Below are 43,863 nucleotides of genomic sequence, written 5' to 3'. Positions count from 1 at the left end.
AACCAGCCAGACCATGGATCGAGGGAAGCTTACGCTTACGTAGCGTCACGGTATCCGTGAGGGTAAAGGCCTGCTGAATAAGGTCGGGGGAAAGGAGGTCGGCAAGACTCTGAACTTCATCGGGAGCGGTAAGATTGATAATGCCGAGGGCCTGTGAAAGTTCCATTAAAAAGGGTTCATGTGAAGACATGAACCCTTTTTACATCAGCCACCGGATCGGTCAACCGATCCTTAAACGATCGGCATTAGCCTTAGCTCTCTTTTTTATTAATTCACGATCTCGCCACTCAAAGATGTAATTCGCGCAACGTCTCTTTCGGCAAAGCCAATTCGTCATTTTTATTGACGGACACGCCCTGCTCAAGAATGTGGCGCGCAATGTCATGCGCCTCTGCGAGCGAATGCATCTCATAAGTACCACATTGATATTCATTCAGCTCAGGGATTTTTTTCTGCTCGGTAACACGGAGCACATCAGACATTGCGCCCTTCCAGGCATCAGCGACCCGCGCCTCCTCCGGCGTACCAATCAGGCTCATATAAAAGCCGGTACGACACCCCATCGGAGAAATATCGATAATCTCGACGCCATCCTCATTCAGATGGTCACGCATGAACCCTGCAAACAGGTGTTCCAATGTATGAATACCACGCTCAGGCATAATTTCCTGATTTGGACGACAAAAACGCAGGTCAAATACCGTAATCGTGTCGCCATGAGGCGTTGTCATCGTTTTCGCAACCCGGACAGCAGGGGCAGTCATACGAGTATGATCCACGGTAAAGCTATCTAGCAACGGCATAACGTCACCTCCTCAAAAAATTTATTTCACGATTTAAAGAAACTTTTCTTATCAATACAAGTCTTACCTAGTGAAAGACGCGCATTTATTATCATCATCCCTATATCAGAGATGTTTTTTTGGCCACCCAATCGGGTGGCCTTTTCTTTGGCTACTCAGGCATGAGAAGCCAGATAATCATCAAAATCCTGTGTATCTTCAGCTTCTAACTGCCACTGGTGCTGCCAGGAACGCTCGCTTTCCGCATGCAATTGCGGCTCGGAAAGAATCTCCAGCGGCTCATTCACTAATTGCTCTCGGTAGTTTTTTGCCAATTCGAGACCGACATTACCGCAACCGCCCTCTAGCATCATCGCCAATATACGTGCCGAAAATGTTTTTTCCGGATCATCAAATGCCTCGGCAAGCCGATCACAGACTTGCTGATAATGAGGAACAGCATGCTCCTGATCTAACAATTCTGCAACACGACGCAGATCATTAAACAGTGCCCGTCCAACATCGGCTATCGGACGACGGCTTGTCTCGCAACCCATACCGATAGTTTGTCCCGGCTTTCTCCCCTCCAGAATGACTCGGTTCCAGTTTTTTCGTGTACACAGCAATTCACTCTCACTCATTTCCGGTGCTTCAACTAACGCGCACCAGATCAAAAATAAGTCAAGAAAGCGAACTTGATCAGCACTGACACCTGTAGGCGAGAACGGATTGATATCCAGAGAGCGAACTTCAATATATTCAATGCCCCCTCTCAACAATGCATCCGACGGAGACTCGCCTGCAGCGGTGATACGCTTAGGCCGGATCGGCGCATAAAGCTCATTCTCGATCTGCAATACGTTGGTATTCAATTGCAAATACCGACCATTTTTCTTTAAACCACTGTGGGCATACTCTTGTGAAGGCGTTCTGATCGCCTTCTTCAATGCCGCTACATAAGTTTCCAGATCGTTGAAAGTAATGCCGAGGTTACTCTGCGATTTATTGGTATACCCCAAATCACTCAGGCGCAAAGAGGTTGCATACGGCAAATAACACATGCCGGTTTTTGTACGCTCAAAAGGAATATTGGTTTCCCGGCCAGCCAGGAAAGAAGAGCAAATGGCAGGCGATGCGCCGAACAGATAAGGAATGACCCAACCAAAGCGATAATAGTTGCGTATCAACTGAAAATATCCGGCGGATATCTCACGCTTACCGCTCGCCGCATCACTGATCCCAGTTCTCGCCTGCCAAAATGCCAAAGGAAGAGAAAAATTGTAGTGAACACCCGAGATGGTCTGCATCAATGCGCCATAACGGTTTTTGAGTCCTTCACGGTATAAGGTTTTGAACCGGCCAAGATTGGAAGAACCATACTGAGCCAGTTCAATATCGTCCTCTGCAGCAATAAAACAAGGCATGCTTAACGGCCACATGGACTCATCCCCCAAATTGCGGGCGACGTGCCGATGTATATCGCGCAAAAATGCCAGCAGGTGATCGACATCCTTATCTACCGGAGTAATAAACTCCAGAAGTGCCTCAGCAAAATCAGTCGTAATCCAGGGATGCGTCAGTGCCGCCCCTAGTTTTTCAGGATGCCGTGTTTTTGCCAGGTGCCCATTAGGCATAACACGCAATGTTTCACGCTCAATACCACGCTGAATCCCTTTGATAGACTGCGGATTTTTTTCCAGCCAGCTTAGCGTTTCTGATACGTCCGGGATCAAATCGACCTCCCGCTCAAGATTAATAATGTTACGTGCAAGAAACACATATGGGGCCGCACAGAGCAAATGCAACTCACGATGACCACCATGCCATTCCCTGCACAGTCACACCAGCCAGCACCAGATAGCGCAAGGCTTTACCAATAAAAATCCACATAACGGCGCTACGCCAGGACAACCTCAGCCATCCGGCCATAACACAAAGTACATCACCAACCACCGGAACCCAGCTGAATAGCAGAGCGACAGTACCATACTGATGTAACCAGCGTTGTGCCGTTGTCGTGCCTTTTTGACGTGCTGGTTCAGGAAGCCATCGTCCAACAATAAGATTAGTGGCGCCTCCTAGTGTATTCCCGACTGTCGCTACAGCGATAAGCAAAAGAGGGTTGGCCTTACTCGCCAATAGCAAACTTACCAACACTATTTCTGAACTGCCGGGCAAGAGCGTAGCGCTCAGGAAGCTACTCCCGAACAAAGACATTACCGCCCAAAGTTCGTTCATAATGTTCTTACGTCAATAACATCCATGCCGGCACGTCCGGCGGCCTGAATGCCGAAATCCGCATCCTCAAAAACAAGGCAATGCTCGGGAGGGACTTGCATCAAAGAAGCGCAACGTAAGAATGTATCGGGAAAAGGCTTATGATATTGCACATCATCAGCGCCAACCACTGCGACAAAATAATTCCTTAACCCCAGATGGCGCAATAAACGCTCAGCCAGTGCATGGGTACTTCCAGTTCCCACTGACATTGGCCGACGCCCATAAAATGTTTTGACAACATCGACCAAAGGCAAAGGTTTTACGGTATCCAGCAGCATTACCTCGGCAATATCCGCTTTTTCCGCAGCTAAAATGTGAGGATCTAAATCAGAACGATGCCGGCGGATAATCGCTTCTGCAATCTGCCATGTGGGAGCGCCATTCAACGCTGTCATGGAGAGACTGTCGTAATGCATGCCATATTTCGCCAATGCGTGCTGCCAGGCCAAGCTATGTGTGGGTTCCGTGTCAAGCAGAGTGCCATCCATGTCGAAAATAAGCCCTTGATAATGCTCGTACATTATAACCCCACACTCACCGAAATCAGGGGGGTACTTTAGCGTAAAGAACAGACATTGTCGCCGATTCAATAACCACATAAAAAATGCAAATATTGTCAATATAAATAATTAGCCATGAATTGGCATAGAAATATTAATCGCAACAGTCAGGCAAAGAATGAGATTAAAAAAACACATGGAAGGAAAAGCGATGGTGCATCCGGGAGGATTCGAACCTCCGACCGCTCGGTTCGTAGCCGAGTACTCTATCCAGCTGAGCTACGGATGCATAACAGATTTACAACTAATTATTACGAGAAGAGGGAACAGCATTGTATCGATGGTGCATCCGGGAGGATTCGAACCTCCGACCGCTCGGTTCGTAGCCGAGTACTCTATCCAGCTGAGCTACGGATGCATTCAGGACATACTGAAAAACTCTCTTACGCCACTGGCCAGAACCAGCTCGACCTACTAAATGGTGCATCCGGGAGGATTCGAACCTCCGACCGCTCGGTTCGTAGCCGAGTACTCTATCCAGCTGAGCTACGGATGCATATTTAATGGCGGTGAGGGAGGGATTCGAACCCTCGATGCAGCTTTTGACCGCATACTCCCTTAGCAGGGGAGCGCCTTCAGCCTCTCGGCCACCTCACCATTCATTACCGGCAATCTGCTTTTGTTAGCGCTCACCGGTACTGCGTGGCGCACATAATACTTTCCCGAACTTATAAGTCAAACAATTTTTCCGATACCATATTCATTTGCGCACTTCGCACCCAATGCGAACATAATAGCAACAAAAAGAACGCGTTATCGCCAACGAAGTAGCCTTTTAATACAGCAAATGACAAAAATCGCTATAGGCGACATAAATGATAGGAAAAGGGAAAAATTAAGAAAAAACAAAAAACACATGGGTAACAACAGCGCCTCGATAATGCGAGACGCTTTGTCAATCAATAAGAAGTCGGCTGAGATTTTTCCGCCTGGATACGTTGATAAATCTCTTCACGATGCACAGACACTTCTTTCGGCGCATTGACGCCAATACGAACCTGATTGCCCTTTACTCCTAGTACGGTAACCGTAACCTCATCGCCGATCATGAGGGTTTCGCCAACTCGACGAGTTAAAATAAGCATTCTTTGCTCCTTGAAAGATTATAAAGAGTCAGGTCTCCCCGATTTCCCGTCATTATCCATCATGGTTCGGGAAAACGTAAACCTAGATGACAATAAATGTCTCATCATCTCACTCATAGTTGTTACTGGTGTTAAGTTTAGTCGATATAAGACAGCTTGCTCTCTTTGTTATCACAGCTGGATATATCCTTCATACATCATTTTCAGCGTCGCTGAAAACAGCGCACAACCTGTCCCACTCGCGATCGTCCTTTATCACAAGACAAAAACGCCAAAACCACTCAGAGTCATGGCGTTTTTGCCGCGATAACGCTTCTGTAATATTTATAACTTATCAGCGACCCACGCTTCAACGCTAGCTAGCGCAGAGGGTAATGCATCGGCATCACTACCGCCTGCCTGAGCCAGATCGGGACGTCCGCCACCTTTACCACCAACCTGATTAGCCACAAAACCGACCAACTCTCCCGCTTTAACGCGCTCTGTCAGCCCCTGAGTCACTCCGGCAATCAGACTGACTTTGCCTTCAACAATCGTTGATAGCACGATCACTGCTGACCCTAGCTGATTCTTCAAATCATCAACCATCGTCCGCAGCATTTTGGGCTCAACATTGCTCAATTGCGTTACCAGCAACTTCACGCCGTTGATATCCTTTGCCTTGCCAGCAAGCGAAGAGCTTTCCTGTGCAGCCTGCTGTTCTTTCAACTGCAGCAGCTCTTTTTCCAGCCCGCGATTACGCTCAAGCAGTGAACGCACCTTCTCAATAAGGTTATTCGCGTCGCCTTTAACAAGCAGCGTAACATCTTGCAGTAAATCGCTTTGATGGTGCAACGAGGCAACAGCCCCCTCGCCAGTTACCGCTTCAATACGGCGAATCCCCGCAGCCGTCCCCGATTCTGAAACAATGCGAAATAGACCGATATCACCAGTGCGGCGAGCATGAATACCACCACACAGTTCAATAGAAAAATCGCCCATGGTCAGGACACGAACCTGATCGTCATACTTTTCGCCAAACAGCGCCATCGCCCCTTTAGCTCTTGCATCATCGATCGCCATAATCGCCGTATCCACCGGCAGGTTGCGTCGTACCTGAGCATTGACAATATCTTCAACCTGACGGATTTCATCCGGCTTCATCGCTTCCGGATGAGAAAAATCGAATCGCAAATAACGGTCATTCACCAGAGAGCCCTTCTGCGCGACATGTGTTCCAAGAACCTGACGCAAAGCAGCATGCAACAAGTGGGTAGCCGAGTGATTCAAACGAATACGGTCGCGGCGAACGTCATCTACAACGGCATCAACAGCATCATTTACGCGCAAAGAACCCTGGGTCAACTTACCGACATGTCCGAAAGCCCGCCCATATTTCTGGGTATCATCAACAACAAAATATGCAGATACACCCTTCAACACGCCCTGATCGCCAACCTGACCGCCAGACTCGCCATAGAACGGCGTTTCATCCAGAATGACGACGGCTTCATCACCGGCAGAAATTTCCTGCACAGGCTCACCTTTCCGATACAGCGCTACAACATGAGAACGTTGTTCAGCATGATCATAGCCACAGAAAGTGGTTGCACTATCGACACGGATCAAACTGTTGTAATCAGCACCAAAACCGCTGGCTTCGCGTGCACGCTGACGTTGGGCTTCCATTTCGCGCTCAAAGCCGGTTTCATCGACTTTCAATCCCCGCTCACGGCAGACATCCGCAGTCAAATCCAGAGGGAAGCCATAGGTATCATACAGTCGAAATGCAGCTTCCCCACTCAGGGTATCGCCTTGCAGAGTTCTGATTTCTTCATCCAACAGCGACAAACCACGCTCAAGCGTGCGGGCAAACTGTTCCTCTTCACTTTTCAGCGCCAGCTCGACAACGGTCTGCTGAGTCCGAAGCTCATCGGCCGCACTTCCCATGACATCGATCAAGGGAGCAACCAACTTGTAGAAAAACGTATCCTTCGCCCCCAACATGTTTCCATGACGAATAGCGCGACGAATAATACGGCGCAGCACATAGCCACGGTTTTCGTTGGACGGCATAACGCCATCGGCGATCAGGAAAGCACAGGAACGGATATGATCGGCGATGACCCGCAACGATTTGTTGTTCAGATCGCGGGTACCAACCACTTTGGCTGCTTCGGCAATCAATGTGCGAAACACATCGATTTCATAGTTGGAGTTGACATGCTGAAGAACGGCGGAAACACGTTCCAGCCCCATTCCAGTATCAACTGACGGCTTCGGCAGCGGCAGCATAGTGCCATCCGCCTGCCGGTTAAACTGCATGAAAACCAGATTCCAGATTTCGATATAGCGATCGCCATCTTCCTCGGGACTTCCCGGCGGTCCGCCCCAGATATGGTCGCCATGATCGTAAAAAATTTCCGAGCAAGGACCACAAGGCCCCGTATCGCCCATCTGCCAGAAGTTATCCGAGGCATAGGGAGCACCTTTGTTATCGCCGATGCGAATAATGCGCTCCTGAGGGATTCCAACAACATTGGCCCAAATATCATAGGCCTCGTCGTCGGTGGCATACACCGTAACCCACAATTTTTCTTTTGGCAGGTTGAACCACTGTGGCCCAGTCAATAATTCCCATGCATTGAGAATGGCATCATGCTTGAAATAGTCACCGAAACTGAAGTTACCCAGCATCTCAAAGAACGTATGGTGGCGAGCGGTATAACCGACATTCTCCAGATCGTTATGCTTACCGCCGGCACGGACACAACGTTGGGCGGTGGTTGCTCGCACATAGCTACGTTTATCCAGACCGAGGAATACATCCTTGAATTGGTTCATCCCCGCGTTGGTAAACAGCAATGTCGGATCGTTATTTGGCACCAGAGAGCTGCTAGCAACAACCTGATGTCCTTTGCTTTGAAAAAAGTCGAGAAACGCTTGACGGATCTCAGCGGTGCTCTTGCTCATAATTGTCCTGAAATCAAGCTAAAAGAACAGTCGCGGGCAAGGCGATTGCGGCATGCTGACGCGACCTAGCCAAACGCGAACAAAAAAGTGGGAATAAGATAAATTTTCTTAGGAGGGAAGTAAAATCCCGTATGCGTTCAATCGGAAAAATTCATGTAAACCGATTGAATTTCGTCAGAGGTAAACCCCCGGTAAAGCAGATAACGTTGAACCTTAACTTTTTCTTTCCAGTCTGAGGAAAGGGGGATGCCAAACTTGCGTGTAGCTGATGCTTTTGCCAACTGATACCAATCGATATCACTCGCCAGTAAAACATCTCGCTGAGTGTGTTTATCAATCCCTTTTTGAGTCAGTTCAGCGCAAATTCGCTGCGAGCCATAACCTTTTCGAATACGGGAACGAATATAACGGCTGGCAAATGCTTTATCATCCAACCAGGCATGCTGTTTACAGTAATCAATAACCTGTTCGATATACGAACCTTCATGCGCCGGTACGGCATCCTCATCACAGCACTCTATCGCCAGATCATTTTGAAGTTGCGCCGCAATTTTGCGGCGCAATTCCCATTCACTATGATCCCGAACCGCCAGTATGTTCATGGCATAACGCAATAGCTTCGTCATAGGCTGCGAGGATATTGTGGACATAGCGTGAATGCTTAAAAATCACCGTTAGCGTCTTCGCCAGCAATCTCGGCATCGTATTCAGCATCGCCGCCTACAGTAGCTGCCACCGCCACCGTCACGGGTTCATTCCCCTTGTGCAACAACATCTCTCGCAGTTTTTTGTCAATTTCCGTAGAAATAGCCGGATTTTCCTTCAGGAAATTGCACGCATTCGACTTACCCTGCCCAATTTTGTCACCGTTATAGCTATACCAGGCACCAGCTTTCTCAATGAGCTTGAACTTAACGCCCAAATCCACCAGTTCACCGTAAGTATTGATGCCTTCTCCGTACAGAATCTGGAATTCAGCCTGTTTAAACGGCGCCGCAACTTTGTTCTTCACAACTTTGACACGTGTTTCGCTACCAATGACTTCCTCGCCATCTTTGATAGAACCGATGCGACGGATATCCAGACGGACAGAAGCATAGAATTTTAAGGCATTTCCACCGGTAGTGGTTTCAGGATTACCAAACATCACACCAATCTTCATACGGATCTGGTTAATGAAAATCAGCAGCGTATTGGATTGCTTTAGATTACCGGCGAGCTTACGCATCGCCTGGCTCATCATTCGCGCAGCCAACCCCATGTGGGAATCACCGATTTCGCCTTCAATCTCAGCTTTCGGCGTCAAGGCGGCGACAGAGTCGACAATAATGACATCAACGGCACCGGAACGCGCCAGCGCATCGCAAATCTCCAGCGCCTGCTCGCCGGTATCCGGTTGTGAACACAGCAGATTATCAATATCAACGCCCAGCTTTTTGGCATAAATAGGATCCAGGGCGTGTTCGGCATCAATAAAGGCACAGGTCTTCCCTTCACGCTGCGCGGCGGCAATCACCTGTAACGTCAACGTAGTCTTACCTGACGACTCAGGACCATAAATTTCGACAATACGCCCCATCGGCAACCCGCCGACGCCCAGCGCGATATCCAGGGACAGAGAGCCCGTAGAGATAGTTTCAACATCCATCGAGCGGTCTTCGCCCAGACGCATGATGGAACCCTTGCCGAATTGCTTTTCGATCTGCCCCAGAGCTGCCGCCAGAGCCTTCTGTTTGTTCTCATCAATAGCCATTTCTACTCCTGTCGCGCAGCCTGGAGCTGCTTCTACGCTGTTGCTTGTTCATGATTCACCGAACTGATGTGCGCATTATACTGTATACGCATACAGCATCAAGGTTATTTTTGCAAAAACGAATCCAGCAGGACACGCAAGGCAAAGTGCACGGATTGCAGACGGACGTCATGACGATTGCCAGAGAAAACCACCTTGCTGGTAAAAGAATTGCCCAGTCGATCTACAAAGCCAAACCAGACTGTACCCACCGGTTTTTCCGGCGTCCCACCGTCAGGCCCTGCGATACCGCTTACCGCTACGGCATAATCCGCATTGGCTTTTAGCAATGCGCCAGTGGCCATTTCCGCAACGACTTCGCTACTGACCGCGCCATGATGAAACAAAGTCTCCTCACGCACACCAACTAACGTCTGCTTAGCCTGATTGCTGTATGTGACAAAGCCGTAGTCAAACCACGCTGAGCTTCCCGCGATATCCGTAATCACTTTGGACAACCAGCCGCCCGTACAAGACTCAGCGCAAGTCACCCTGGCACCGCAAGCCTTAAGCCGCTCCCCCATCAGACTGCTGAGTTGCACAACGTCCTGCTCTGTTACCTGGTCAGTTACCTGTTCAACCATCGTTTTCCTCGCACGCTTTTCTACATAGTAATGAACGTATTATTCATCAGGGTAGCATTTTTCCCATTGGATACCGTCTGCTTAACTGAAATGCGCAGCGCTTCGCAACATGGGGAAAATGCCTGATAAAAGAAAACCCCCACAGAAGTACGGGCGAATACCGTAAGGCAACACGCCGCTGTGGGGGTAAAAGTTCGCGGTATATCCTGCTTGCTACATGGCAGATCAACAAACTCGCGGATAAAGAATAAATACCCATCTGTTATGTTTCATCCCTGGCGGGGTTTAGCGCGACGCTCTCATAACATCAGGAACACATTCCTATTATGAAAAGTAAAAATTAACGCTATCAGTCTCTGATAAAATGGAAATACGCTAACATGCCTTATTCAGACTCATGTTATTAGCCCTTGAATAATGCACTTATTGATAATCTAGTCCACATGGATAAAAGCGCACCACGACATTCGTGAGCGAGATCAAAAAACCTGAACAAGATAAATAAAGGATAAAAAAACGCCCACTATCCAGTGGGCGTGCTATGAAGTCAATCAACAGCAAATATCTGGTAGTACTGGCATGGCAGCTATCTACTGCCTGATTAAAAGCATAAGACAACAACCTTAAACCAACCTTAATTCACCACCACTAAGAAAAATATTTATAGAAAGGCTAAAGACCATCATTGCTAACAGGAAGATCAAAAAAAAGCCCACCTATTCGGTGGGCAAAAACACAATTCTCTGACAGGGAGGATCCTGAAGACACAGGGCAGACAGCAGTTCTGCTGCCTGTAATAAAACATACCTCACCAACATTAAGCCAACCTTAGCAATCAATAAAAAAACAAATTCATGTTGTTTATCGCGTTATTATAACCGCCAAAAAAAGCATCATTGCATATAAAAAAAGCCCACCTTTTCGGTGGGCTAAACACACTATTCTCTGACAAGGAGGTTCCTGGAGACACAGGGTAGGCAGTTGTTTTACCGCCTGTGATATAACGTAGCGTAGTAATATTAAGCCAACCTTAGCTACTACTAAAAAATAGAATTAATTTGATTCACTACGTAATAATAAACCACCAAACAAACCATATAACACGCAAAAAAAAGCCCACCTATCAGGTGGGCAACTTCATTATTATAAAACTTAAAACCCTGGTGTTTGTGACGCGGCAGTTTCCTGCCTGAAAACAAATATAACCCTCGGACATTAAATGAACCTTAGCACATAAAAAAATCACCACTTTTTATGTGAACCGCTCGGCATTTTCTTTTAAAAAAAAGCCCATCACAGAGATAACCGAGGATAAAAAAAACCAGATTATAAATGACACAAATATCAATGAATGACAAAAAAAATGTATCAGGTAATTAATAAATCCACCCACGCCAGCAAGAAAATCATTTCATGTTGTGCCTTCACCTATTATTGGTCAATACAGTCAACCCCGTCACCATAATTACCCAGAACCTATAGACAATGATAGATTCCCTCCGGTATGACTTTTTCTGGCACTCAGAACTATTACGTGGCAATGTGGCTTTGCCATCATTGCGTTCCGGAAATTCAGTTATCGGGAGATATACGAAGTGCCAGCCTCTTTTCCGAATGGTTTAAAAAGCAACTCGCATACGGCGAACCAAATCAGCAGTAATATTGTTATTGCTCGCCCGGCAAGCGAACTGTTTACTCTATGGCGTAAGCCGGAAACGCTCCCCATCCTGATGAGTCATGTCGCCCACATTGATATTATCAACAACACCGACTCTCGCTGGCGAATGAAAGCGCCCTTTGGCCTGTACATTGAATGGCTGGCGCGGATTGCCGATGAAAAAGATGGCGAGCTCATATACTGGCATTCACTGCCTGGCGCGCGTATTCCCAATGAAGGGCGCCTTACTTTTCAATCGATTTCCGATCAGGTTACGGAAGTCACACTGACCATTCGTTTCGAGCCGCCAGGGGGATTTTTAGGGAAGACGCTCGGGCAAATGTTCCAATTGCTTCCCAAAGAAATGCTGCACAAAACCCTGCGTCGTTTTAAAAGTTTGGCTGAAAACGGCGTCATTCCCCCTACGCTCTAACGGCATGGTGAAACAACCGGCAAAAGGCGTATCGCAGCAAAAAAAAGAGGGGGTCGGTCGGAATAAACGCACGCACGGCAGGACGAGAAAAAAGAGTGGGAAGCCGGACTCAAAAAATGAAAATGCGGTGGGCAGCCACCGCATGATAGACGAAAAATATTACTTCTTATCAGGCATCATCCGCAGCAGGGTATCATCTCTGACGACATAATGATGATAAATCGCCGCTAACGCATGAATACCAATCAGAAAGTAACCGCTGGTGGCAATAGCTTCATGAATTCCCCCCAACAGCTCCTTCATATCGTCATTTGGCTCCGCCGCAATCGGCATCGAGATGCCAAACACTCCCCATTCGATACCACGGAAATACATGCTCAGCATGCCAAGAAGCGGCAGGCTTAAAAACATCAGATACAAAATGCCGTGCATCGCATGTGAGGCAATCACAATCATACGTCCCGGCTTGGGTGTAATCGGCGGAGTCGGATGGAAAAACCGCAGCGCCACGCGCAGTAACATCAATACCCACACCGCAACCCCGCAACTGTAGTGCATTGCCATCATAAAGGCACGTTCACTGCTACCCCGCGAGGTGATACCACGCAGCTCCATTGATGCGTAAGTCAGGATAACCAGTAACAGCGCCAGCCAGTGCAACGCGATCTGGGATGAATGGTATTTTGCTTTCATAGAATTCCCTCTCGAATCTAACAACAGGAACCACAGCCTAATAAACAAAGATTAAGGCAGCATTAGTTTTTTGCTCACAACGGTTTCAAACCAGCTACAACAGTATTATCGACCCTGTCCCATCGGGCAAAAAAAATCCCGCCGGATAGCGGGAAAACATAACTACGCTCTGACAGGGATAACTCACACAACATTCAACAAGGGTTGAGCAGAACTCTAACAGCCAGAACGTATAGAACTGTCATCCGACAGTAAGGTTGATAAGCAGGATGTAAGGCGAGATTGGAAGGAACATCAGACATAATCGTGCAATAAGCACTGAAAAAACGTAGCGCAAGCGTCATGAGTGCGATTGGCGGCGACAACCGATACAGGCCGCCAACCGATGAGAGGCTAGCGACGGGAGTCCACCAGCATGCGTATCGCCAGCCCAGCCAGTATCGTCCCCATAAACCAGCGCTGAACACGTTGCCACAACGGGCGCCCGGACAAAAAGGTCGCGATAGAACCCGCGATCACAATCAATGACGCATTTACCGTCATACTAATGACGATCTGCGTTCCCCCCAGGATCAAAGACTGCCCCAGCACATGTCCTTGTTCCGGGCGGATAAACTGCGGCAATAGCGAAAGGTAAAGCACCGCGGCCTTGGGGTTGAGCAAATTAGTTACCAACCCCATGATAAACAATCGTTTATTGCTATCCGGTCGCAACGTGCGCAACGCAAACGGCGAACCACCGCTACGCACCGCTTGCCACGCCAGCCAAAGCAGGTAGCCAGCACCAGCCATTCTCAATGCGTCGTAAGCCAGAGGAACCGCCATCACCAGCGCGGTAATGCCCAGTGCGGCAGCGGTCATATAAAACAGAAACCCCAACGCAACACCTGCCAGAGAAACCAGTCCTGCGCGTTTTCCCTGACATACGGAACGCGACAACAGATAAATCATGTTCGGCCCTGGGGTCAACACCAACCCGAATGCAATCGCCGCAAAAGGTAATAATTGAGAAAAACTGACCATAAAAGACCCCATGACCAATGATGATAGAAAATAACCCCACAATTCCGGGTTGATCACAGCCTCACCCACCGCGCGTCCAGCTACTCTTCAGGTGGGTAGCGGTAATCCCAGCGGAAAAAACCATGCTCGCGGAAAGACCCCGACAGCAACGATTGCTTTTTGGTTTTCACATAGTTAGGCGGCGGACAGGTAACATTACACATCCAATAGCCGGGAAACCAACTCTCCATGCCGGGCAAAGCGGCTATTTCCGCATCAAACGGGTTCAACTCAGGCAATGAATAGTAAACGAACTCGCCAATCGAGTGCTCCACCCACTCCTCCGCACTGCCTTGATCCTCCAGCGGATTGGGATGCAACGGCGAGTAGGCCAAATCGACAAAGTCCCGGACATGATTCATCGACCACCCGCAAAACTCCAGCGTCCGGCGTCGGTCGGCCATTTCATACAGGCGATCCACCGTGGATGAAGGCAGCGGATCCGGCTGCTCAGGGAAGAATTCGTTATGCTTGTACAGGCTGAGCACCAGATAAGAAGCGACCAACGCCCCCAGTTCATGAATGACCAGCGCGGGATGTTCTCCCGCACCGCCGCCAATCACCAGATTCTCGGGCGAGCAAGAAAAATCATCCGCGCCCCACGGCGACTCCATCACGTCTTCCAGTGGGTGATAAATCGGCAATCCGTTCAGGAAACCGACAAGCTCATGTTTGATGGTATCGATGTAGCTCATAATTACCGGTGTTCAACGTCATCAATACAGAAAACCTGCCATGTGAGGCAGCCACCTCCAGCCAGCGCCCATCAGGCGCGACTGCATACACGACAGAATATAACCAATTTATCGCCCTCCCGGCGTCAATCTTTATGTGCAACGCCGCAATCTTCTCGCCGCCCGCCAGGAGTCATATTCACCCGCAGAATAAAAATCCAAGTAAAAAAATAAAAAAGAATAAAACAAAATAATCAACGACGATAAATCAAAATAAAAACCAACAAACTCATAATAAACGGCATTTATTATAAGTTTTCATACCCGTTTCAAGTACGTTAGCCTGCAGACCACACAAACAGAAGAGGGAAGACCATGAAACAAAAAGTCGCATTGGTCACTGGTGCCGGCCAGGGGATTGGAAAAGCTATTGCATGCCGTTTGGCCAAAGATGGCTTCGCCGTCGCGGTTGTGGATTTCAACGCTGAAACCGCCGATCGGGTTGCCCAGGAGATCAAAAGCCACGGCGGCAACGCCATATCGCTTATCGCTGATGTCTCGGATCGCGAGCAGGTATTCGCCGCTGTCCACGCCGCCCGCGACCGGCTGGGGGATTTCAACGTTATCGTCAACAACGCAGGCATAGCGCCGACCACGCTCATTGAGGACATCACACCAGAAATCGTCGACAACGTTTACAACATCAACGTAAAGGGCGTGATCTGGGGCATTCAGGCCGCAGTGAAAGCCTTCAGGGAATTGGATCATGGCGGGAAGATTATTAATGCCGCATCCCAGGCTGGTCATGTAGGTAATCCTGAATTGGCGGTTTACAGCTCCAGCAAATTTGCGGTACGTGGCCTGACCCAAACCGCCGCTCGCGATCTGGCATCCCTCGGCATCACGGTCAACGCTTATTGCCCCGGCATCGTAAAAACACCGATGTGGGCGGAAATAGACCGTCAGGTATCCGAAGCCGCAGGCAAACCGCTGGGTTACGGCACGGAAACATTCGCCAAACGCATCACGCTCGGTAGGTTGTCGGAGCCGGAAGACGTCGCAGCCTGCGTATCCTACCTCGCTGGGCCGGATTCCGATTACATGACGGGTCAATCCCTGCTGATCGACGGCGGTATGGTGTTGAGTTAATCCGGAGATATCGCGCAGGCCCCCGGCTGCTTTATAGCAATCGACAAAGCGAGAATGTTCGACATCGCCATATAGCCGGTTTATTCATACCGGCAACGTTTCGGACATCAGCGAAGGGAAAAAACAGGGGCGTCTAGCCTAGACGGGAAATCACATAAAACCTCCCACACTGTCACCGCTCGTATTGCCAGCGATGACAGGTGGGAAGCTGGCGTGATCAAACATGAATTAATCGTTCCACTTGGGGCTCAAAAAGGCGGCCAGAAAACCGGGGATCCCCACAACAACCAGAATGGTCAGGTACACAGTGACTGATTCCAACATGGTTTCCTCCTACGTCTGCATGTAACACAACCTCATTAATGACGATCACAGGCAGCATGCGCTGTTAACTCATACTATCGGCCGAATATTAAGCGAACATGATGGTTTCCAACATCGGATCAGACCGGGATCGCATTTTAGCCATTTCGACTGCATATACGGCACGCACCGCCTGCTCTCTCAAGCTAACCCGATAATGCCTAAATCAGAGTATTCTGGCTGGGTAAAAGCATGACAGGCGTACTGCCGCCTGATGATTCGTTTAAAAAAACGGGATAAAAACGAAGATGATGCAAGAAAAACAACGGGAAAATAATCTTTATATAAACGCTAATAAAGCATGTAAACCACAGCAATCGGGCGAAATAGTGTGACATCCCTATAGTTAAAAAAAATAAACTGATTAAAATCAAATAAATAAAAAAACGCCCTCCACAATCACCCTGGCCAACATCGCCATGGCAAACCACCCTCGGGCATACGATGTGATTGCCGCGCACATGGACGCATTAAGCAACGTTATAGTATAATAATTATACGTTTTGTTTACTCTCAGTATACGTCTTGTATCCCCATGCCCAACAATACCGTTACAGAACTCACTGCCGAACGCTCTCCCAAAGGACGCAGCTGGGGGCAGGAACGCCGCCTCCAGTTCATCGATTTCCGCCTGCGTTGGGAAGGGCGTATCAACCGTACCGACCTGACCGGCTTTTTCGGTTTGTCGATTCCACAAGCTTCACTCGACATCTCCCGTTACCTGGAGATTGCGCCGAGCAATATGACGTATGACCGTAGCGCAAAAACCTACGTCACCACGCCCGAATTCCAACCGGTCTACCCGCAAAGCTCCGCCCAACGTTACCTGGAAGAGCTGCTGGCAACCCACACCGGTATCGTGGATCCCGACGCCAGCTTCATCGGCAGCGCGCCGGATATCGATTGGGCATCTCTGCCGTTGCGCGCCGTTGACGAACAAACGGTGGAGTGCGTGATCCGCGCCATACGGGAAAACAGGGCCATCACCATTCTCTACCGTTCCGTCGAACAGCCGGAAGACAGCACGCAGTTAATCTCGCCACATGCGTTGGGTTACGACGGGCTCCGCTGGCATGTACGGGCGTATTGTCATCAACAACACCGCTTTATGGATTTCGTACTCACGCGGATCGTCCAGACCTTCGACCTGAAACCCAGCCAGATTGATACCACACAGGATCACGAATGGCACCGCATGCTGACGCTGGTACTGGCGCCCCACCCCGCCCTGACTGCCGCCCAGCGGCGCATCGTGGAAATGGACTACGACATGGTAAACGGCCAGACGCGATTCAACTGCCGTCAGGCATTCCTGCGCTATACGCTGCAACGGCTCGGGCTCCAGTCCACATTGGGCCACGCCCAGCCCGACGGGGCGCTGATCCTGAAAAATTCGGAAGAGATTGAACCCTATCTGCACGAGTCGCCCGGCAACGATTGACGTCATCCCACTCAACGCCAGCGGTTTGCCGCGGAGGGGTTCCGCATCACCGCTGGCGTCACCACACAGCGCTCATCGCGTTATCCCGCGCTTAACGCTGGCGAACCCAATCCCGGCCAGAATCGCTGTAATACCCGCAACCTGGTACAGATGCAGGCTCTCCGACAGGAACAGCATCGACAACAACACGCCGAACACCGGGATCAGGTGAATGATCAACCCGGCTCTGGCCGGGCCGAACATGTCCACACAGCGGCTGAAAAACAGATAGGCGATAAGCGAGGGAAAAATACCAAGAAACACCACGGCGGCCAGCGTGAAGCCATTCCACACTGCGGCCGCCGCTGCGGTATGTTCAATGATCCACAGCGGAAAGGTGGCGATCACCGTAATCAGTATCTGTACCGCCAACAACCCGGTGCGATTGATTTCCGCCGGCACCTTTCTGAGCCATAACGAATAGCAGGCAAAACTGCTCATCGCCGCCAGCAACAGCAGATCGCCGACGGAAAAAGACAGTGCCAGCAGCCCGGCCGGTTCGCCTTTGAAAATAATCGCCAGCACGCCGACAAACGACACCAGCATCCCCGCCAGCTGGCGCATCTGTAGCATCTGCCCGTAAAACAACCGCCCCAACAACATGATCAGCGCCGGTATGCACGAGTTCAGCAACAAGCCATTGGTGCCGGAGGTGTAGTGCAACCCGAAATAAACGCACAGGCTGAACGCCATCACCCCGCTCACCGACAGCAGGATCATCAATGGCAGGTGGCTCAGATAATAACGGGCGTCATGACGCAGGTGCTTCAGCGCAAACGGCAGAATACAGAGCAACGCAATGCTCCAGCGCGCCAGCGTCAGCGTCACCGGGGGAACCCAATCCCGGATAGCGCGGCCGATGATGAAATTCCCGGCCCACAACAGCGGGGGCGCCACAATAATCAGTAAAACCAGCCAACGTGAAGGCTTCCGGGCAACGGCATCAGATTGTTTCGGCTTTTCCACACAGGCACTCGATAAACGGATAATCAGCAATAGGCTGATACTAAAGCAGATAACCGCACCCTGTCGTGCCTTAAAAACCCCGGCCGGGTTAAGGACGCAGCGCCGAAGGCACCACACCGAAACGACGACGGAACGCAGCGGTAAACTTACTGTGCGACACATAGCCGACATCCTGCGCGATGACGGCGACCGGCCGATCGGACGATTGCAACAGCGTCAGCGCCGCATCCAGCCGAATATCCCGGACACAGGCGGCGATGGTAACGCCCTCCTGAGCCAGTCGCCGGTTCAGCGTACTGACGCTGACGGCCAGTGCAGCGGCCACCCCGGCGGCGGACCAGTCCGCATGGGGGCGTTGCGCCACCAACCGTTGCACCTTCTCCGTCCAGCTCAAGGCCGATGGCGGCGCCAGCACCACCCCAGCCTGTTCCGCCAGCAGCAACAACACCTCCAACACCCGGTGTTCGCGCAACGCGGCCGAACTCCCCGCCGTCTCCAGCGCCGCAACCGCACGCAGAAACGCCTCCTGAATACCGTTGCGCCCCACCACCCGGGCGAACGACCGCACCGGGCCTAACAACGCAAACTGACTGAAGCGTTGATAAAACCGCGCGGCTATCTCTGGCTGCAATGTCAGGATCCGCGCCACATAGTTTCCCTGCGGAGCGGGATCGTTAATCACATCCCACTGGGTGCCGCGCGGCAGCACAAACAATTCGCCGGGGACAAACACATTGCCGCCTTCCGGGGTGACGAGTTGTTTATTACCGGACACCACCAACCCAATCAGGTCGGCACGCATGACCACCGTGCGCAGCAGGTATTGGCGACGCGCCACGACTTGATGGGAAAACGCCTCGCTCATCGGCGCATAAAACGGCACCGGCTCAGCCCCGGCGGGCAACGGTATGATGTATTCGTTCAGCATGCGGGCAGATCGCTAATGATGAAAATGGAACAGAGGTTGCGCGAACCGGAACAACGACGCATTCGGCGCAGCGCTAACATGGGATTCAGCCTAACACGAGACACAGGAAACCCCCATGAAAAGACAGACCCGACACCGCTTCCCCCGAATGGCACTGCTGGCCGGTCTGGCGCTGGCGACCAGCGCGCACGCTGCAAGCCTGACGCTCTCCAGCCCGGCGATCCCCGCCGACAGCACCCTGCCCGCCAGTGATGAATTCAACGGCTTCGGTTGCAGCGGGAAAAACCAGTCGCCGCCGCTGGCCTGGCATAGCGCCCCCGCCGGCACCCAGAGCTTTGCAGTCACGGTTTACGACCCGGATGCGCCGACCGGTTCCGGCTGGTGGCACTGGATGGTGGTCAATATTCCGGCCGGCACTCACCGTCTGGCGGCTAACGCCGGCGATGTCGGCGGCAAGCAACTGCCGGCCGGCGCGCGCCAGTTGCGCATCGACTACGGCGTCGCAGCCTGGGGCGGCGTCTGCCCGCCGAAAGGAGATCACCCGCATCGCTACATTTTCACCGTCTATGCGCTGAACACTAAAACGCTGGACATTCCCACAGATGCCACCCCGGCGCTGGGGGGTTACATGATCAACGCCAGCACGCTGGATAAAGCCAGCTTCACTGCCTATTACGGCCGATAAACGTCGATGCCGTCATGGCAGGTCGATGGCTGGCTGATATTCCGGAGCACGAGCGCAATCGCGCCCCGGAATAATGCATAACGCCGCCGGATCATTTCCCGGCCATGACGCCGCCACATCGCCGGAAATCATGCGTATCGACCGGTACGCATGATTTCCCGGAGAACAGAAACCAGAAACCATTTATCCATATTCCAGACGCATTACCGACAACATCAGGAATGAAATAGCGGTTCATCGTCATGGCGTATTCCCCCTCAACCGCACGAGAATCAGCCTGTAATTAAAAACATAGCCGGCATGCCGCCTGACGCCGATTATCCCCGATTTCCCCGGGAAAATGACCGAAAACAATATTTGCTTGCGGTCACAAATTCCCCGGTAACGGCCATTTTATCCATAAGATCAGCGAATAATCCCTGACCTCTCGCGCCGGTAAAAACTACTGTTTTGTTATGACTCACCGCCCTACAGGAGAAAACCTGCGTCATCGCCTTCGCATCCGAATCACACTGGCCGGCATTCACGCCGCCATCGGATACGAAAGCCACTCATTGATGAGATTGCGCCCTACAGTGAAATAAGCACCGCAAGCATCAAATTTTATTGCGGGACGCACTCTACGACGTCTTGCCAATCATGACCCGAGAGGACAATTCATATGTGGAAACGCTTAGTATTAGCTTCAGCCATTTGTGCGTCCATGTCGTCTGTGGCTCTGGCTGCCCCCCTGACGGTAGGATTCTCGCAGGTAGGTTCCGAATCCGGCTGGCGCGCGGCGGAAACCACGGTCGCCAAAGAACAGGCGAAAACGCGGGGAATTACGCTGAAGATCGCCGACGCGCAGCAGAAACAGGAAAACCAGATTAAAGCCGTTCGCTCTTTCATCGCGCAAGGCGTCGACGCCATCTTCATCGCGCCGGTGGTGGCAACCGGCTGGGAGCCGGTGCTGAAAGAAGCCAAAGACGCCAAAATTCCGGTCATCCTGCTGGATCGCGGCATCGACGTTAAAGACAACTCGCTCTATCTCACCACGGTACGCGCCGACAATATCAAGGAAGGCGCGCTGATCGCCGACTGGCTGATTAAAACCGAAAACGGGAAAACCTGTAATGTCGTGCAGTTGGAAGGCACGGTCGGCGCCAGCGTCGCCATCGACCGGAAAAAAGGGTTTGAACAGACCGTCGCCAACGCCGCGAATATCAAAATCATTCGCTCCCAATCCGGCGATTTCACCCGCAGCGGCGGGAAACAAGTCATGGAGAGTTTCATCAAGTCGGAAAATAACGGCAAAAATATCTGCATGGTCTTCGCCCATAACGACGATATGGTCATCGGCGCCATTCAGGCGATTAAGGAAGCCGGCCTGAAACCGGGCAAAGACATTCTGACCGGTTCGATCGACGGCGTGCCGGATATCTTCCGCGCCATGCTGGCCGGCGAAGCCAACGTTTCCGTCGAACTGACGCCGAATATGGCCGGCCCGGCGTTCGATGCGCTGGAGAAATACAAAAAGGACGGCATCGTGCCGCCGAAACTGATTCTGACCCCCTCAACCCTGTTCCAGCCTGGCAGCGCGCAGGCCGAACTCGATAAGAAAAAGAACATGGGATATTAACCGACCGTCGTCCCCCCTCGTCCCGCCCCGCGTGCCAACGCACCGCGGCGGGACGCAACGGCCATTCACATCTCCGGCCATCACCAAGGGAGATAGCGCATGAACAGCTTCGACAGTCAGGACATCATTCTACGCACCGCGGGGCTCAGCAAAACCTTCCCCGGCGTCAAGGCGCTGGATAATGTCGATTTCAGCCTGCGGCGCGGTGAAATCATGGCGCTGCTGGGTGAAAACGGCGCCGGAAAATCCACCCTGATCAAAACGCTCACCGGCGTATACCAACGCGACGCGGGCGCCATTTATCTGGAAGGGCGTCCCATCTCGCCGAAAAATACCGCGCATGCCCAACAATTGGGGATCGGCACCGTCTATCAGGAAGTCAACCTGTTGCCCAACATGTCGGTGGCGGACAACCTGTTTATCGGCCGGGAACCGCGCCGGTTCGGGCTGCTGCAACGCCGTGAGATGGAACGCCGCGCCGCCGCGCTGATGTCCTCCTACGGTTTTGAACTCGATGTGCGCGAACCGCTGAACCGCTTTTCGGTGGCGATGCAGCAGATCGTCGCTATCTGTCGCGCCATCGACCTGTCCGCCAAGGTGCTGATTCTTGATGAGCCGACGGCCAGTCTTGATACCAAAGAGGTGGACATGCTGTTTACCCTGATGCGCCAGTTGCGCGATCAGGGCGTCAGCCTGATTTTCATCACTCACTTTCTCGACCAGGTCTATCAGGTCACGGATCGCATTACCGTACTGCGCAACGGCGCATTTGTCGGCACCTGCGAAACCGCGTCGCTGCCGCAGATCGAACTGGTAAAAATGATGCTCGGGCGCGAGCTGGAACAGAACGCCCTGCAACGCGCCGGACGCACCCTGCTCAGCGACAAACCAGTGGTGGCATTCAGCGGCTACGGTAAGAAAGGCGTTATTCAGCCGTTTAACCTGGCGGTACGTCCCGGCGAAATCGTCGGGCTGGCCGGGCTGCTCGGTTCCGGTCGCACCGAAACCGCCGAGGTCATCTTCGGCATTCGTCCCGCCGATAGCGGCAACGCCGTCGTCAAAGGCAAACCGCAGACATTGCGCTCGCCCCATCAGGCCTCTTGCCTCGGCATCGGTTTCTGCCCGGAAGACCGCAAAACCGACGGCCTCATCGCCGCCGCCTCGGTGCGGGAAAATATCATTCTGGCGCTACAGGCCCAGCGTGGCTGGCTACGCCCGATCCCGCGCCGGGAACAGTCGGCCATCGCCGAGCGTTTTATCCGCCAACTGGGTATCCGCACGCCGGGCGCCGAACAACCCGTCGAACTGCTATCCGGCGGCAACCAACAGAAAGTGCTGCTGTCGCGCTGGCTGCTGACCAAACCACAATTTCTGATCCTTGATGAGCCCACGCGCGGCATCGACGTCGGGGCGCATGCGGAAATCATCCGGCTGATCGAAAGCCTGTGCGCCAACGGGCTGGCGCTGCTGGTGATCTCATCGGAACTGGAGGAGCTGGTGGGATATGCCGACCGCGTGCTGATCATGCGTGATCGCCAGCAAATTGCCGAATTGCCGCTCGGACAGCTGTCGGTCGCCGCCATCATGAATGCCATTGCAGCATAAGGAGGATCCTGTGATGCCTCGTTCACTCGCCAATCCGGGCCCGAATAAACCGCCGTTTCGCTGGCCGCAGGGGATGCCGCAAATCGCCGCCCTGCTGCTGATTCTGTTGGTGGACAGTCTGGTTTCCAGTCACTTTTTTCAGATTGTGGTGCAGGACGGCCGCCTGTTCGGCAGCCCGATCGATATCCTTAACCGCGCCGCGCCGGTGGCGCTGCTGGCTATCGGCATGACGCTGGTCATCGCCACCGGCGGCATCGACCTGTCGGTGGGGGCGGTGATGGCTATCGCCGGTGCGGTAGCGGCGGCGCTAACGGTACAAGGTTACACACTGGCGCAGGTGCTGCTGGCGGCGCTGGGCGTCGGCATGCTGGCCGGGTTGTGGAACGGTATTCTGGTGGCGCTGCTGCGCATTCAGCCGTTCGTCGCGACCCTGATCCTGATGGTAGCCGGACGCGGCATCGCCCAATTGATCACCGCCGGGCAAATCGTCACCTTTAACTCGCCGCCACTGGCCTGGATCGGCAGCGGCGCGCTGTTCTATTTCCCGACGCCGGTGATCATCGCGCTGGCGACCCTGTGCCTGTTCTGGCTGCTGGCGCGCAAAACCGCGCTAGGTCTGTTCATCGAAGCGGTGGGGATCAACATCCGCGCGGCGAAAAACGCCGGGGTCAGCACCCGCACCATGGTGGTGATGACCTATGTGCTGAGCGGCTTGTGCGCCGCCATCGCCGGGGTGATCGTCGCCGCCGATATTCGCGGCGCCGACGCCAACAATGCCGGGCTGTGGCTGGAGATGGACGCCATCCTCGCCGTGGTGATCGGCGGCGGTTCGCTGATGGGCGGGCGCTTCAATCTGGTGTTGTCGGTGGTGGGTGCGCTGATCATTCAGGGCATGAACACCGGGATTCTGCTGTCCGGCTTCCCGTCGGAACTGAATCAGGTGGTGAAATCCATCGTGGTGCTGTGCGTGCTGATCGTTCAGTCGCCCAGCGTTGTTTCCCTGTTCAGGAAGGCCCGCCATCATGATAAAGCGTAACCTCCCCCTGATGATCACCCTGGCGGTGTTCGTGCTGGGCTACCTCTACTGCCTGACCCGCTTTCCCGGCTTCGCCTCTACGCGGGTGATCTGCAATATCCTCACCGACAATGCATTCCTGGGGATCATCGCCGTCGGCATGACTTTTGTGATCCTATCCGGCGGCATCGACCTGTCGGTGGGCTCGGTCATTGCCTTCACCGGCGTGTTTCTGGCCAAGGCGATCGGCGCCTGGGGGCTCTCGCCGCTGGTCGCCTTTCCGCTGATCCTGCTGATGGGCTGCGCCTTCGGCGCGTTCATGGGGTGGTTGATCGACGCGCTTAAAATCCCGGCGTTTATCATCACGCTGGCGGGAATGTTCTTCCTGCGCGGCGCCAGCTATCTGGTGTCCGAAGAGTCGTTGCCAATCAACCATCCGATTTACGACACGCTCTCGTCGCTGGCGTGGCGCATTCCCGGCGGCGGCCGTCTGAGCGCCATGGGGCTGCTGATGCTACTGATTGTCGTACTCGGCATCGTACTGGCGCGACACACGCGCTTCGGCAATCAGGTTTACGCCATCGGCGGCAACAGCACCTCCGCCAACCTGATGGGCATCTCCACCCGCAGCACCACCCTGCGCATCTACATGCTGTCTACTGGGCTGGCGACGCTGGCCGGCATCGTGTTCTCGCTCTATACCTCGGCGGGCTATGCGCTGGCGGGCGTCGGGGTCGAACTGGACGCCATCGCCTCGGTGGTCATCGGCGGCACGCTGCTGAGCGGCGGCGTCGGCACCGTGCTGGGCACGTTGTTCGGCGTGGCGATCCAGGGGCTGATTCAGACCTACATCAATTTCGACGGTACGCTCAGCTCCTGGTGGACCAAAATCGCCATCGGCATTCTGCTGTTCATCTTTATCGCCTTGCAACGCGGCCTGACCTCGTTGTGGGAAAACCGTCAGAACGCGCCGGTGCGCCGTATCGCCCCGCACTGATGCGGCAAAACCGGTAATCCCGTGTTCAACGTAGGGGGATGCGCCGCCTGGAGCCGCCCCTTACGTTGGCACTCGACGCATTAATCTCTACCGCATTAACCTCTGCCGCATTAACGCCTATTGCATTAACACCTATCGCATTAACACCTATCGCATTAACACCTACCGCATCACGGCGTGTTCCGCGTTGGCGACGTCGAAGCCTCCGCCGCCCGGATATCGAACGTGCCATTGCGTTCATAATGCGCCAACTGCGACGCCGCCCAGACCGACATCTTCGAACCGCTGTGCCCCACATGAGGAACAATCGACAATTGCCAGTTGAAAGGCTCATGACGACGCTGCGCCTGCTGGCGGGCCACGGCGTAATAATTCCTCGCCCGCGCCAACCGGTTGTCGCCCTGCGCCATCGCATGCGCGGTGCGCCGTAACAGCGGATGCGCCGGGTTGTTGTCGTGTTGCCCCACCGCCACCAGCAGCGGGAGCGCAAACAACGGTGCCAGGTCGTCAGCGGTTCGGGCCACCGGCGCGTGGGCCAAACCATAGGGCCACGCCACCTTGTCGTCAGTCAGCGTCCACCACCCTGCGGCGGCGCAGACAGCCGCTTTGACATGAGCTTCCGGCACCAACGTCAGCATACGGTGTACAAACTGACACCCGGCGCTATTGCCGAACAGGTAATAACGGGATTGCTGCGTGACGCCCTGTTGCCGCAATGCATCAAACAACGTCTCGATCACGCTGTATGACCACTGAGCCCGGGGATTGGGCAACCCGGTGGCGGCGTCGACCAGATTGCCGAGGTTATAGCCATTGACGCCGGGATAATCCTGCGTGGTAAACGCCGGCACCAGCACCAACAGATGGTTTTTTTCGGCGCTTTTTTGCCAGGCATCCCGGTAGTCGCCGGCATTGCGCTTAACGCCGGTCAGCACGAAAACGACCGGCGTCTGCGGCGTAACCTGCGCCGGCGCATAGCTGAACACCGTGATTGTCTTTCCGGTTCCCGGCAGTGGAAACGTCATGTCTCCCCGCCCCGGCGGCAACGTCGCGGCCAACAGGGTGTTGCTTAAAAACAACAGTAAAAACAATATCGTTACAGGTATCTTCACCGTCCCTCCTCAACCACCGCCATGCCAATACCCCCCACCCCATTTCCGAATGGTTTCCAGCGCGCTTCGCCTGCTCATTGGCCCCATGTCGCACGCCGGCGGCAAACTTGCCATCGGCCGGAATACGCCTATGTTTGAATACAGGGATAGCGCATGTTGTCACCGGGCAACGACCCGGCATCCAGATACCCAACCGCATTCGAGTAGCAGGGCCACCGGCTCGCGTGTTGAACAACGCAACGTGTTGGCCCGTGAGGTGACACCGCCAACGCACCTGCAACGTGAAGTATGACGGGTATCCCCATAGCGCTTCTTCCCCTTGCCACCCTTCGCTTTCCTTTCGTCACGCCACCAGGTCGCACGTTGGTTACACATAACGAGATGAAGCTGCCGCCAGTCCGGCGGTTGGCTTGTACGACGCTTTTTCGGGTGGTTGCATCATTTTTCAACGCACATGCATTTTTCGACGCACAGTTTTTCGACATCGACACGTTCTATCGAGAGGAAATGCCATGACTCGTAGCAAAAACCACACCGCCAGTACGCCTGAAGCAGAGCAACAACCGCATTACGAAAGCAGCGGGCGCAACCTGCTGAACCTGGATAACGCCGGGCCGATACAGATGGGGTTCTGGGTGCCTAATCGGGTATGGGCCACCGCCACCTATCTGATACCGCTGCGCGAACATATCGCCAAACGCAAACAGGCCAATACCTTGACGCCGATGCAGCCGGTGATCCAGAACTTTAAAAATTGGGTGACTCACCACAGCGTCTACCGCATGTGGATCAATAGCATGATCGAACAATCCAACGCCTATGTCGCCTCTCTGCCCGAAGCCACCCGCAAGCAAATCAGCGACGATGGCGACGTCATCTGGATCGACGGCTACGACAGCTTCTTCGAGATCCTCAACGAAATCATCACCACCTCGCCATCGTTCAACACCACCGCACAGGTGGGTACGCCGATGAATGCTTTTTTAGCGGTGGCGATGGGCACGCAAGCCGGCGTGGCGCTGTTCCACGACGCTACCTTTAATCAGCAGTTCCGCCAGGTGCTGGATGCCTGGAACAGCTTCCTGAAAAGCAGCGCCTCGCTCGACAAACTCGACATCGCGCAGCCGGAAAAAGCCGGCTCCTGGATCTCCAAAGCCGCGCATCAAGCCGGCGTCTGGCACCAGATGCAGCACGATCCTAAACTGCCGGGCTACGGTTTCGCCAGCTGGAATGATTTCTTTATCCGCCAGTTCGTGCCCGGCGCGCGTCCCTTCCAGGGCGATCCGCAAACCCAGGTAGACATCGGTTGCGAAACCACGCCATGGCGCCATGCCGATAAGCTGAAACTGGAGAGCAAATTCTGGGTCAAGGACATGCACTATTCACTGCTCGACTTGTTCGGCGGGCAACGACAATGGGCCAAACTGTTCGAAGGCGGCCAGCTCTATCAGGGGTTCCTTTCCGCCACCCACTACCATCGCTGGAACGCGCCGCTGGACGGTTTTCTGGTGCGCTCCTGGGTTGAGCCGGGCACTTACTTCGCCCAGCGTCCGGGGCAAGGCGAAGATCAGGGTACTTGGGAAGGCACCGAATCACAGCCCTACCTCGGCCATGTGGCGGCCCGAGCGGTGTTCATCTTCCGGCACAAGACCTGCGGCTACGTGGCGCTGATCTGCATCGGCATGGTGGAAGTCTCCAGCTGTGTGATCGAACCCAGCACCTTTATCGTTGAAGAGAGCGCCGAACCGGTCAGCATCACCCGCGGCGTCGAAATCGGCCACTTCGAATTCGGCGGTTCGACCCACATGATGATCTTCCAGAAAGATCGGGTCGCGCTGGAGAAATGGGCCATCAACGCCGCTCGCCATCGCAACGATAAAAACCCCACCCCGTTGGGCAGCGTGATCGCCACCGCGCTGGATAGCAAAGGCGAATAAGCCCCGCGTCGGGCGTCGGCTGCGGTCGGCGCCCCGTTATCTCCCCAGACCGGAACCTGCGCCTGCACGTTCCGGCTTCATTAAGGTCAGAGAAATCATGTGCACTACAATGATCATCACCCGCGGCGCCACCGCCGACGGCTCGACGATGGTGACTCACTCGGACGACGACGAGCTGGCGGATCAGCGCTTCATCCATGTGCCGGCGCAACGCCATGCGCCGGGCAGCTTACGCGGGATCGTCGACGGCACCAACGTCAGCTATCCGCGCCTTATCAGTCAGGATCGGGGCGCCGGTTATCAAACGCCAGGCTGGCCGGAAACGCCGTTGATCGGCGCAATCCCCCAAGTTGAGCACACTTACGCCTACTTCGACGGCAACTACGGCATCATGAACGAACACCATCTGATGTTCGGCGAATGCACCAACGGCGCCAAATACGAGCCGACGCACGTCACCGTGGAACAGGCGGCCGAAAACGACACCCATTGCCGCTTGTTCTACAGCGCCGAGCTATCGCGCATTGCGCTGGAACGCTGCAAAACCGCCCGGGAAGCGGTAGAACTGATGGGATCGCTGATTGACACCTACGGTTATTTCTCCACCGGCGAAACCCTGCTGGTCGCAGATGACCACGAGGGCTGGGTGTTTGAAATGTGCGCGCTGCCGGATGACCTCTATCATTCGGCCTGGGTGGCCCAGCGCGTCCCGGACGGCACTGTTTTCGTGGCGGCGAACGAATTCCGCATCCGGGAAATCCGGGAAGGCGACCCGGATCAGCTGTTCTCCCGCCATCTGCTGCCCGGTCTGAAAAAAGTCGGTTGGGCGACGCCGGAACAAGGCCCGGTCGACTGGCTGAAATCGGTCAGTTGGGGGGAATACAACCACCCCTACTATTCGCTGCGCCGCGTCTGGCGCATCTTCGATCGCCTCAACCCGGATCTCGGCCTCAGCCCGTGGGTAAACGGCGGCAGTTACACCACCGATTACCCCTTCTCGGTCACGCCCAAAACCCCGCTCGTCGCCCGCGACCTGTTCGCGCTGTACCGCGACCACTACGAAGGCACGCCGTTCGACCTGACCAAAGGCGTCGCGGCCGGCCCCTACGGCGATCCCAATCGCTACGTCGGCCCCTACGACGGCAACCAGAATAACGTGTCCAGCGACCGCACATTGCACGGCGCCTGGGAGCGCGCCATCTCGGTGTTCTATCAGGGTTATACCTATGTGGCGCAAACCCGTCCCACCGCGCCGGAACTGACCCGCGGCATCGTCTGGTTCGGCCCGGACGTGGCTTACACCACCTGTTTTACGCCCTTCCCGGCCAAACTTCCCGACCTGCCCGCCGCCTACCAGAGCGGCGATCCTCAGCAGTTCGATCGCCGGGCGGCGTGGTGGGCGTTCGATTTCGTCGCCAACTGGGCCCGGCTCAACTACCAGCGGATGTACCACGTAGACATCCAGCCATTACAACAGCAATTGGAAGCGCAACAGGAAATGCGCGTGGCGGCGTGGGACGACGCCATGGCGCAGCAACCGGATCCGGCGCAGTTGGCCCGGCTGTGCGACGATAACGCCGGTGAGATCCTCACTCGCTGGTGGGCGCTGGCGGACATGCTGATCGCCAAATACTCCGACGGCTACATCAATCCGCCGCCGCAACGCCCGCAGAATCAGCCCGCGATCCCCATCGGTTATCCGGCCGACTGGCTGGGCATCACCAACTATCGCGACGGGCCGACCGACTACGACATGCCGGTCTCCCCGGCGGCTACCCGCCGCTGACGGTACGACAGGGGCGCCAGATGGCCTTTTATCTGCCAACCTGGCGCCAAAGTTAACAGACCAATATTAAAACTTATCGGACAAATCCCCCCAATAATCCACCTCTATGATACTGCGCCTGAATGAGCAGTACGGACACGACGAAGTAGGGATAAGAGGATGAAGTACGGGCATGAGGATGTTGTGGCGTGCCGGTTCCCGCTTCATGCTATACTTCCGCCCAATCGCCACGCCTCGGTATTGGTCCTGCCAATTATCGTGGTCGATGTCTCATTACAGGAACATTCCCTATGCGGCTCTATCAGGAAATAGGCAACAAGATTCGGTCAAAGATACTGGATGGTCACTACCCGCTGGGGGCGCGCCTGCCGCCGGAGCGTGATATCGCGGAAGAGTATGCCGTCAGCCGCAGCGTGGTGCGTGAAGCGCTGATCATGCTGGAATTGGAAAACCTGATCGAAGTACGCAAAGGGTCAGGCATTTATGTCGTTCAGATCCCGCAGCCGGAAGACCAGACCACCGCCGCCGACAGCGGCTACGGCCCGTTCGAGTTGATGCAGGCCCGGCAACTGCTGGAAAGCGAGGTCGCCGCCTTCGCCGCCATGCAGGCCACCAAAAACGACATCATTAAAATGAAGCAGGCGATCGAGCAAGAGCGTCAGGCGCTGGATCACGGCAATGTGGACGAAAGCGCCGACGAACTGTTCCACTGCCTGCTGGCCCAGTCGACGCAAAACAGCGTGCTGGCCAACATGGTGTACGACGTCTGGCAGGCGCGCAAACGCAGCCCGATGTGGCGCGGCATCCATTCTCACACGGTGGATTTCAGCTACCAGCGACAATGGCTGGAAGATCACCAGCGTATTCTGCGTGCGGTATCGCGGCGCGACGCCAAACTGGCGCGCCAGGAAATGTGGCAACATCTGGAAAATGTGAAGAACAAACTGCTGGAAATCTCGGATGTCGATGACCCGTCCTTCGACGGCTACCTGTTCGAGTCGGTACCGGCGCCGCAGGAACCCTGACCGCCGCACACCCGCCTTTCCCCGAGATAATCATGGGCCCCGCGTTGCCGGGGCCCACATTTGCCGGCTTACAGTGCCGCGACGGCGGCTTTGGCGCCCTGTTGCGACAAGGTCAGGTAGGCGTCGATCAAACGGCTGACGAACGCTTCGTTTTGCGGCAGGTCTTCACCGAACACGCCGGTCAACGTCAACAAACCGCGCACCCGCGCAGCGCCGTCGGCGGTTTCCGCCACGATGGCCTGTACTTTTTCCGCCAGCGGGTCACGCACGTCGATGGCCTGCCCGTTATCGTCAACGCCGCTGACGTAGCGCATCCAACCGGCGACGCCCAGCGTCAGACAACGGTAATCGCTGCCGTGCTGCACATGCCAGCGGATCGATTCCATCATGCGCTGCGGCAACTTCTGGGTGCCGTCCATCGCGATTTGCCAGGTACGGTGTTTCAGTGACGGGTTGGCGAAACGCTCAATCAGTTGGGCGGCGTAGCCCGGCAGATCGACATCCGCCACATGCAGCGTCGGCGCCTGCTCCTGCAACATCAAACGCTGCGCCGCGCGGCGATAGTGCTCGTCGGCCATACAGTCATTGATGTGCTCATACCCCGCCAGATAGCCGAGATACGCCAGGAACGAGTGGCTGCCGTTGAGCATGCGCAGCTTCATCTCTTCAAACGGCAGCACATCGTCCACCAGCTGCGCGCCGGCCACTTCCCAGTCGGGGCGGCCGGTCACGAATTTGTCCTCAACCACCCACTGGATAAAGGGCTCGCAGGCGATGCCGCAAGGATCCGCCACGCCGAGCGCATCGGCGATCTCCTGCAACGTTTCCGGCGTCGCGGCCGGAACGATACGGTCGACCATGGTGTTCGGAAAGGTCACGTTGGCGGCGATCCACGCGGCCAGCTCGGCACTGCGTAAACCGGCCAGTTCCAGCACCGCACTTTTCACCACGTTGCCGTTTTCCGGCATGTTGTCGCAAGAAAGCACGGTAAACGGCGGCAATCCGCGTTCACGGCGCAACCGCAGCCCTTCCACCAACACGCCGATCGCCGAAGACGGCGCAGTCGGGTTTTCTAAATCCATTTTTTATCAATGGGTTGTCGACATCCAGCTTGCTGGTGCCGCGATCGATGCAGTAGCCTTTTTCCGTGATGGTCAGCGACACGATGCTGACCTGGGGTTCCGCCAGTTTTTCCACCACCGCGGTGATCCCCTCCAGCCGGGCGTGCAACGATTCATTGACGGAACCGATGACGACCGCCTGATTGCCGTCCGCGCCTTTTTCCAGCACGGTATAGCGATGCGCCTGGTTCCGCAGGCTTTGGAGCAGGTTTTCGCTGCCGAACAGCGTCACTTCGCAATAGCCCCAATCGCCCCCCTGTCGGTTAAGCACCCGGTCGGTCAGCAGCGCCTGATGGGCACGGTGAAACGCACCGAAACCGATATGCACCAGTCGGGTTTTCAATGCCTTGCGGTCGTAATGCGGTTGATGAACGGACGGCGGCAACGGGGTATTGGCGATCGTCGCGGCTAAAGGGGTGACATCAGAGCGTGAAGTTTTCATAGCGGAAATCCTGAATGCGTGTAAGGCCGTTAATCGGCAACATCGGGAACGGTACGTCAAACCCAAATTGGCCTGACCAAATATGAATAAAGCGCCTGTCGGCGCGCACCTGCTGCCGGACACTGTACTGTTTTCTGCCGAAACCCGGCAACCTGTTTGTCCAAAACACGGCATTTTGGTGATATTGGTCAACCTATTTGGCTTTGTGTTTGGATATCTGTCCTATCTGGTGTAATTTGTGACCCATTCAACGCCCAATTGGCCTGACCGATATAGGCAACAGGCTGCGGGTTTCTCTCATCTCCGAATCAAAGGTAAAAACACTATGGAACAGACCTGGCGTTGGTACGGCCCGAACGATCCCGTCTCGCTGGATGATGTCCGCCAGGCGGGCGCCACAGGGGTAGTCACTGCGTTGCATCATATTCCCAACGGCGAAGTCTGGTCGATAGAGGAAATCGAAGCGCGCAAAGCGCTACTGACCGCCAAAGGCCTGGTGTGGTCAGTGGTGGAAAGCGTACCGATCCACGAAGAGATCAAAACCCAGACCGGCCGCTTCGAGCACTACATCGCCAATTACCAGCAGACGCTGCGTAACCTGGCGCAATGCGGCGTCGATACCGTCTGCTATAACTTCATGCCGGTACTGGACTGGACTCGTACTGATCTGGCATACGAACTGCCGGACGGCTCCAAAGCCCTGCGCTTCGACCAGATCGCCTTCGCCGCCTTCGAGCTGCACATCCTGCAACGCCCCGGCGCCGAACAGGATTACAGCGCGCAGGAGCAGCAACAGGCCGCGGCCTACTTCAAAGCCATGACGTCGGCGGATATCGCCAAACTGACCGCCAATATCATCGCCGGTCTGCCCGGCTCGGAAGAAGGTTATACGCTGGATCAGTTCCGCGCCCGTCTGGCGGAATACCAAGGTATCGATCATGCCAAACTACGCGAACACCTGGGCTATTTCCTGAAAAAAATCGTGCCGGTCGCCGAAGAAGTCGGGATCCGCATGGCGATTCACCCGGACGATCCGCCGCGCCCGATTCTGGGCCTGCCGCGCGTGATGTCGACCATCGACGACATGCGCTGGCTCACGCAGACCGTCGACAGCATCAACAACGGTTTCACCATGTGCACCGGTTCCTACGGCGTCAGGGCGGACAACGATCTGGTCAACATGATCGAAGCATTCGGCGATCGCATTCACTTCACGCACCTGCGCTCAACCTGTCGGGAACAGAACCCGAAAACCTTCCATGAAGCGGCGCATCTGCAAGGCGACGTCAACATGGTGGCGGTGGTCAAAGCCATCCTGACCGAGGAACTGCGCCGCAAACATGCCGGCGACCTGCGCCCGATCCCGATGCGTCCGGATCACGGGCACCAGATGCTGGATGACCTGAAGAAAAAAACCAACCCCGGTTATTCCGCGATCGGCCGTCTGAAAGGGCTGGCGGAAGTCCGCGGCGTCGAACTCACGTTGAAACAACTGCAGTTCCCGGAACTGTTGTAATCCGCCCCACCCACGCCACCGCCGGGGGGTTTGCGCCTCCCGGCGGTGTTATCGCCATCCGGTATCGCCGTCACACCTCGTCACGCCAGATTTGTCCATGCCGCGCTGATGCGCTGTAATGGCTGCCGCAAGCATCCGGTATCACAGCGAGGGCATCATGTGGCAAACCAGAGCGATTGAAATCACTTCAAGCGATCTGTGGTCGTGGAACACCATCATCCGGGTGGTCGACTACGCCCGCCGACACCAATTCAACGCGCTGGTGCTGGGGCAAGCGGATTTTCTGGATCGGCTGGTGGCGCCGGATGCGTTCAAAATCCGCACCTATGACGATCACGACTCCAACCTGCAACATTTCAACTGCAACTACATCAATAAAGTAGCCCGCTATTGTGCTGACCGCCGGATCGATCTCTACCTGCAATGCAAAGAAATCAGCGTCACGCCGGATCTGTTCATCCGCCATCCGGAACTGCTCGGCAGGGACGGCAGCCTCGGCGCCGACATTCACTTCTGGTGCCAGTACGTCGCCGATAAGCTGTCGCTGGCGATGCAGCAGTTGCCCCGGCTGAAAGGGGTATTTCTGGCGATATCCAACACCGACAGTCTGGTACGTTTCGCCACGCCGTCCGGCGAAGAGTACGATTTGGGCCCGTCAAGTACCGCCTGCCCGCTCGATAGTCAGGACAGTTACAGCCGGCTGTACGACGCGGTGGAAAAAGTCATGCGCATGCACGGCAAGCAGTTGGTCGTCCGGCTGTTTCCCGCCAGCTACGACGATATCGACCCGGCGCTGGACTCCATCGCCCACTTGCCGGCCAATGTGCATGCCTCCGTCAAAATCACCCCGGAGCGTTTCTGGCCGGAGTTCCCCAACAACCCGGCGCTGATGTCGCTGCACGGCCGTGATATCTGGGCCGAGTTCGATTTCGCCGGGGAAGAGGTCGGCTGGGGCAATCTTCCCTGTCTGCGTCATGAAGAGATCGCCGGCAGAATGCTGTGGTGCCAGGCAGGCAATGCGGATATCCGGCATATCCTGTGCCGGATAACCTGGGACGGCATCAGCAACAACCTGATTCTTGATTCGCTCAGCGAATTCTCGCTGTACGTCTGCGCCCATCATCTGTCGGCGGCCCCCCACCGGCAAAGTCCACGCCAACTGCTGGCCGCCTGGCTACAGGCGCGTTTCGACTGGCAACCCGACGAGGAAACCCTGTCAACCCTGCTGGAATGTTTTGATCTGGCGCGGCAGGCGCTCTGCGGGGCGATTTACGTCAAAAAACATGTTTTCCACCGCCACAGTATGCTGCCCACCAGCTACGGTCAGGCGGTTTGGAGCCTGTACGGGCAGTTGAGCCGCAACCATTGGCTCCCCGGTTCAGGGCGCGATATCACCTTCGATCCGGCGCAACCGGCGCTTTCCTCCGAAAACCTGTACCGTATTTCTCAAGAAAAGGACGAAGCGTTGCATACCGCCAACGACGGCTACCGCAAAGCGATGGCGCTGGCCTCGGACAACGCGATGCCGCCGGCCTTTTTACAGCGCTGGTTACAGGAATGGCGCGGGTTGCCACTCTATTGCCGCCTGTTCGTCTACGCGCAGAAGGCGTTTTTCACCCTGCGTTACTGCCATCAGGTGGAGAATAACTGGCCGCTGCGCGAAATCGCCCGCGCCAATATTCAGGCGCTGTATGCGCTAAACCCGGAGCTGACGCAGTTCTCCATCGTCAATGCCGACTACCCGGTCAGCTACGATCATCTGCTGGACGCGGAAAAAGCCTTCCAGTTCACCGAGAGCCTGTCGGCGGAATTAAGCGCGCTGGATCAGCAGGCGACGAAGGCCGCGCGGCCGCATTAGGCGATGCATCCGACGCCGGATTTATTTGATGCCGATCCCACTTTTACCCCGCTGAGCCCCCTCGTCGCGGCGACCCGTGCCTTTCTCCGGCGTAAACCGCCATTTTTTCGTGAATGCCATCACATTGATGCCCGCCGCGCTCACTATGCCCATGACGTATATCCGGTTTTCCTCACCACGGAACCACAGGATGCGAGTCCCTTCACTTATCCGCGCAAAAGACCATGACGCCGCTATAGGTTGGCGCGGCGGCTATGTTTCAATTCCCGCATTGAATAACGCTGAGGAGTCGTTTTATGAGAATTTCGCTTGATGAGGTCACTATCAATCGGGATGGTTCCGTGTTGGTCACGGCCTTATTGCAACGGATGATCGACAAGATTCACGATGCCGGCGGCGGTACGCTGATCGTCACGCCGGGCATTTATCGTACCGGTACGCTGGTATTACCCTCCGATTTTTGTCTGCAACTCGATGCCGGCGCGACGCTGCTGGCCAGCGCTGACTATGGCGATTACGCAGCAGCGCAAACGCTGACCACGGCGGAGCTCTCGAACAGCGCGTTGCTGTACGCCAGAGGGCAGCAAAATATTACCCTGTGCGGCGCCGGGAAAATCGACGGCAACGCTGACGCCTTCTTTTCATCACAGGCGGATGAACAAGGATACCGGCTGCCCCATAGCCATCGCCCGCGCATGGTGGTCTTTGAAGATTGCCAGGCGATCAGGTTGCAGGACATCACCCTTACCCAATCGCCGATGTGGACGGTACATCTGGTGAGCTGTGCGCAGGTGTTTATCGCCAGAATCTGCGTGGATAACGATTTAACCATGGCGAATACCGATGCGCTGGATATCGACAGCTGCCAGCAGGTGCACATCAGCGATTGCCATTTCAGCGCCGCAGACGACGGTATTTGCCTGAAGACAACGCGCAAAACGCCGCAAATACAACGCCCGCTCCGCAATGTCACCGTGACGAACTGCACGCTGCGCTCAAAAAGCTGCGCCATCAAAATCGGCACCGAAACCTTCGCCGATATTGAGAACGTGACGATAAGCAATTGCTCGATATACGAATCAAACCGCGGCATCGGTATTATTTCCCGCGACGGCGGACGGTTCTCCCGGCTTATTTTCAGCAATATTACTTATTCATGCGCGTATGCCCATGCCTGCCATTGGGGAAAATCAGATCCGATATTTATTTCCGTTCGATTCCGTGATCCGGAAATTCGGCCAGGTAATATTTCCGATGTTGCATTCAATAATATTGTCGGCGTAACGGAAGGCGCGATTAATTTGCATAGCGAGATTCAGGGGGCGATTGAAAATATCGCATTCAATGCCGTTTCTATCCGCCAGTTGCCCTCAGATAATCACGCCCAGGGAGAATACGATATCCGCCCGCCCTGCAACCCGGAACGCCCGACCGGCATGGGGCTGGACAACGCCTACCGGGTGAATCCGCAGACCGGCCGCGCATTCGGCGTGGAAAAATACCCCGGCGGTTTACCGGCGATTTTCGCCAAAGGCGTCGCCTCATTACATCTCAACGACATTCAGATTATCCGCCCGGATCATTTACCGCCCGGCTGGAACCCACAGGCTATTGTGATGGAGGACGCAATAACCGCACCGTAATTATTATTTCAGGACAGCAGGCAGAAATAGAGCCCCTGACAGCATCAATAGACAGGCGCTTATTCTCCGGAGAATACGTTCGGATATTGTCGCAATAGGGCGAATATCCACGACACATACCTATAAAAAATAGCACCTGAATATCGCTCAGGAAAAAATAATTCGTATGGAACAGGTGCCGGTACCCTCAAAAAAAGAGGTCTTGATATGGCAAATAATAAAAGAGAGATCAAACTCCGTAACTATATCTGTTACGGATTGGCGGATGTCATCGGCTCCGGCGCGTTTACGCTGGTCAGCGCCTGGCTGTTATTTTTTCTGACCACCTTTTGCGGCCTGTCGCCGCTACAGGCGGGCTCCATCTTCGCCATTGCCCGTATTGTGGACGTGATCATGTGCCCGGTGATGGGATATATCACGGACAATTTTTATAAAACCCGCCTGGGGCGCCGCTTCGGCAGACGACGTTTTTTCCTGTTGCTCAGCGTTCCGCTGGTGACGGTGTATTCCTTTCTGTGGGTCGAGGGGCTGAATTACGGGTTCTACCTGGGGGTCTATATTCTGTTCGAGGTCGTGTACACCATGATCCTCATTCCTTACGACACCCTCTCCGCCGAAATGACGTCGGACTTTACGCAACGCGCCAAACTGACCAGCGCCAGAATGTACATCGCCCAGTTCTCCGGTTTTATCGCCGCGTTTTTACCCGGTCGGCTGGTCACTTTCTTCGGCAAAGAGTCATCGCTCTCGTTTTATTACACCGGCCTGATTTTCACCGTCACCTTTATCGTCGTGCTGTTGTTCGTCTATTTCGGCACCTGGGAACGTTCGGTGGAGGAAGTCGAAAGTCTGGAACGCCAGCACGCCAGTGAAGAAAAGATTTCCTTTGCGGAAAAAAGCCGGAATATCTTTTTCGACTTCGTCTCCACGTTGAAAATCAAAACCTTCCGCTCCCATCTCGGCATGTATCTGGGGGGATCGGTCGCACAGGATATTTTCAACTCGGTATTCACCTATTTTATTGTTTTCGCGCTGATGAATACCTCAGTGACCGCCTCCAATCTCTTGGGAACCGTCAACGCCCTGCAATTTTTCGGCGTCGGCGTCGCCACCTTCCTGACGCTGAAATTCTCGCCATCGCAGGCATTCCGCACCCAGGCCAGTATGGCGCTGTTGGCCTTCGCCCTCTTTGGCGCCAGCTATTTCACCCATACCGCCGGCCTGACGCTGCTGTACGTCGGCGCAGTTATCGCCGGCCTGGCGCGCGGCGGGATCTACGCCATTCCCTGGAACAACTACACTTTCGTCGCGGATGTGGACGAAATCCTGACCTGCAACCGCCGGGAGGGGATCTTCGCCGGCTTCATGAGCCTGCTGCGCAAGGCTTCCCAGGCGCTCTCCGTCTTTTTGGTCGGTCTGGCGCTGCAAATGTCCGGCTTTGTCTCCGGCCAAAGCGTCCAGCCGCAATCCGCGATCAACAGCATCATCGCCATCATGATCATCATCCCGGTGGTACTGACGCTGTTCGGCATCCTGTCTTCCTACCGCTTTAACATCAACAGCCAGACCCACGCGATCCTCAATCAGGAAGTGCAACGGCTGAAACAAGGCGGCGACAAAGCCGACGCCACCCCGGAAACCCGGGCGGTGATCGAAAGCCTGACCGGGCTGCCCTACGACCAGTCCTGGGGCAACAACAGCGTCGGCCACCATAACCGCAACCGGCTGTTAGCCAGGGAACATGCCGAACGTAGCGCCATGGCGATGGCGTACAAAAAGCCCTGACGACATGCCCCCGGCGCGGTCGGTGATGACCTGCGCCGGGAAAAATACCGATTGCCCGACGTCACCGTCAGGCGATCCTGATCGATCGGTTGACTCGGATACATATCTTCATGCAGCAAGCATCGCTTTACCCGCCGCCGCACATCCGGCGTGACGGGCTCTGGCAAAAACTGGGACTGCCGCAGCCGCTGTTCTGGGGCTATATCGGCATTTTTCTGTTCATTACCGGCGCCACCATTGAACAGAGCTGGCTGTCGTCGCTGTTGATTGCCTACGGGTACAGCGGCTTTCAAATCGGCGTCATTTCATCGGCCTTTGGTCTGTGCGTCGCGCTCTCGTCCTGGTTCAGCGGCATCGGCTCACAGGTATTCGGCCTGCGTACCCTGATGTGGGCCGGCACGATCGTCTTTTTCGTCACCTCGCTGCCGTTTGTGCTCTACGCCCTGCCGGGGAAAAACTACTACGCCATCATCATCACCTACATGCTGCGCGGCGTGGCGTATCCCCTGTTCGCCTATTCGTTTCTGGTCTGGATTAACATGCGCACGGACAAGGCCATTCTCGGGCGCGCGGTCTCCTGGTTCTGGAGCGCCTTTGCGGTCGGCATGACGATTCTCGGCCCCTGGTTCTCCAGCCTGGCCATGCCGCTTATCGGGGAACAGGGGGTGCTGCTGACCGGGTTTTTGTTCGTGGCGGCGGGTGCTTTTTCCGCGCTGGTGCTCAACCACGACCGGCCACCGGCGGATACCCGCGAGCAAAACCCCGGCCGGGCGTTCGTGCAGGGGCTGCTGATCATGTTTCAGCAACCCAAACTGGGGCTGGCGGTGATCGTCAAAACCATCAATGACATCGGCAAGTTTTCGCTGATTATCCTGATGCCGATTTACCTGCCCCGATTCGGCTTTCGCATTGCCGAATGGCTGACTATCTGGTCGGCGGTAAATATCCTGAATCTGTTTTCCGGCTATTTCTTTGGCTATTTGGGGGACATCATCGGCTGGCGCAAAACCGTGGTGTGGTTTTCCGGCACGCTGTGCGGCGCCTCGGCCATTCTGGTGTGCTATGCGCCGGTCTGGTTCGGCCACAGTCAGGCTGCCGTTTTCGCCGCGCTGGCGGTGTACGCCATCGGGCTCGGCGCGTTCGGCCCGCTGGCGGCGCTGATCCCTACGCTATCGCCCGGCAACAAGGGCGCCGCCATTTCGTGCTTGAATTTGGGGTCGGGGCTGAGCAATTTCGCCGGGCCGCTGATTGTCAGCCTGTGCATCGCCCCGCTGGGTATCGAGGGCACCCTGTGGGTTATCGCGCTGCTTTACTTTCTGGCCAGCCTGTTGACCATCCCGCTGAAAGCCCCTGAGTAATCCGGTGTCGTTCGCCGCCGGGCACCCAGCGCCGTTGTTCAGTCTTGGGCGCCCGGCATCAACAACGCCGCGTTGGGCTCGCTATCGGCAAAATACCGGCGCACATGTTGCAGCGTGCGGTGTTGACCGGGGAAAGGCAGCATCTGCTGCGCCTCATCGAACGTCGCCCAGTAATACTCGCTGTGCTCATGATTTAGCGTCACGGCGCTACCGGCATCGACATAGGCGACGAACACCGGCGCCAATGTGATTGCATTGCGATCCGCTTCATAAAACTGCTCGCAGATATCCGCCGAATACAGCTGCGTCAACCGCAGCCCGGTCTCTTCTTGCGCTTCACGCCGCGCAGTCTGCCATGCCGATTCACCGGGCTCGATGCCGCCCGCAATCTGACACCAGGCGCCATGCTGAGTGCTGCCGCTGCGCCGCAACAGCAGAACCCGACACGCCGTAGCGTCGCGGCTCAATACCAACAGCGAGATAGAAAAACACCTGACGGGAATGTCCTGACGCATCGATACACCTCATGGTTTTATGCAACTGGTTTTATTAACACGGTTTTCTGCAAATGGCGTTATGTGTATTCACGTAAACTTGATCTGACAGTTTTTTTGGCCGCGCACAATGAAATCTGACGGCCTGGATTGAGTGAGGAGCGGAGGTTGATCCTACTTGGATACAGTATAATGTGATCATTAAGAAAGACAGCTACACTTCCCTTAATTCTCCAATGCTGCTTATTATTTTTTTTGCGCTAATTTTACCGACACCGTTAATATTAATTAAGTCATTCTCGCTCATCCCAGATAGTGCCCTTAACGTATTTATCCCTGAGGATTCTAATGCATCGGTTATTTTTTATTGACACCATTAACCAATGGTTAATTTATTTGGTTTATCATAATAAAATTTAAAACGATCTAGTTTAGAAATGTATAAAGACATTACATCAGCTATGTTTTTTTCTCCATAGAAACGTAATATCCCGCTTTCGATTCTATTTTTAGAATCATTACATCCCGCATAAACTAATGCCTGAGCCATCTTATCGTCAATAGTCATGTTTGATTCAAAAATACTCAGTAAACTAATCGCATAATCAACATACTCATCTGCATCTACTGACCCAGCATCAGAAGCTGTGGTAGCCCCTTTATCGAGAAAATCAAATGTACTATCTAGTAATTTGGGCAACCAAATACCATCTCTTGGGGAACCATATATTGGGGGGATACTATCTCCTTTAAAAAATTCACCGTGTTTTTTTAAATACATCTATCGGGATCCGCAATTGGCATGTTGCATGGAACTGCATCCCTTCAATTATATCTTTGTTCTGTCTTGCTATATTCATATATTGCGAGGGGAGTTGTGTTATTTCTTCTGCATGCTTGATATTTTCATTTTCATCATTTTTTCTTCTTCCCAAAGATAAAATCATTAATGCCCATTTTCACCAACCCACCATCAGATTTTTTACCCAATATACGCTAAGTGAAATGCAGGTCAAACGATACACCATTAGGCCTAAATAGCTTCTCATATTACCGCTACACTTGTGGGAGGTGGTGCCCCGTTAGGAACGGGCCTTGCACAATGAGAGGTGAAGCATCAATGTGCGAAGTTATTTAGGTTCTGCCTCAGCCATATGTTATATATCCACTCCTTGCACAAAACCACCTGTCAGTTTAGGCCACTTTTTGTGCCGTAAGAGCGCCAGATCCAAATCAGGTCTGAGCTAATACATTCATGAACACGGTTTTCTGAATATCGGGTTCTGAATACCTCCCTGCAGTTACTGAAACAGGTAACGCAATTTATGAATGCAGCTTCACCGTTTCCCGGCAACCAACCTGGCCTGGCTAAAGTGGAGCGGTAATATGAGAAGCTATTTAGGCGCAGCTATTTAGACCACAGTATCAGCTGTTGAAATAGTAAAATCTTATCAATTTAAGATGAGAGCATTAGCGTATGAATAATTATTTCATATTCATCACATGGCTATTTCCCGAGCTATACAAAAATCACCAGTGAAAACTGGTATTAGTCACTCATATTATTGGAGGTTTATATGAACAAAGAATGCTTAGTTCCATTCCGTATGCTCGACAAGCAGGAATCCGCTGACTTTAACAATGGCAGAGCTGATTCATTGAGTAATGGTGAATAATTTTTCACATATAGGAAGCCGGCAGCTATGCTGTCGGCTTTCAGCGGCGTCAACTAGAGGTGTTTCATGAGCATACTGACTAAAGAGACTCAAAACGAATTGGCAGCTCTTATAGAAAAAGCTTTAATAGCTGATAGTAACCTAATTACTAGTTATCTTTCAGGATCAATCACGGAAGGGTTCGCAACTTCGAAATCTGATTTTGATGTATATGCTATCGTTTCGTCCGAGAATAAGCAATGTAATACTGAGATATTTATCCCATTTAATGACAAGATCTGTGAGTTAACTGTTGTAAGCATCGACAAAATAAATGAGATAATCAGCAACCTTAATAGTCAAGAGATAATAAGCTGGTATGAGTCGCACCTATTGCATAGATTACTAACAGGGATTTCTATACATCACGAAAGTGCATTATTTTCTTTGAAAAATAGTATCCCAAAAGATGAACTTTGTAAGTTTTTATTAAATAAAGCGAAAAAGTTCGGCGAGAAATGTTTTTCTGATTGCATGGGGAATATGATTGATAATGACTATATTACTGCAGCATTCAACGCTGAGCGAACGCTTCATGCATCAATAGACTGTATGTTAGCTTTTCATAACAGTACATCTACCCTGATTAAGTGGCGTGTAAAGAACGCAATAAAAAAATTTGGTAAAGATAACGAATATTTTAAATCTTATCTGCTGGTTTGTTCTAAAATTAATGTTATTAATGATACAAGCGCTCTTGAATATATCCAA

General features: G+C 53.9%; 40 protein-coding genes, 4 tRNA genes and 2 pseudogenes (1 of these 46 running past the window's edge). 19 read left to right on the top strand and 27 right to left on the bottom strand.

Annotated features, from left to right (window positions below; genetic code table 11):
• The 14 genes from DPA2511_RS23375 to pncC form a co-directional block, all read right to left on the bottom strand.
• A partial coding sequence (locus tag DPA2511_RS23375; protein ID WP_404821622.1) for a transposase domain-containing protein occupies positions 1-166 on the bottom strand: 166 nt, incomplete at its 3' end.
• A 121-nt stretch (positions 167-287) separates the two neighbouring features.
• On the bottom strand, positions 288-803 hold the full coding sequence (luxS, locus tag DPA2511_RS05160) for an S-ribosylhomocysteine lyase (protein ID WP_012764626.1): 516 nt from the start codon (positions 801-803) through the stop codon (positions 288-290).
• Between the two features lie 155 nt (positions 804-958).
• Positions 959-2,515: a glutamate--cysteine ligase gene (gene gshA / locus DPA2511_RS05155; protein WP_012764625.1), complete on the bottom strand. Its 1,557-nt coding sequence runs from the start codon at positions 2,513-2,515 to the stop codon at positions 959-961.
• Positions 2,516-2,588: 73 nt separating this feature from the next.
• Positions 2,589-3,020, bottom strand: coding sequence for a YqaA family protein (locus DPA2511_RS05150; protein ID WP_012764624.1), 432 nt, complete (start codon positions 3,018-3,020; stop codon positions 2,589-2,591).
• Entirely contained in the window at positions 3,017-3,583 is a 567-nt protein-coding gene (yqaB, locus tag DPA2511_RS05145) for a fructose-1-phosphate/6-phosphogluconate phosphatase (RefSeq protein WP_012764623.1), read from the bottom strand. Before yqaB ends, DPA2511_RS05150 begins: the two co-directional genes overlap by 4 nt.
• Positions 3,584-3,774: 191 nt before the next feature.
• A tRNA-Arg gene (locus tag DPA2511_RS05140) sits at positions 3,775-3,851 on the bottom strand.
• A gap of 52 nt (positions 3,852-3,903) precedes the next feature.
• Positions 3,904-3,980: transfer RNA gene (locus DPA2511_RS05135), tRNA-Arg, on the bottom strand.
• 61 nt (positions 3,981-4,041) lie between these two features.
• Positions 4,042-4,118 (bottom strand) — tRNA-Arg (locus DPA2511_RS05130).
• Positions 4,119-4,126: 8 nt separating this feature from the next.
• Positions 4,127-4,219: transfer RNA gene (locus DPA2511_RS05125), tRNA-Ser, on the bottom strand.
• A 302-nt stretch (positions 4,220-4,521) separates the two neighbouring features.
• Positions 4,522-4,707 (bottom strand): carbon storage regulator CsrA, encoded by a 186-nt coding sequence (gene csrA, locus DPA2511_RS05120; RefSeq protein ID WP_005972168.1) that lies wholly within the window; start codon positions 4,705-4,707, stop codon positions 4,522-4,524.
• Positions 4,708-5,031: 324 nt separating this feature from the next.
• A complete protein-coding gene (gene alaS, locus DPA2511_RS05115; RefSeq protein ID WP_012764622.1) occupies positions 5,032-7,659 on the bottom strand; it encodes an alanine--tRNA ligase in 2,628 nt (875 codons plus the stop codon).
• Between the two features lie 137 nt (positions 7,660-7,796).
• Positions 7,797-8,285: a recombination regulator RecX gene (gene recX, locus DPA2511_RS05110; protein ID WP_012764621.1), complete on the bottom strand. Its 489-nt coding sequence runs from the start codon at positions 8,283-8,285 to the stop codon at positions 7,797-7,799.
• Between the two features lie 35 nt (positions 8,286-8,320).
• Positions 8,321-9,412, bottom strand: coding sequence for a recombinase RecA (gene recA, locus DPA2511_RS05105; RefSeq protein WP_012764620.1), 1,092 nt, complete (start codon positions 9,410-9,412; stop codon positions 8,321-8,323).
• A gap of 104 nt (positions 9,413-9,516) precedes the next feature.
• Entirely contained in the window at positions 9,517-10,035 is a 519-nt protein-coding gene (gene pncC / locus DPA2511_RS05100; protein WP_012764619.1) for a nicotinamide-nucleotide amidase, read from the bottom strand.
• Between the two features lie 1,595 nt (positions 10,036-11,630).
• On the opposite strand from pncC, the gene DPA2511_RS05095 reads away from it, so the two are divergent.
• Positions 11,631-12,125, top strand: coding sequence for an SRPBCC family protein (locus DPA2511_RS05095; protein ID WP_012764618.1), 495 nt, complete (start codon positions 11,631-11,633; stop codon positions 12,123-12,125).
• Positions 12,126-12,284: 159 nt separating this feature from the next.
• Here the strand turns inward: DPA2511_RS05095 and cybB are convergent, their stop codons facing one another.
• From cybB to DPA2511_RS05080, 3 genes are all read right to left on the bottom strand, one after another.
• The gene (cybB, locus tag DPA2511_RS05090) at positions 12,285-12,818 is read right to left on the bottom strand and encodes a cytochrome b561 (protein ID WP_012764617.1); all 534 of its coding nucleotides are present in this window, start codon (positions 12,816-12,818) and stop codon (positions 12,285-12,287) included.
• Between the two features lie 393 nt (positions 12,819-13,211).
• Entirely contained in the window at positions 13,212-13,841 is a 630-nt protein-coding gene (locus tag DPA2511_RS05085; RefSeq protein ID WP_023638183.1) for a LysE family translocator, read from the bottom strand.
• A gap of 80 nt (positions 13,842-13,921) precedes the next feature.
• Positions 13,922-14,575 (bottom strand): hypothetical protein, encoded by a 654-nt coding sequence (locus DPA2511_RS05080; protein ID WP_012764615.1) that lies wholly within the window; start codon positions 14,573-14,575, stop codon positions 13,922-13,924.
• Between the two features lie 354 nt (positions 14,576-14,929).
• Here DPA2511_RS05080 and DPA2511_RS05075 point away from each other — a divergent pair, with 354 nt between their 5' ends.
• On the top strand, positions 14,930-15,703 hold the full coding sequence (locus tag DPA2511_RS05075) for a (S)-acetoin forming diacetyl reductase (RefSeq protein ID WP_012764614.1): 774 nt from the start codon (positions 14,930-14,932) through the stop codon (positions 15,701-15,703).
• A 228-nt stretch (positions 15,704-15,931) separates the two neighbouring features.
• On the opposite strand, the gene mgtS is transcribed toward DPA2511_RS05075, so the two are convergent.
• On the bottom strand, positions 15,932-16,027 hold the full coding sequence (gene mgtS / locus DPA2511_RS23370) for a protein MgtS (protein WP_012764613.1): 96 nt from the start codon (positions 16,025-16,027) through the stop codon (positions 15,932-15,934).
• Between the two features lie 574 nt (positions 16,028-16,601).
• Between mgtS and DPA2511_RS05065 the strand changes: the two genes are divergently transcribed.
• Positions 16,602-17,507: a WYL domain-containing protein gene (locus tag DPA2511_RS05065; RefSeq protein WP_012764612.1), complete on the top strand. Its 906-nt coding sequence runs from the start codon at positions 16,602-16,604 to the stop codon at positions 17,505-17,507.
• Positions 17,508-17,579: 72 nt separating this feature from the next.
• On the opposite strand, the gene DPA2511_RS05060 is transcribed toward DPA2511_RS05065, so the two are convergent.
• Positions 17,580-18,512, bottom strand: a complete 933-nt coding sequence (locus tag DPA2511_RS05060; protein WP_012764611.1) for a DMT family transporter — start codon at positions 18,510-18,512, stop codon at positions 17,580-17,582.
• An 88-nt stretch (positions 18,513-18,600) separates the two neighbouring features.
• Positions 18,601-19,440 carry a helix-turn-helix transcriptional regulator gene (locus DPA2511_RS05055; protein ID WP_012764610.1) on the bottom strand — a complete coding sequence of 280 codons (840 nt, stop codon included), beginning with the start codon at positions 19,438-19,440 and terminating at the stop codon, positions 18,601-18,603.
• 115 nt (positions 19,441-19,555) lie between these two features.
• Between DPA2511_RS05055 and DPA2511_RS05050 the strand changes: the two genes are divergently transcribed.
• The 5 genes from DPA2511_RS05050 to yjfF all read left to right on the top strand — a co-directional run bounded on the left by DPA2511_RS05050 (position 19,556) and on the right by yjfF (position 25,360).
• The gene (locus DPA2511_RS05050) at positions 19,556-20,125 is read left to right on the top strand and encodes a YbhB/YbcL family Raf kinase inhibitor-like protein (protein WP_012764609.1); all 570 of its coding nucleotides are present in this window, start codon (positions 19,556-19,558) and stop codon (positions 20,123-20,125) included.
• A gap of 661 nt (positions 20,126-20,786) precedes the next feature.
• Positions 20,787-21,743 carry a galactofuranose ABC transporter, galactofuranose-binding protein YtfQ gene (gene ytfQ, locus DPA2511_RS05040; RefSeq protein ID WP_012764608.1) on the top strand — a complete coding sequence of 319 codons (957 nt, stop codon included), beginning with the start codon at positions 20,787-20,789 and terminating at the stop codon, positions 21,741-21,743.
• A gap of 99 nt (positions 21,744-21,842) precedes the next feature.
• Positions 21,843-23,348: a galactofuranose ABC transporter, ATP-binding protein YtfR gene (gene ytfR, locus DPA2511_RS05035; RefSeq protein WP_012764607.1), complete on the top strand. Its 1,506-nt coding sequence runs from the start codon at positions 21,843-21,845 to the stop codon at positions 23,346-23,348.
• 13 nt (positions 23,349-23,361) lie between these two features.
• Entirely contained in the window at positions 23,362-24,384 is a 1,023-nt protein-coding gene (ytfT, locus tag DPA2511_RS05030) for a galactofuranose ABC transporter, ATP-binding protein YtfT (protein ID WP_012764606.1), read from the top strand.
• On the top strand, positions 24,371-25,360 hold the full coding sequence (gene yjfF, locus DPA2511_RS05025) for a galactofuranose ABC transporter, permease protein YjfF (protein ID WP_012764605.1): 990 nt from the start codon (positions 24,371-24,373) through the stop codon (positions 25,358-25,360). Before ytfT ends, yjfF begins: the two co-directional genes overlap by 14 nt.
• Before the next feature lie 170 nt (positions 25,361-25,530).
• On the opposite strand, the gene DPA2511_RS23840 is transcribed toward yjfF, so the two are convergent.
• Positions 25,531-26,472, bottom strand: coding sequence for an alpha/beta hydrolase-fold protein (locus DPA2511_RS23840; RefSeq protein ID WP_012764604.1), 942 nt, complete (start codon positions 26,470-26,472; stop codon positions 25,531-25,533).
• Positions 26,473-26,984: 512 nt separating this feature from the next.
• Here DPA2511_RS23840 and DPA2511_RS05015 point away from each other — a divergent pair.
• The 3 genes from DPA2511_RS05015 (at position 26,985) to DPA2511_RS05005 (ending at position 31,220) form a co-directional block, all read left to right on the top strand.
• Entirely contained in the window at positions 26,985-28,409 is a 1,425-nt protein-coding gene (locus tag DPA2511_RS05015; protein WP_012764603.1) for a phosphatidylserine decarboxylase family protein, read from the top strand.
• Between the two features lie 97 nt (positions 28,410-28,506).
• The gene (locus tag DPA2511_RS05010) at positions 28,507-30,195 is read left to right on the top strand and encodes a dipeptidase (RefSeq protein WP_012764602.1); all 1,689 of its coding nucleotides are present in this window, start codon (positions 28,507-28,509) and stop codon (positions 30,193-30,195) included.
• Positions 30,196-30,485: 290 nt separating this feature from the next.
• On the top strand, positions 30,486-31,220 hold the full coding sequence (locus DPA2511_RS05005; RefSeq protein WP_012764601.1) for an FCD domain-containing protein: 735 nt from the start codon (positions 30,486-30,488) through the stop codon (positions 31,218-31,220).
• Between the two features lie 68 nt (positions 31,221-31,288).
• Here DPA2511_RS05005 and DPA2511_RS21090 read toward each other — a convergent pair.
• Positions 31,289-32,783, bottom strand: a pseudogene (locus DPA2511_RS21090) (mannitol dehydrogenase family protein).
• An 82-nt stretch (positions 32,784-32,865) separates the two neighbouring features.
• Between DPA2511_RS21090 and DPA2511_RS23365 the strand changes: the two are divergent.
• From DPA2511_RS23365 to DPA2511_RS04985, 3 genes are all read left to right on the top strand, one after another.
• A complete protein-coding gene (locus DPA2511_RS23365; RefSeq protein ID WP_023638181.1) occupies positions 32,866-33,018 on the top strand; it encodes a hypothetical protein in 153 nt (50 codons plus the stop codon).
• Positions 33,019-33,108: 90 nt separating this feature from the next.
• Positions 33,109-34,299: a mannonate dehydratase gene (gene uxuA, locus DPA2511_RS04990; RefSeq protein ID WP_012764599.1), complete on the top strand. Its 1,191-nt coding sequence runs from the start codon at positions 33,109-33,111 to the stop codon at positions 34,297-34,299.
• A gap of 157 nt (positions 34,300-34,456) precedes the next feature.
• Positions 34,457-36,157 (top strand): hypothetical protein, encoded by a 1,701-nt coding sequence (locus DPA2511_RS04985; RefSeq protein ID WP_012764598.1) that lies wholly within the window; start codon positions 34,457-34,459, stop codon positions 36,155-36,157.
• 21 nt (positions 36,158-36,178) lie between these two features.
• Here DPA2511_RS04985 and DPA2511_RS24055 read toward each other — a convergent pair whose 3' ends face one another.
• Positions 36,179-36,310 (bottom strand): hypothetical protein, encoded by a 132-nt coding sequence (locus DPA2511_RS24055; protein ID WP_012764597.1) that lies wholly within the window; start codon positions 36,308-36,310, stop codon positions 36,179-36,181.
• Positions 36,311-36,453: 143 nt separating this feature from the next.
• Here DPA2511_RS24055 and DPA2511_RS04975 point away from each other — a divergent pair, with 143 nt between their 5' ends.
• The 3 genes from DPA2511_RS04975 (at position 36,454) to DPA2511_RS21085 (ending at position 40,943) form a co-directional block, all read left to right on the top strand.
• Positions 36,454-37,800 carry a glycoside hydrolase family 28 protein gene (locus DPA2511_RS04975; RefSeq protein WP_012764596.1) on the top strand — a complete coding sequence of 449 codons (1,347 nt, stop codon included), beginning with the start codon at positions 36,454-36,456 and terminating at the stop codon, positions 37,798-37,800.
• Between the two features lie 207 nt (positions 37,801-38,007).
• Complete coding sequence (locus DPA2511_RS04970) at positions 38,008-39,585, top strand: MFS transporter (RefSeq protein WP_012764595.1); 1,578 nt, start codon at positions 38,008-38,010, stop codon at positions 39,583-39,585.
• A 110-nt stretch (positions 39,586-39,695) separates the two neighbouring features.
• A complete protein-coding gene (locus DPA2511_RS21085) occupies positions 39,696-40,943 on the top strand; it encodes an MFS transporter (RefSeq protein ID WP_012764594.1) in 1,248 nt (415 codons plus the stop codon).
• Positions 40,944-40,981: 38 nt separating this feature from the next.
• Here DPA2511_RS21085 and DPA2511_RS04960 read toward each other — a convergent pair whose 3' ends face one another.
• The 4 genes from DPA2511_RS04960 to DPA2511_RS23360 all read right to left on the bottom strand — a co-directional run bounded on the left by DPA2511_RS04960 (position 40,982) and on the right by DPA2511_RS23360 (position 42,384).
• Complete coding sequence (locus DPA2511_RS04960) at positions 40,982-41,458, bottom strand: NUDIX hydrolase (RefSeq protein WP_012764593.1); 477 nt, start codon at positions 41,456-41,458, stop codon at positions 40,982-40,984.
• Between the two features lie 193 nt (positions 41,459-41,651).
• Positions 41,652-41,798, bottom strand: coding sequence for a DNA-directed RNA polymerase subunit alpha C-terminal domain-containing protein (locus tag DPA2511_RS24210; protein ID WP_081636752.1), 147 nt, complete (start codon positions 41,796-41,798; stop codon positions 41,652-41,654).
• A gap of 15 nt (positions 41,799-41,813) precedes the next feature.
• Complete coding sequence (locus DPA2511_RS04955; RefSeq protein WP_012764592.1) at positions 41,814-42,218, bottom strand: hypothetical protein; 405 nt, start codon at positions 42,216-42,218, stop codon at positions 41,814-41,816.
• A complete protein-coding gene (locus DPA2511_RS23360) occupies positions 42,196-42,384 on the bottom strand; it encodes a hypothetical protein (RefSeq protein WP_153247077.1) in 189 nt (62 codons plus the stop codon). Before DPA2511_RS23360 ends, DPA2511_RS04955 begins: the two co-directional genes overlap by 23 nt.
• A gap of 351 nt (positions 42,385-42,735) precedes the next feature.
• On the opposite strand from DPA2511_RS23360, the pseudogene DPA2511_RS23835 reads away from it, so the two are divergent.
• Together DPA2511_RS23835 and DPA2511_RS04950 are read left to right on the top strand one after the other, a co-directional pair.
• Positions 42,736-42,822 (top strand): annotated as a pseudogene (locus tag DPA2511_RS23835) (hypothetical protein); the annotation flags it as partial.
• A 357-nt stretch (positions 42,823-43,179) separates the two neighbouring features.
• On the top strand, positions 43,180-43,863 hold the 5' portion of the coding sequence (locus tag DPA2511_RS04950) for a hypothetical protein (RefSeq protein WP_012764591.1). 354 nt of this gene lie beyond the right edge of the window; 684 of the gene's 1,038 nt are visible here — the first part of the coding sequence; the start codon lies at positions 43,180-43,182; the stop codon falls past the right edge of the window.

It is taken from the genome of Musicola paradisiaca NCPPB 2511, from assembly GCF_000400505.1.
GTDB classification, from domain to species: domain Bacteria; phylum Pseudomonadota; class Gammaproteobacteria; order Enterobacterales; family Enterobacteriaceae; genus Musicola; species Musicola paradisiaca.
Note: the sequence above shows the minus strand (reverse complement) of the source record. Positions and strands in the feature narration are given on the sequence as shown.

What these genes read in the sequence shown, in the direction of transcription:
- DPA2511_RS05010 (WP_012764602.1), top strand. Translation starts at nt 28,507, where the DNA reads ATGTGCACTACAATGATCATCACCCGCGGCGCCACCGCCGACGGCTCG.
- ytfR (WP_012764607.1), top strand. Translation starts at nt 21,843, where the DNA reads ATGAACAGCTTCGACAGTCAGGACATCATTCTACGCACCGCGGGGCTC.
- DPA2511_RS05005 (WP_012764601.1), top strand. Translation starts at nt 30,486, where the DNA reads ATGCGGCTCTATCAGGAAATAGGCAACAAGATTCGGTCAAAGATACTG.
- DPA2511_RS05075 (WP_012764614.1), top strand. Translation starts at nt 14,930, where the DNA reads ATGAAACAAAAAGTCGCATTGGTCACTGGTGCCGGCCAGGGGATTGGA.
- DPA2511_RS04970 (WP_012764595.1), top strand. Translation starts at nt 38,008, where the DNA reads ATGGCAAATAATAAAAGAGAGATCAAACTCCGTAACTATATCTGTTAC.
- DPA2511_RS05150 (WP_012764624.1), bottom strand. Translation starts at nt 3,020, where the DNA reads ATGAACGAACTTTGGGCGGTAATGTCTTTGTTCGGGAGTAGCTTCCTG.
- ytfT (WP_012764606.1), top strand. Translation starts at nt 23,362, where the DNA reads ATGCCTCGTTCACTCGCCAATCCGGGCCCGAATAAACCGCCGTTTCGC.
- yjfF (WP_012764605.1), top strand. Translation starts at nt 24,371, where the DNA reads ATGATAAAGCGTAACCTCCCCCTGATGATCACCCTGGCGGTGTTCGTG.
- DPA2511_RS05065 (WP_012764612.1), top strand. Translation starts at nt 16,602, where the DNA reads ATGCCCAACAATACCGTTACAGAACTCACTGCCGAACGCTCTCCCAAA.
- pncC (WP_012764619.1), bottom strand. Translation starts at nt 10,035, where the DNA reads ATGGTTGAACAGGTAACTGACCAGGTAACAGAGCAGGACGTTGTGCAA.
- cybB (WP_012764617.1), bottom strand. Translation starts at nt 12,818, where the DNA reads ATGAAAGCAAAATACCATTCATCCCAGATCGCGTTGCACTGGCTGGCG.
- DPA2511_RS05050 (WP_012764609.1), top strand. Translation starts at nt 19,556, where the DNA reads ATGAAAAGACAGACCCGACACCGCTTCCCCCGAATGGCACTGCTGGCC.
- csrA (WP_005972168.1), bottom strand. Translation starts at nt 4,707, where the DNA reads ATGCTTATTTTAACTCGTCGAGTTGGCGAAACCCTCATGATCGGCGAT.
- luxS (WP_012764626.1), bottom strand. Translation starts at nt 803, where the DNA reads ATGCCGTTGCTAGATAGCTTTACCGTGGATCATACTCGTATGACTGCC.
- recA (WP_012764620.1), bottom strand. Translation starts at nt 9,412, where the DNA reads ATGGCTATTGATGAGAACAAACAGAAGGCTCTGGCGGCAGCTCTGGGG.
- recX (WP_012764621.1), bottom strand. Translation starts at nt 8,285, where the DNA reads ATGACGAAGCTATTGCGTTATGCCATGAACATACTGGCGGTTCGGGAT.
- alaS (WP_012764622.1), bottom strand. Translation starts at nt 7,659, where the DNA reads ATGAGCAAGAGCACCGCTGAGATCCGTCAAGCGTTTCTCGACTTTTTT.
- DPA2511_RS05085 (WP_023638183.1), bottom strand. Translation starts at nt 13,841, where the DNA reads ATGGTCAGTTTTTCTCAATTATTACCTTTTGCGGCGATTGCATTCGGG.
- DPA2511_RS05055 (WP_012764610.1), bottom strand. Translation starts at nt 19,440, where the DNA reads ATGCTGAACGAATACATCATACCGTTGCCCGCCGGGGCTGAGCCGGTG.
- yqaB (WP_012764623.1), bottom strand. Translation starts at nt 3,583, where the DNA reads ATGTACGAGCATTATCAAGGGCTTATTTTCGACATGGATGGCACTCTG.
- DPA2511_RS05015 (WP_012764603.1), top strand. Translation starts at nt 26,985, where the DNA reads ATGACTCGTAGCAAAAACCACACCGCCAGTACGCCTGAAGCAGAGCAA.
- DPA2511_RS04985 (WP_012764598.1), top strand. Translation starts at nt 34,457, where the DNA reads ATGTGGCAAACCAGAGCGATTGAAATCACTTCAAGCGATCTGTGGTCG.
- ytfQ (WP_012764608.1), top strand. Translation starts at nt 20,787, where the DNA reads ATGTGGAAACGCTTAGTATTAGCTTCAGCCATTTGTGCGTCCATGTCG.
- uxuA (WP_012764599.1), top strand. Translation starts at nt 33,109, where the DNA reads ATGGAACAGACCTGGCGTTGGTACGGCCCGAACGATCCCGTCTCGCTG.
- DPA2511_RS04960 (WP_012764593.1), bottom strand. Translation starts at nt 41,458, where the DNA reads ATGCGTCAGGACATTCCCGTCAGGTGTTTTTCTATCTCGCTGTTGGTA.
- mgtS (WP_012764613.1), bottom strand. Translation starts at nt 16,027, where the DNA reads ATGTTGGAATCAGTCACTGTGTACCTGACCATTCTGGTTGTTGTGGGG.
- DPA2511_RS24055 (WP_012764597.1), bottom strand. Translation starts at nt 36,310, where the DNA reads ATGGGCATAGTGAGCGCGGCGGGCATCAATGTGATGGCATTCACGAAA.
- DPA2511_RS05080 (WP_012764615.1), bottom strand. Translation starts at nt 14,575, where the DNA reads ATGAGCTACATCGATACCATCAAACATGAGCTTGTCGGTTTCCTGAAC.
- DPA2511_RS04975 (WP_012764596.1), top strand. Translation starts at nt 36,454, where the DNA reads ATGAGAATTTCGCTTGATGAGGTCACTATCAATCGGGATGGTTCCGTG.
- DPA2511_RS04955 (WP_012764592.1), bottom strand. Translation starts at nt 42,218, where the DNA reads ATGTATTTAAAAAAACACGGTGAATTTTTTAAAGGAGATAGTATCCCC.
- DPA2511_RS21085 (WP_012764594.1), top strand. Translation starts at nt 39,696, where the DNA reads ATGCAGCAAGCATCGCTTTACCCGCCGCCGCACATCCGGCGTGACGGG.
- DPA2511_RS23360 (WP_153247077.1), bottom strand. Translation starts at nt 42,384, where the DNA reads ATGATTTTATCTTTGGGAAGAAGAAAAAATGATGAAAATGAAAATATC.
- DPA2511_RS23365 (WP_023638181.1), top strand. Translation starts at nt 32,866, where the DNA reads ATGAATAAAGCGCCTGTCGGCGCGCACCTGCTGCCGGACACTGTACTG.